This is a genomic window from Streptomyces sp. 549, assembly GCF_030124175.1.
GTDB lineage: Bacteria > Actinomycetota > Actinomycetes > Streptomycetales > Streptomycetaceae > Streptomyces.
Genome location: NZ_JASKMT010000016.1, coordinates 56,608 through 112,068, shown reverse-complemented (window position 1 = coordinate 112,068; position 55,461 = coordinate 56,608). Strand labels below are relative to the sequence as shown.

Annotated in this window: 55 protein-coding genes and 1 pseudogene (2 of these 56 cut by a window edge); 31 read left to right on the top strand and 25 right to left on the bottom strand. The window is 72.1% G+C overall.

Going from position 1 to position 55,461, the window contains the following annotated elements:
- Positions 1–517 carry the final stretch of a lysine--tRNA ligase gene (lysS, locus tag QNO07_RS18510; RefSeq protein ID WP_283993258.1) on the top strand. The gene continues 1,247 nt to the left of window position 1, outside the view, so 517 of the gene's 1,764 nt are visible here — the last part of the coding sequence; the start codon falls outside the window, past its left edge; it ends in the stop codon at positions 515–517.
- A gap of 147 nt (positions 518–664) precedes the next feature.
- Here lysS and QNO07_RS18505 read toward each other — a convergent pair whose 3' ends face one another.
- From QNO07_RS18505 to QNO07_RS18495, 3 genes are all read right to left on the bottom strand, one after another.
- The gene (locus tag QNO07_RS18505) at positions 665–1,945 is read right to left on the bottom strand and encodes a DUF2637 domain-containing protein (protein ID WP_283993257.1); all 1,281 of its coding nucleotides are present in this window, start codon (positions 1,943–1,945) and stop codon (positions 665–667) included.
- Between the two features lie 198 nt (positions 1,946–2,143).
- On the bottom strand, positions 2,144–2,890 hold the full coding sequence (locus QNO07_RS18500) for a DUF3558 family protein (protein WP_283993256.1): 747 nt from the start codon (positions 2,888–2,890) through the stop codon (positions 2,144–2,146).
- A gap of 31 nt (positions 2,891–2,921) precedes the next feature.
- On the bottom strand, positions 2,922–3,827 hold the full coding sequence (locus QNO07_RS18495; RefSeq protein ID WP_283993255.1) for a hypothetical protein: 906 nt from the start codon (positions 3,825–3,827) through the stop codon (positions 2,922–2,924).
- 276 nt (positions 3,828–4,103) lie between these two features.
- On the opposite strand from QNO07_RS18495, the gene QNO07_RS18490 reads away from it, so the two are divergent.
- Positions 4,104–5,297, top strand: a complete 1,194-nt coding sequence (locus tag QNO07_RS18490; protein WP_283993254.1) for an RtcB family protein — start codon at positions 4,104–4,106, stop codon at positions 5,295–5,297.
- 17 nt (positions 5,298–5,314) lie between these two features.
- On the opposite strand, the gene QNO07_RS18485 is transcribed toward QNO07_RS18490, so the two are convergent.
- On the bottom strand, positions 5,315–6,073 hold the full coding sequence (locus QNO07_RS18485; protein ID WP_283993252.1) for an SDR family NAD(P)-dependent oxidoreductase: 759 nt from the start codon (positions 6,071–6,073) through the stop codon (positions 5,315–5,317).
- Positions 6,074–6,235: 162 nt separating this feature from the next.
- Here QNO07_RS18485 and QNO07_RS18480 point away from each other — a divergent pair, with 162 nt between their 5' ends.
- From QNO07_RS18480 to QNO07_RS18470, 3 genes are all read left to right on the top strand, one after another.
- A complete protein-coding gene (locus QNO07_RS18480; RefSeq protein ID WP_283993251.1) occupies positions 6,236–6,961 on the top strand; it encodes an AAA family ATPase in 726 nt (241 codons plus the stop codon).
- A gap of 131 nt (positions 6,962–7,092) precedes the next feature.
- Complete coding sequence (locus QNO07_RS18475; RefSeq protein WP_283993250.1) at positions 7,093–8,478, top strand: jacalin-like lectin; 1,386 nt, start codon at positions 7,093–7,095, stop codon at positions 8,476–8,478.
- Positions 8,479–8,762: 284 nt separating this feature from the next.
- The gene (locus tag QNO07_RS18470; protein ID WP_283993249.1) at positions 8,763–10,556 is read left to right on the top strand and encodes a choice-of-anchor A family protein; all 1,794 of its coding nucleotides are present in this window, start codon (positions 8,763–8,765) and stop codon (positions 10,554–10,556) included.
- A gap of 88 nt (positions 10,557–10,644) precedes the next feature.
- On the opposite strand, the gene QNO07_RS18465 is transcribed toward QNO07_RS18470, so the two are convergent.
- Positions 10,645–12,108 (bottom strand): FAD-dependent monooxygenase, encoded by a 1,464-nt coding sequence (locus tag QNO07_RS18465; protein WP_283993248.1) that lies wholly within the window; start codon positions 12,106–12,108, stop codon positions 10,645–10,647.
- Positions 12,109–12,227: 119 nt separating this feature from the next.
- Between QNO07_RS18465 and QNO07_RS18460 the strand changes: the two genes are divergently transcribed.
- Entirely contained in the window at positions 12,228–12,809 is a 582-nt protein-coding gene (locus QNO07_RS18460; RefSeq protein WP_283993247.1) for a TetR/AcrR family transcriptional regulator, read from the top strand.
- A 144-nt stretch (positions 12,810–12,953) separates the two neighbouring features.
- On the opposite strand, the gene QNO07_RS18455 is transcribed toward QNO07_RS18460, so the two are convergent.
- Together QNO07_RS18455 and QNO07_RS18450 are read right to left on the bottom strand one after the other, a co-directional pair.
- A complete protein-coding gene (locus QNO07_RS18455) occupies positions 12,954–13,976 on the bottom strand; it encodes a hemolysin family protein (protein ID WP_283993246.1) in 1,023 nt (340 codons plus the stop codon).
- Positions 13,973–15,310, bottom strand: a complete 1,338-nt coding sequence (locus tag QNO07_RS18450; protein ID WP_283993245.1) for a hemolysin family protein — start codon at positions 15,308–15,310, stop codon at positions 13,973–13,975. Before QNO07_RS18450 ends, QNO07_RS18455 begins: the two co-directional genes overlap by 4 nt.
- A gap of 398 nt (positions 15,311–15,708) precedes the next feature.
- Here QNO07_RS18450 and QNO07_RS18445 point away from each other — a divergent pair, with 398 nt between their 5' ends.
- The 3 genes from QNO07_RS18445 (at position 15,709) to QNO07_RS18435 (ending at position 18,909) form a co-directional block, all read left to right on the top strand.
- On the top strand, positions 15,709–16,698 hold the full coding sequence (locus tag QNO07_RS18445; protein ID WP_283993244.1) for a sporulation protein: 990 nt from the start codon (positions 15,709–15,711) through the stop codon (positions 16,696–16,698).
- Positions 16,699–16,796: 98 nt separating this feature from the next.
- On the top strand, positions 16,797–17,252 hold the full coding sequence (locus tag QNO07_RS18440) for a tellurite resistance TerB family protein (RefSeq protein WP_283993243.1): 456 nt from the start codon (positions 16,797–16,799) through the stop codon (positions 17,250–17,252).
- Between the two features lie 256 nt (positions 17,253–17,508).
- The gene (locus QNO07_RS18435; protein ID WP_283993242.1) at positions 17,509–18,909 is read left to right on the top strand and encodes an LCP family glycopolymer transferase; all 1,401 of its coding nucleotides are present in this window, start codon (positions 17,509–17,511) and stop codon (positions 18,907–18,909) included.
- A 67-nt stretch (positions 18,910–18,976) separates the two neighbouring features.
- Here QNO07_RS18435 and QNO07_RS18430 read toward each other — a convergent pair whose 3' ends face one another.
- The 5 genes from QNO07_RS18430 to QNO07_RS18410 form a co-directional block, all read right to left on the bottom strand.
- A complete protein-coding gene (locus QNO07_RS18430) occupies positions 18,977–19,561 on the bottom strand; it encodes a hypothetical protein (protein WP_283993241.1) in 585 nt (194 codons plus the stop codon).
- 114 nt (positions 19,562–19,675) lie between these two features.
- Entirely contained in the window at positions 19,676–20,851 is a 1,176-nt protein-coding gene (locus QNO07_RS18425; RefSeq protein ID WP_283993239.1) for an HTTM domain-containing protein, read from the bottom strand.
- Positions 20,841–21,530 (bottom strand): DUF5819 family protein, encoded by a 690-nt coding sequence (locus QNO07_RS18420; RefSeq protein ID WP_349636849.1) that lies wholly within the window; start codon positions 21,528–21,530, stop codon positions 20,841–20,843. Before QNO07_RS18420 ends, QNO07_RS18425 begins: the two co-directional genes overlap by 11 nt.
- A 156-nt stretch (positions 21,531–21,686) precedes the next feature.
- Positions 21,687–23,060 (bottom strand): ice-binding family protein, encoded by a 1,374-nt coding sequence (locus QNO07_RS18415; RefSeq protein ID WP_283993238.1) that lies wholly within the window; start codon positions 23,058–23,060, stop codon positions 21,687–21,689.
- Between the two features lie 489 nt (positions 23,061–23,549).
- Positions 23,550–24,101: a hypothetical protein gene (locus QNO07_RS18410; RefSeq protein ID WP_283993237.1), complete on the bottom strand. Its 552-nt coding sequence runs from the start codon at positions 24,099–24,101 to the stop codon at positions 23,550–23,552.
- Positions 24,102–24,217: 116 nt separating this feature from the next.
- Here QNO07_RS18410 and hemL point away from each other — a divergent pair, with 116 nt between their 5' ends.
- The 8 genes from hemL (at position 24,218) to QNO07_RS18370 (ending at position 32,128) form a co-directional block, all read left to right on the top strand.
- Positions 24,218–25,537: a glutamate-1-semialdehyde 2,1-aminomutase gene (hemL, locus tag QNO07_RS18405; RefSeq protein ID WP_283993236.1), complete on the top strand. Its 1,320-nt coding sequence runs from the start codon at positions 24,218–24,220 to the stop codon at positions 25,535–25,537.
- 50 nt (positions 25,538–25,587) lie between these two features.
- Positions 25,588–26,232, top strand: coding sequence for a histidine phosphatase family protein (locus QNO07_RS18400; protein ID WP_283993285.1), 645 nt, complete (start codon positions 25,588–25,590; stop codon positions 26,230–26,232).
- 143 nt (positions 26,233–26,375) lie between these two features.
- Entirely contained in the window at positions 26,376–27,026 is a 651-nt protein-coding gene (locus QNO07_RS18395) for a TlpA family protein disulfide reductase (RefSeq protein WP_283993235.1), read from the top strand.
- Positions 27,027–27,033: 7 nt separating this feature from the next.
- The gene (locus tag QNO07_RS18390) at positions 27,034–27,798 is read left to right on the top strand and encodes a cytochrome c biogenesis CcdA family protein (RefSeq protein ID WP_283993233.1); all 765 of its coding nucleotides are present in this window, start codon (positions 27,034–27,036) and stop codon (positions 27,796–27,798) included.
- A 4-nt stretch (positions 27,799–27,802) separates the two neighbouring features.
- Positions 27,803–29,650 carry a cytochrome c biogenesis protein ResB gene (resB, locus tag QNO07_RS18385; RefSeq protein ID WP_283993232.1) on the top strand — a complete coding sequence of 616 codons (1,848 nt, stop codon included), beginning with the start codon at positions 27,803–27,805 and terminating at the stop codon, positions 29,648–29,650.
- Positions 29,647–30,756: a c-type cytochrome biogenesis protein CcsB gene (ccsB, locus tag QNO07_RS18380; RefSeq protein ID WP_283993231.1), complete on the top strand. Its 1,110-nt coding sequence runs from the start codon at positions 29,647–29,649 to the stop codon at positions 30,754–30,756. The genes resB and ccsB overlap by 4 nt, the downstream gene beginning before the upstream one ends.
- 393 nt (positions 30,757–31,149) lie before the next feature.
- Positions 31,150–31,386, top strand: a complete 237-nt coding sequence (locus QNO07_RS18375; RefSeq protein WP_283993230.1) for a tectonin domain-containing protein — start codon at positions 31,150–31,152, stop codon at positions 31,384–31,386.
- A gap of 169 nt (positions 31,387–31,555) precedes the next feature.
- Positions 31,556–32,128 (top strand): GNAT family N-acetyltransferase, encoded by a 573-nt coding sequence (locus QNO07_RS18370; RefSeq protein WP_283993229.1) that lies wholly within the window; start codon positions 31,556–31,558, stop codon positions 32,126–32,128.
- Between the two features lie 51 nt (positions 32,129–32,179).
- On the opposite strand, the gene QNO07_RS18365 is transcribed toward QNO07_RS18370, so the two are convergent.
- The 3 genes from QNO07_RS18365 to QNO07_RS18355 all read right to left on the bottom strand — a co-directional run bounded on the left by QNO07_RS18365 (position 32,180) and on the right by QNO07_RS18355 (position 35,154).
- Positions 32,180–33,511, bottom strand: coding sequence for a polysaccharide deacetylase family protein (locus QNO07_RS18365; protein ID WP_283993228.1), 1,332 nt, complete (start codon positions 33,509–33,511; stop codon positions 32,180–32,182).
- 340 nt (positions 33,512–33,851) lie between these two features.
- Complete coding sequence (locus tag QNO07_RS18360; protein ID WP_283993227.1) at positions 33,852–34,262, bottom strand: Rid family hydrolase; 411 nt, start codon at positions 34,260–34,262, stop codon at positions 33,852–33,854.
- 70 nt (positions 34,263–34,332) lie between these two features.
- The gene (locus QNO07_RS18355) at positions 34,333–35,154 is read right to left on the bottom strand and encodes an alpha/beta fold hydrolase (protein ID WP_283993226.1); all 822 of its coding nucleotides are present in this window, start codon (positions 35,152–35,154) and stop codon (positions 34,333–34,335) included.
- 162 nt (positions 35,155–35,316) lie between these two features.
- Between QNO07_RS18355 and QNO07_RS18350 the strand changes: the two genes are divergently transcribed.
- Positions 35,317–36,153: an NAD(P)H-binding protein gene (locus QNO07_RS18350; protein ID WP_283993225.1), complete on the top strand. Its 837-nt coding sequence runs from the start codon at positions 35,317–35,319 to the stop codon at positions 36,151–36,153.
- Positions 36,154–36,177: 24 nt separating this feature from the next.
- Here QNO07_RS18350 and QNO07_RS18345 read toward each other — a convergent pair whose 3' ends face one another.
- Positions 36,178–36,603, bottom strand: coding sequence for a PLD nuclease N-terminal domain-containing protein (locus QNO07_RS18345; protein ID WP_283993224.1), 426 nt, complete (start codon positions 36,601–36,603; stop codon positions 36,178–36,180).
- Between the two features lie 279 nt (positions 36,604–36,882).
- On the opposite strand from QNO07_RS18345, the gene QNO07_RS18340 reads away from it, so the two are divergent.
- The 4 genes from QNO07_RS18340 to QNO07_RS18325 all read left to right on the top strand — a co-directional run bounded on the left by QNO07_RS18340 (position 36,883) and on the right by QNO07_RS18325 (position 41,411).
- Positions 36,883–38,334, top strand: coding sequence for a menaquinone biosynthesis decarboxylase (locus QNO07_RS18340; protein ID WP_283993222.1), 1,452 nt, complete (start codon positions 36,883–36,885; stop codon positions 38,332–38,334).
- Positions 38,331–39,266, top strand: a complete 936-nt coding sequence (mqnP, locus tag QNO07_RS18335) for a menaquinone biosynthesis prenyltransferase MqnP (protein ID WP_283993221.1) — start codon at positions 38,331–38,333, stop codon at positions 39,264–39,266. The genes QNO07_RS18340 and mqnP overlap by 4 nt, the downstream gene beginning before the upstream one ends.
- A gap of 117 nt (positions 39,267–39,383) precedes the next feature.
- Positions 39,384–40,769 carry an FAD-binding oxidoreductase gene (locus QNO07_RS18330; RefSeq protein WP_283993220.1) on the top strand — a complete coding sequence of 462 codons (1,386 nt, stop codon included), beginning with the start codon at positions 39,384–39,386 and terminating at the stop codon, positions 40,767–40,769.
- Positions 40,770–40,901: 132 nt separating this feature from the next.
- Positions 40,902–41,411 (top strand): MarR family winged helix-turn-helix transcriptional regulator, encoded by a 510-nt coding sequence (locus tag QNO07_RS18325; protein WP_283993217.1) that lies wholly within the window; start codon positions 40,902–40,904, stop codon positions 41,409–41,411.
- A gap of 22 nt (positions 41,412–41,433) precedes the next feature.
- Here QNO07_RS18325 and QNO07_RS18320 read toward each other — a convergent pair.
- Both QNO07_RS18320 and QNO07_RS18315 read right to left on the bottom strand, forming a co-directional pair.
- A pseudogene (locus QNO07_RS18320) lies at positions 41,434–41,756 on the bottom strand (pyridoxamine 5'-phosphate oxidase family protein); the annotation flags it as partial.
- Between the two features lie 18 nt (positions 41,757–41,774).
- Positions 41,775–42,356, bottom strand: coding sequence for a TetR/AcrR family transcriptional regulator (locus QNO07_RS18315; RefSeq protein WP_283993215.1), 582 nt, complete (start codon positions 42,354–42,356; stop codon positions 41,775–41,777).
- 22 nt (positions 42,357–42,378) lie between these two features.
- Here QNO07_RS18315 and QNO07_RS18310 point away from each other — a divergent pair, with 22 nt between their 5' ends.
- Positions 42,379–43,266 carry an SDR family oxidoreductase gene (locus tag QNO07_RS18310; RefSeq protein WP_283993213.1) on the top strand — a complete coding sequence of 296 codons (888 nt, stop codon included), beginning with the start codon at positions 42,379–42,381 and terminating at the stop codon, positions 43,264–43,266.
- A 316-nt stretch (positions 43,267–43,582) separates the two neighbouring features.
- Here the strand turns inward: QNO07_RS18310 and QNO07_RS18305 are convergent, their stop codons facing one another.
- The 4 genes from QNO07_RS18305 to QNO07_RS18290 form a co-directional block, all read right to left on the bottom strand.
- Positions 43,583–43,975, bottom strand: coding sequence for a hypothetical protein (locus QNO07_RS18305; protein WP_283993212.1), 393 nt, complete (start codon positions 43,973–43,975; stop codon positions 43,583–43,585).
- Between the two features lie 3 nt (positions 43,976–43,978).
- Complete coding sequence (locus tag QNO07_RS18300; RefSeq protein ID WP_283993210.1) at positions 43,979–44,197, bottom strand: hypothetical protein; 219 nt, start codon at positions 44,195–44,197, stop codon at positions 43,979–43,981.
- 83 nt (positions 44,198–44,280) lie between these two features.
- Positions 44,281–44,715, bottom strand: a complete 435-nt coding sequence (locus tag QNO07_RS18295) for a hypothetical protein (RefSeq protein WP_283993208.1) — start codon at positions 44,713–44,715, stop codon at positions 44,281–44,283.
- Positions 44,712–45,092, bottom strand: coding sequence for an ATP-binding protein (locus tag QNO07_RS18290; protein ID WP_283993206.1), 381 nt, complete (start codon positions 45,090–45,092; stop codon positions 44,712–44,714). The genes QNO07_RS18295 and QNO07_RS18290 overlap by 4 nt, the downstream gene beginning before the upstream one ends.
- A gap of 405 nt (positions 45,093–45,497) precedes the next feature.
- Between QNO07_RS18290 and QNO07_RS18285 the strand changes: the two genes are divergently transcribed.
- Complete coding sequence (locus QNO07_RS18285) at positions 45,498–46,382, top strand: helix-turn-helix domain-containing protein (RefSeq protein WP_283993204.1); 885 nt, start codon at positions 45,498–45,500, stop codon at positions 46,380–46,382.
- Positions 46,355–46,588, top strand: coding sequence for a DUF397 domain-containing protein (locus QNO07_RS18280; RefSeq protein WP_283993203.1), 234 nt, complete (start codon positions 46,355–46,357; stop codon positions 46,586–46,588). The genes QNO07_RS18285 and QNO07_RS18280 overlap by 28 nt, the downstream gene beginning before the upstream one ends.
- Positions 46,589–46,748: 160 nt before the next feature.
- Here the strand turns inward: QNO07_RS18280 and QNO07_RS18275 are convergent, their stop codons facing one another.
- Positions 46,749–47,390, bottom strand: a complete 642-nt coding sequence (locus QNO07_RS18275; RefSeq protein WP_502961878.1) for a rhomboid family protein — start codon at positions 47,388–47,390, stop codon at positions 46,749–46,751.
- A 67-nt stretch (positions 47,391–47,457) separates the two neighbouring features.
- Positions 47,458–48,549 carry a hypothetical protein gene (locus tag QNO07_RS18270; protein ID WP_283993201.1) on the bottom strand — a complete coding sequence of 364 codons (1,092 nt, stop codon included), beginning with the start codon at positions 48,547–48,549 and terminating at the stop codon, positions 47,458–47,460.
- Positions 48,550–48,922: 373 nt separating this feature from the next.
- Between QNO07_RS18270 and QNO07_RS18265 the strand changes: the two genes are divergently transcribed.
- From QNO07_RS18265 to QNO07_RS18240, 6 genes are all read left to right on the top strand, one after another.
- Positions 48,923–49,663 (top strand): UbiX family flavin prenyltransferase, encoded by a 741-nt coding sequence (locus tag QNO07_RS18265; protein WP_283993200.1) that lies wholly within the window; start codon positions 48,923–48,925, stop codon positions 49,661–49,663.
- A 51-nt stretch (positions 49,664–49,714) separates the two neighbouring features.
- Entirely contained in the window at positions 49,715–50,167 is a 453-nt protein-coding gene (locus tag QNO07_RS18260) for an Lrp/AsnC family transcriptional regulator (RefSeq protein WP_283993199.1), read from the top strand.
- A gap of 130 nt (positions 50,168–50,297) precedes the next feature.
- Positions 50,298–51,464, top strand: a complete 1,167-nt coding sequence (gene mqnE, locus QNO07_RS18255; RefSeq protein ID WP_283993197.1) for an aminofutalosine synthase MqnE — start codon at positions 50,298–50,300, stop codon at positions 51,462–51,464.
- A 134-nt stretch (positions 51,465–51,598) separates the two neighbouring features.
- Complete coding sequence (locus tag QNO07_RS18250) at positions 51,599–52,117, top strand: GNAT family N-acetyltransferase (RefSeq protein ID WP_283993284.1); 519 nt, start codon at positions 51,599–51,601, stop codon at positions 52,115–52,117.
- A gap of 24 nt (positions 52,118–52,141) precedes the next feature.
- Complete coding sequence (locus QNO07_RS18245; RefSeq protein ID WP_502961877.1) at positions 52,142–52,534, top strand: DUF4229 domain-containing protein; 393 nt, start codon at positions 52,142–52,144, stop codon at positions 52,532–52,534.
- 530 nt (positions 52,535–53,064) lie between these two features.
- Complete coding sequence (locus QNO07_RS18240; RefSeq protein WP_502961876.1) at positions 53,065–54,489, top strand: dicarboxylate/amino acid:cation symporter; 1,425 nt, start codon at positions 53,065–53,067, stop codon at positions 54,487–54,489.
- A 452-nt stretch (positions 54,490–54,941) separates the two neighbouring features.
- On the opposite strand, the gene QNO07_RS18235 is transcribed toward QNO07_RS18240, so the two are convergent.
- Positions 54,942–55,461, bottom strand: partial view of an alpha/beta hydrolase gene (locus tag QNO07_RS18235; protein WP_283993193.1) — the final stretch only. The gene runs 554 nt beyond the window's last position; only the last 520 of its 1,074 coding nucleotides appear in the window; its start codon lies beyond the right edge, outside the window; it ends in the stop codon at positions 54,942–54,944.

The following is a 55,461-nucleotide window of genomic DNA, read 5'->3' as shown; positions in this document are numbered from 1 at the left end:
ACTGCCGCGCACCGCACGTCCGTTGCCCTACCGCACGCTGGCGTCGGTGGCAGACATCACGCAGGGCGCCGAGGACCAGACGCTGCGCATCCTCGCCGAACTGGACCCGGAGCAGCCCGTCACCTCGCTGGACGACACCCGGCCGCGGCTGGACCGCGCCCAGCGATGGATCACCACGCAGGTGCCGGCCGACCAGCGCACCCGGGTGCGGGACGAGCCGGACGCGGAGCTGCTGGCCTCGCTCGACGACGGCCGGCGGGAGGGCCTGCGGCTGCTGCTCGACGGCCTGGACACGCACTGGTCGCTGGACGGCCTGACCACGCTGGTCTACGGCGTGCCGAAGCTGCAGGCCGGGCTCGACCCGGAGGCGAAGCCGACGCCGGAGCTGAAGACCGCGCAGCGGGCGTTCTTCGCGCTGCTGTACCGGCTGCTGGTCAGCCGGGACACCGGGCCCCGGCTGCCGACGCTGCTGCTGGCGGTCGGCGCGGACCGCGTCCGCAAGCTGCTCGGCGCGTAGCCGCCCGCACCCGCGTCCCCGGGGCCCGGGACCGCCGCCCACGGGCGCGGTCCCGGGCCCGTGGGCGTGTGGGGGCGGGCCCGGGAACACGGGCGCGGGGCGGCGGGTTGTCCAGTGCCGCGGGCCCCGACGCCCGAGGTGGCCGACCTAGGCGATGTGGTCTTCCATCAGTTCGCTGTTGAAGCGGGCCTCGAACCGTTCCATGTAGTGGCTCAGCTCGCGGGGCTCCAGACGCACGCCGTACGTGCTCTCGACGTCAGAGGCGAAGGCGCCGCGTGTAGGCAGGCCCTCACCGACTATCGAGTACCGGAACACCCGGTACAGCTCCTCTTCCGAGGGGACCACGTCGGGTACGCCCTCGCCCAGGGTCCGCATGCCTCCCGCGCCGTTCGGCACCTGGATGTGCGGCTGCGGCTGCGGCTGGGACGCCTGCTTCCGGGACGGCTCGGGGCCCGGCTCCGGAGCAGGCGCGGGCTCGGCCGCGCGTGGCTGCGCCACCGGGGCCTGCGCCACCGGGGCCTGCGGCGGCTGCTCGTCCTGGGAGGTCTGCTGCTCCGGCGGAGACACGCCCGCGAGCGTCCTGGGGTGCGGGCCGTGGCCGCCTTCAGCCGGCGCGTTCCGGGGGGTGGCTGACTGTCGGCCCTCCTCGCCGGACGCGGTCGGCGTCAGTGCCTGGGCGTGCGGCGCCACCCCCTGGACGACTCCGGCCTCCCCCATCGGCGCGGCGGGCTGCGGCGGCAGCAGCTGCGGTTCGATGCCCGCCGCCGCGAGGCCGGCCGGCGCGGTCTGCGTCAGCGGCACGCCGAAGCGGGCCAGTTTCAGGGGCATCAGCGCCTCGACGGGTGCCTTGCGGCGCCAGGCCCGGCCGAAGCGGGCCTGGAGCCGCGCCTGGTAGACCAGCCGGTCCTGCTCCAGGCGGATGACCTCGTCGTAGGAGCGCAGCTCCCACAGCTTCATGCGCCGCCACAGCCGGAACGTGGACGGGAACGCCAGCAGCCACCGGGACAGCCGCACGCCCTCCATGTGCTTGTCGGCGGTGATGTCGGCGATCCGCCCGACGGCGTGCCGGGCGGCCTCCACGGACACCACGAACAGCAGCGGGATCACCGCGTGCATGCCGACGCCGAGCGGGTCGGGCCACGCGGCGGCGCCGTTGAAGGCGATGGTGGCGGCCGTCAGCAGCCAGGCCGTCTGGCGTAGCAGCGGGAAGCCGATACGCAGCCAGGTCAGCAGCAGGTCCAGGGAGAGCAGCACGACGATGCCGGCGTCGATGCCGATGGGGAAGAACGGCGCGAAGGCCCCGAAGCCCTTGTCCTCGGCCAGTTCGCGCACCGCCGCGTAGGAGCCGGCGAAACCGATGGCCGCGATCACCATGGCGCCGACGAGCACCACGCCGATGAGCACGCGGTGCGTGCGGTTCAGCTTCATCGCGGACACCCGCGATCCCCTCCCACATGAGACTCCGGGTTGCCACCTCTTGCCGGCGGGCCCCGCCCCGGACACCGGGCGGCGCCCAGCCTTGCACACCTGTCAAGGTCATGACCGGGCGGAGGCCCCCGAGGGCCGGCCGGAAGCCCCGAGGGCCGGGCATGGGCCCCATGGGCCGATCCGCGGCCTCCTGCGCGGTCAGTCCAGGGCGGAGAGGGCCTTCTCGGCGACCTTCTCGGCGCCCTTCCCGATGGAGTCCGCGGACGGCGTCTTGGCGTCCTCGAACCCGGCGCCGGAGTAGTCGACGGTGATGACGACGTTCGCCGAGCGCACCACGGTGCGCTGCTCGCGGTAGTCCTCGGACTTCTTGCCGTCCTTCTTGGCGGTGTCGTACGCGACGTTGGTCGCCGCGTCGCCGAGGTCCTTCAGCGGGCTGTCCTTGACGCCCTTGTGGGACTCGTCGCGGGTCGCCGCCTCGACCTGCTGTGCGGCGTACTCGGTGGCCCGCTCGTCGCCGCTGCCCAGGCCGGTGTCGGAGTCGAACCGGCGGAACGAGACGCTCAGCGCCCGGTACTCGAAGTCGTCCAGCCCGCTCCACAGGCAACTGGTGTAGGCGTCCGCGTCCTTGCTGCCGAGGTTCTTGCCCGGCGGCGCCTTCGGAACGACCTCCTGCACGAGGTCCCTGCCCAGCGACTGGCACGGGTCGGGCAGCGTGGTGAACTTCACCGGCTCGGGGCTGGGCGCGGCAGAGCTGGGCGCCGCCGACGGTTCGGCGGCCTCCTTGCTTCCGCCGTCCCCGCCCGACGAGCAGCCGGCCACCAAGAGCACGGGGACGGCGGCCAGGGCGAGCGCGCGGCGCACGGCGGCGCCGCGCGGGCGGGCTGTGCGCTGGGGGTCCTGCGGGACCTGCTGGGCCTGCTGGGCCTGCGGGGTGTCACGGAACATGGTGTGTCTTCGCTTCCAGGTGTGCGATGGGTCAGCCGGCCAGGTTGGCGGCGAGCTGCTCGGCGAGCTTCTGCGCCTTCTTCTGGAGCTCCGCGCTGTCGGGGAGCCGTCGCTTGTCGTTGGACCACTGGTCGTACTCGACGGTCACGATGACGTTGCCCGAGCGGAAGACCAGGGTGATGTCGCGGTGCACGCCGGAGTCGGCGGTGGCGAGCACGTCGTTGAGGTAGGCGCTGTCGCCGATGCCGTCCAGCGGGCGGGGGGCCAACGCGGGGTCCGGCACGCCGGTGTCGGAGGACGGGGCGGAGGCGCTGTCTCCGCCCGCACTGCCGGTCGGGGAGGCGTCGGGTGTGCTTGAGCCCTGCCCGGCGCCGGGCGACTGGCCGGTTTCGGGCTCGCCGCCCTCCTCGTCCGCCTCGCCGCTGCCCTCCGGCTCACCGGTCTCGGCCGGGGACGGGGCCTCGGCGGGGATGCGGTCCTTCAGGGCCCGGTCCTCGTACAGCTCGGCGGCCCGGTCGTCGTCGCTGACGGCGGTGTCGTAGGAGACGACCCGCTCGAAGTCGAGCGTGAGGTGGTGGCTGCCGAGGCCGGTGGGGCTCTTCCACCGGCAGCTGACGCGGCGGTCGGTGTCGTAGGTCGGCTCGGCCTCGCCCTCCAGCGCCGGGTCACCGGTGCCGGGGGTGCCGGTCTGCGCGTCGTCGCCGTCCGCCGCGCCGGGCGTCAGCAGGTCGCGCAGGGTGGCCTCGGGCACCGCGTCGCACGGGTCGGGCAGCGTGCGGTAGGTGCCGGGCTTGGCCGACGGCGCGGACGCGGACGTGCCGCCGGGCTTGGCGTCTTCGCCGGTGCCGGCCGCCTCGCCGCCGCCCGTGCAGGCGACCAGGCCCACGGCCAGGGCGGTGGCCGCCGCCGCACCGCCCAGGTATGCCTTCCGCTGCACACGGTCTCCTTCGTCGTCCTGCGCCCTGGTGGTCGTCGCGCCCGTGCCGGCCGACCGGCGCCGCGGGCGGCTGTGCCGCCGCCCGCTGACCGGTGCGTCCGGGCCCGTCGGGCAAAAACCCGGTGCGCCGACAGGGGACGACAAAACACAATGTCTACCGCACCCACCGTACGGACGTCCGGTCCGGCGGGGGCTTTGCGGCCACAGGTCTGATTTTTCATCTTTGTCATGCCACGTGGCGGTATCCACCATGTATCTCGGGGGAGATGACCGACCATGACGTACACCGAAATGCCCGGCGCGCGGGTGCCCATCCGCATGTGGGCCGACCCGGCCACCGTCGAGGACGGCGCGCTGCGCCAGCTCCAGAACGTGGCGACGCTGCCGTGGATCCGGGGGTTGGCCGTGATGCCGGACGTGCACTACGGCAAGGGCGCCACCGTCGGTTCGGTGATCGCGCTGGAGGGCGCGGTCTGCCCGGCGGCGGTCGGTGTGGACATCGGCTGCGGCATGTCCGCGGTGCGCACCTCGCTCACCGCGTCGGACCTGCCCGGCGACCTGTCCCGGCTGCGCTCGCGCATCGAGGCGGCGATCCCGGTGGGCCGCGGCATGCACGGCGACGCGGTGGACCCGGGACGGCTGCACGGGTTCCCCACAGCCGGCTGGGACGACTTCTGGTCCCGGTTCGGCACGGTCGCCGAGGCGGTGAGGTTCCGCCACGAGCGGGCGGAGAAGCAGATGGGCACGCTCGGCTCCGGCAACCACTTCATCGAGGTGTGCGTCGACACCGAGGACGCGGTGTGGCTGATGCTGCACTCCGGCTCGCGCAACATCGGCAAGGAGCTGGCCGAGTACCACATCGGCCAGGCGCAGAAGCTGCCGCACAACCAGGGCCTGGTCGACCGCGACCTCGCCGTGTTCGTCTCCGACACCCCGCAGATGGCGGCCTACCGCAACGACCTGTTCTGGGCGCAGGAGTACGCCCGGCGCAACCGCGCGGTGATGATGGCGCTGCTCCAGGACGTGGTGCGGCGCGAGTTCAAGAAGGCGAAGCCGCTCTTCGAGGACGTCATCTCCTGCCACCACAACTACGTCGCGGAGGAGAGGTACGAGGACATGGACCTGCTGGTCACGCGCAAGGGTGCGATCCGCGCGGGCGCCGGCGAGCTGGGCATCATCCCCGGCTCGATGGGCACCGGCTCGTACGTGGTGCGCGGCCTGGGCAACGCGGCGTCGTTCAACTCGGCGTCGCACGGCGCGGGTCGGCGGATGAGCCGGAACGCCGCCAAGCGGCGCTTCACGGCCGCGGACCTGGAGCACCAGACCCGCGGTGTGGAGTGCCGCAAGGACGCCGGGGTGGTGGACGAGATCCCGGCGGCCTACAAGCCGATCGAGCAGGTGATGGCCAGGCAGGGGGACCTGGTCGAGATCGTGGCGGCGCTTCGGCAGGTCGTCTGTGTGAAGGGTTGACGGTGCACCCCGCGCTGTCAGCTCCGCCGGTGGACCTTGTGGTTGGCGGCCTGGGCGCGGGGACGCACCACCAGCAGGTCGATGTTGACGTGCGGGGGGCGGGTCACCGCCCAGGTCACCGTGTCCGCCACGTCGTCGGCGGTCAGCGGGTCCGGGACGCCGGCGTACACGGCGGCGGCCCGGTCGGCGTCGCCGCGGAACCGGGTCAGGGCGAACTCGTCGGTCTGCACCATGCCCGGCGCGACCTCGATCACCCGGACCGGTTCGCCGCACAGCTCCAGGCGCAGCGTCGCCGCCAGCGCGTGCGCCCCGTGCTTCGCCGCGACGTAACCGCCGCCGCCCTCGTACGCGGCGTGTCCGGCGGTGGAGGTGACGACCACCACGGTTCCGTCGCCCGACGCCGTCAGGGCGGGCAGCAGTGACTGGGTGACGTGCAGCACCCCCAGCACGTTCACCTCGTACATGGCCCGCCAGTCGCCCGGGTCGCTCTCGGCCACCGACTCGGTGCCGAGAGCGCCCCCGGCGTTGTTGACCAGCACGTCGACCCGGTCCAGGCCGGCGGCGAAGGCCGCCACCGCGTCCCGGTCGGTGACGTCGAGCGAGTGGGCTACGGCCTCCCGGCCGGCCGCGTTCAGCTCCTCGGCCAGCGCCTTGACGCGGTCCTCGCGCCGGGCGGTCAGCACCACCCGGTAGCCCGCGTCGGCGAGCTGCCGGGCGGTGGCCGCCCCGATGCCGCTGCTGGCGCCGGTGATCACCGCGGTACGGCTGGTGGTCATCGCTGTCTCCTCGGTTCGGCACGGTTCGGCACGGTTCGGTTCGGCACGTGCGGTGCGGCACCCGGACCGGCGGTCCGCGTGCCCCTGGCAGGTTAGCGAAGACGCGGCGCGTACATGATCACGGAGGGGGTGTCAGAGCGGGACAGCCCATAGCCTGCCCGCATGCTCATCGAACGTGCCTACGCCCACCTGCCGCCGGAACTGCAAGGGGAGGAGGGGCGGCGCTGGCCGTGGTCGGTGCCGTGCGTCCGGCAGCTGCTGGACGACGGCGGGCTGCGGTTCTCCGCCCCCGTCACGTTCCTGGTCGGGGAGAACGGCTCGGGCAAGTCCACGCTGGTCGAGGGCCTGGCCGAGGGGTTCGGGCTCGACCCGTACGGCGGCCGGGCCGGCTACCGGCACGTCTCGGACCGGGCGCGCTCCCCGCTGGGCGAGCGCGTCCGGTTCGACGCCACCGCGTCCGGGCGGCGCATGGTGCGCGGCCCGCGGACGGGCCGGCGCGGGTTCTTCCTCCGGGCCGAGACGGCGATGCACGCCCTGGAGGGGGAGGGGGTGCCCGTCCACGACGTCAGCCACGGCGAGGGTTTTCTCGCCGCCTTCCAGGAGCACTTCCGGCGGCCCGGCCTGTACGTGCTGGACGAGCCGGAGGCGGCGCTGTCGTTCGCGTCCTGCCTGCAACTCGTCGGTCTGCTCCACCAGCTCGCCGACTCCGGGTCGCAGATCGTGTGCGCCACGCACTCGCCGCTGCTCACCGCACTGCCCGGTGCGCAGATCCTGGAGGTCGACGAGCGGGGCGCGCACCCGGCCGAATGGCACGAGCTGGCCCTCGTCGACCACTGGCGGCGCTACCTCGCGGACCCGCGCGCCTACCTGCGCCACATCTGCGAGTAGGGGCGCGGCGAGCGGCGGATGCGGGGTGCCGTCCTGGCTCCCCGCGACGGTTCCGTACGTCGAAAGGGTCGACGCGCGGGCGGACTTCTGCTTCCATCAGCCCCCTCGATCACGGGAGTTGGAGGCAGTACATGCTCGGTCGCCCTCTTGTCGCCGTCGCTTTGGCAGCGGCTCTCGCCGCCGTGGCGGCCCCCGCGTCAGCCCGGTCCGCGCCCGCCACCGCCCCGGCCTCCTCCGCCCCTCAGGCGCTGCCGGCCTCCGCGTCGTCCGCCGAGAGCGGCTCGCTGTCCGTGCTCAGCTACAACGTCGCCGGACTGCCCGACCTGTTCAACAACGGCGACCCGGCGACCAACACCCCGATCATCGGGGCACGCCTCGACCCGTACGACGTGGTGCACGTCCAGGAGGACTTCAACTACCACGCCGCGCTCTACGCGGCCGACGAACACCCGTACCGCACGCCGACGAGCGGCGGCGTCCCGTTCGGCAGCGGTCTCAACTCGCTCGCCCATCTCCCCTATGACACCGGGGACTTCGAGCGGGTGAAGTGGAAGGACTGCTCGATCGGCTCGGGCGACTGCCTCACACCCAAGGGCTTCACGTACCAGCGGCTCCGGCTGGCCGAAGGGGTGTGGATCGACCTCTACAACGTGCACGCGGACGCGGGCGTCGAGCCCGGTGACCTCGCCGCGCGGCGGGCCAACCTGGCACAGCTCACCCAGTTCATCCGCACCCGCTCGGACGGCAGCGCGGTGATCGTCGCCGGCGACACCAACACCCGCTACACCCGTTCCGGGGACACCATCGCGGACTTCGCGGCGGCGAACGGCCTGACCGACGCCTGGGTGGAACGGGCCAGGGGCGGCACGCCTCCGGCGCCGGGCTCGCCGGCGCTGGTCTGCGACGACGCGGCGGTCACCGAGAGCTGCGAGGTGGTCGACAAGATCCTCTACCGGGGCAGCAAGCACCTCGCGCTCACCGCGACCGACTACCGCAACGACAACGCCGCCTTCCGCGACGCCGCCGACCGCCCGCTGTCGGACCACTACCCGATCGCGGCGGACTTCTCCTGGCAGGTGGACCCGGCGTTCCGGATGAGCGACCGCTTCGGCGGTCCGCACGGCGACTACTTCAACGACCTCAACCGGGTGGCCGCCGACTCGCGGGCCGTCCGGCTGTCGCTGCGGGCGGGAGCGCGGGTGGACCGGATCGGGCTGACACCGGCCGAGGGGCCGGAGCTGGCGCACGGCGGGAACGGCGGCACGCCCGTGTCGCTGACGCTCGCCGCCGACGAGCACGCCACCTCGCTGCAGGTCTGCCAGGGCAAGCGGAACGACCGCACGCGCATCTTCTCCGCGCGGTTCACCACCAGCGCGGGCCGCACCCTCTCCGGCGGAACGCCCACCTCCGACTGCACGACCTTCACCGCGCCGCCCGGCTACGCGATCTCCGGCTTCCACGGCCGTTCCGGCGACGAACTCGACAAGGTCGGCGTGCTCTACACCCGCCAACGGTAGGGAACCCGAGCACCGGGGGGCCCGAGCACCCGCACGCCCCGACGCCCGCACGACCCGGAACCCGCCTTCGCGCCCCGCGACCCGCACCGGTCGCGGGGCGCAGCGCGTGGCATGCGGGGTCTGCGTGGAATGCGGGGGTCTGCGTGCCACGCGGGGCCGTTCGGGTGGGACTTGGCCCCGGAATGGTGTCGGGGCCCGTCGGCGGGGCACGGCCGGGCCTCAATGGTCACTGTCATATCAACGTATCGGCCCATCGGGGTCTTGCGGGGAGCTGTGAGCAGACGGTGAATCAGAAGAAGCGAGAGAGCCGATGGCTGTGGCGGGCCGTGGTGGCCGTGCTGGCGCCCGTCCTTGTTCTCGGGGGCCTCGGGGGCCTCGGGCCGCAGAGCCCGCCCGCGCAGGCCGCGCCGCTGCCCGCCGGGCTGGGCCCGTGTGTGGGCGACGACTGCCCGGCCACCCACCCGGCCATCGGCAACGGGCCGATCGCCGGACGGGACGAGGCGGTCAACATCTTCGTCGGCGGTGACTTCCGGGTGCGTGGCGGCGCCGCCGAGGCGGAGGGCCGGGTCGTCACACTGGGCGCCTTCGACATGAACCGCACCCGGGGCGGCGACATCTACAACGTGGGCGAGGTCGGCGTCGGCTCGCGAGTGCCGCCGCCCGCCGGGTCGGACTGGCTGGTCAGCGGCGGTGGCGTCACCGTCGCCGACGGCAAGCGGCTGCTCGCCGAGGGCGGCGTGGTCCGGCACTCAGCGGACGCCTTGGGCGACATCCGCTCGCGGGTGGTGCGGGACGCCGAGGCGACCAGGCCCTACCGCTCGCTGCGGGCCGAACTGACCGACGCCGCCACCTGCTACGCCTACCCCAACGGCAACATCCCGCGGCCCGCCACCGGTACCGCCGTCAACCGCGGCGGGGAGACGGTGTTCACCGGCGACGGCACCTCCGCGCTCCAGGTCTTCACCGTCGACTTCGACCTCACCGGCCCGCGCGGCGCACAGCAGGGCCTGGTGTTCCGCGGCATCCCGGCGGGCGCGACCGTCCTGGTCAACGTGCTGGGCGACGCCCGGACGATCAGCACCTACAGCGGCGGCATCACCGACGACGACCCGCTCAACGGGCTCCGCGGCCGACTGCTGTGGAACTTCCCCCGGGCCACCCAGGTGGTGCTCACCGGCACCGGCCAGTTCCAGGGCAGCGTGCTCGCCGGCAACCCGGCGGGCGAGACCGAGGTGACGGTGCCCGGCGTCAACGGCCGGCTCTTCACCGCCGGGTCGCTGACCCACGGGTCACCGACCGTCGGCAGCGGCCAGGAACTCCACGCCTACCCGTTCGACGGCGACCTGCCGGACTGCGGCCGTCCGGTGCCCGTCATCGGTACCGTCGCGGTGGTCAAGCGGGACGCGCAAACCGGGGAGGCACTGCCCGGCGCCCGGTTCCAGCTGTGGCGGGAGAGCAACGGCACCAGCGGCCTCCAGACCACCGGGGCCACCCCGGACACCGCCGTCGGCGAGGTGTGCACCACCGGCGACGACGGCCGCTGCGCCCGCTCGATCGAGCCGGGCAGCTACTACTGGCAGGAGACCGCCGCCCCCGACGGCTACCGGCTGCCCGACCCCTCGGTCTTCGGCCCGCTCGCCGTCACCGCCGAGAACGCCCAGCGCGGCGTCAGCGTGACCGTGCGCAACGAGCCCGCCCCGGCGCCGGACAAGCGTGCCGACCTGGTCGTGATGAAGCGCGACGCCGCCACCGGCAAGCCGCTGCGGGGCGCCGTCTTCGAGCTGTGGCGGGAGAGCAACAACCGCACCGGGCTGCAGACCGCGGGCCGCACCCCCGACACCCTGGTCGACCCGGGCTGCGCCACCAGCGCTACGGGCCGGTGCGTCTTCGCCGACCAGCCCGAGGGCGTCTACTACCTGCGGGAGACGGACGTGCCGGAGGGCTACCGGGTGCCCGCCCAGCCCGTGACCGGCCCGTACGTGCTCAACGCCGACTCCCCGGAGCGGGTGGTGATCCGGCTGGCCAACACCCGGGGCGAGCCCGACAAGGGCAAGGGATCGGACCCCGGCCGCAAGTGATCCCTGCTCCGGACCGTCCGCCGCCGCCAGGCGCGGTCCGGAGCACACCGCCCCCAACGGCGACGCGGCCCCCGGTGGGGGCAGCTGGTCAGCGCAGGGCACGGGTGAGGGCTGCGGCGACGTCCTCGCGGGTCGGCGTCCCGGGCCACTGCCACGCCAGGTGGCCGTCCGGGCGGACCAGCAGGGTCCGGCCGCCGGTGCCGGGCACCTCCGTCCACGGGACCGCGGGCGCCGGCCGGCCGCCCGGGAGGGGTCGGGGCGTGACGAGGACGAAGCCGCCGGTGCGCAGCGCCTCGTACAGCCGGCCGCCGTCGGCGAGCGGCAGGTCGGGCACCCGGCGGCCGACGGCCGGGTGCGCGCCCTCGGGCGCCCGGTAGCGCACGCCGACGCCGGTGACCGCGCCGACCGCCGTGCGGCGCAGCGGACCGACGCCGCTCACCGCGCGCGCCAGCAGGCCGCGCAGGGCGCGGTGGAGAGGGGTGCGGGCCATCGCCATCCGGATCAGGGCGCCGCTGCTGCGCAGCACCTCGCGCCCCACCGGGTGGCGTTCGCGGTGGTAGCTGTCCAGCAGGGAGTCACCGGCCCTTCCGGCGGTGACCTCGGCCAGCTTCCAGCTCAGGTTGGCGGCGTCCTGGAGGCCGAGGTTCATGCCCTGGCCGCCCGCGGGGGAGTGGACGTGGGCGGCGTCCCCGGCCAGCAGGACACGGCCCGTGCGGTAGGCGGGCACCTGGCGTTCGTCGCTGTGGAAGCGCGACATCCAGCGGGCCTCGCCGATGCCGAGGTCGCTGCCCAGCGCGTCCCTGGCCAGCCCGCGCAGCTCGTCGAGCGTGACCGGCGCTTCCGCGGACGGCTGCTCGGGGCGCGGTCCGGCTTCGGGGCGCCAGCCGAAGAGGCGGTACCAGCCGTCGCCGAAGGGCGCGACGAAGACGAAGGCGTGCCCGGTGCCGCTGACGGTCAGGGTGTCGCCCGGGGGAGCGGCGAGGCGCACGTCGGCGAGCACCAGGGACCGCACCACCGAGGTGCCGGGGAAGGGCATGCCGAGCGCCTGGCGGACGCTGCTGCGGTGGCCGTCCGTGCCCACCAGGTAGGCGGCCCGCTGCGTGGTGGCGGTGCCGTCGGCCTCGCGCAGCCGGGCGGTGACGCCGTCCGCGTCCTGGTCGACGCCGGTCAGTTCGGTGTGGTGGCGGAAGTGCACGCCCGCTTCCAGCGCCCGCTGCTCCAGCAGCCGCTCGACCTCGTACTGCGGGGTGACGAGCAGGAACGGGAAGCGGCTGGGCAGGGAGCCGAGGTCCAGCGACAGCCGGCGGAACAGCCGCAGCTCGGTCAGCGGGTGCCCGGTGGCCACCAGCGGGTCGGCCAGCCCGCGGGCGTCGAGCAGCTCCAGGGTGCGGGCGTGCACGCCGAAGGCCCGGGTCAGGTTGCTGACGCCGTGCGGGCGGCGTTCGACGAGGGTGACGGACCGGCCGGCGGCGGCCAGGTCGCCGGCGAGCAGCAGGCCGACGGGCCCGGCGCCCACCACCAGGACATCCGCCGTCGGGTTCGTGGCCGTCATGCGCGCCTCCGGGGGTCGGGCCGCCGGCCGGGCGGACACCGGGGTTGATGTCAACGCTTGTTGGCAACATAGGAGGCGCCAGGCCGGATGTCAACGGCTGTGGGCATACGCTGAGGTGCATGACCGATCCAACCGCGCGCCCCGCGTCCCCCCGGCGCTCCGACGCCACCCGGGCGGCGATCCTCGCCGCGGCCCGGGAGCGCTTCGCCGCCGACGGGTACGAGCGGGCGACCATCCGGTCGGTGGCCGCCGCCGCCGGGATCGACCCCTCGCTCGTGATGCGGTACTACGGCAACAAGGAGGGGCTGTTCGCCGCCGCCTCCGAGATCGATCTGCGACTGCCCGACCTCACCGCCTTCCCGGCCGAGCAGGCCGGTGCCCGCCTCGTCGCGCACTTCCTGCGCCGCTGGGAGGAGGACGGTGTGCTCGCCGCGCTGCTGCGGGTCGGCGTCACCCACGAGGCCGGCGCGGCGCGCATGCGGGCCGTCTTCGCCGAACAGCTCGCCCCCGTGGTGCGGGCCGTGGTCCCCGACCCCGCCGAGGCGCCCACCCGCGCGGTGCTGGTCGCCTCGCACGTGCTCGGCATGGCCCTCACCCGCTACGTGCTGCGCCTGCCGCCCGCGGTCGCGCTCAGTCACGCCGAGGTCGTCGCCTGGCTCGGCCCCGTCGTGCAGCGCTCCCTCACCGCCCCCGCCCCCTGAGCCTCCGCCCCGCTGAGCCCCGCCCCTGACCCCCGGCGGCTCCCCTGCGTCCCAGGCGTGCGGAACGCGGAACGCCCCGGCGCCGGGCCCTTTCCGGGCCGGGCGCCGGGGCGTCCGCGTCGCGGCCCGTCCGGACCGGGGCCGTCAGCCGACGGGCTGGGGCGGGCCGACGAGTGCGGCCAGCACGTCACCCATGGTGACGAAGCCCAGCAGCGCACCCTGCTCGCCGGTGACCGCCGCGAGGTGCGTGCCGGTGGCGCGCATCGCGGTCAGAGTGTCGTCCAGCGGGGTGTCGATGCGGACCTGCGGGATGGAGTGCAGCGCCTCACGGGCGAACGGCTGGTCCCGCACGGCTGCCCCCAGGCTGTCCTTGACGTGCAGGTAGCCGAGCACGCCGCCGGTCGGCCCGGTCACCGGCAGCCGGGAGAAGCCGGACCTCGTCGCCGTCCGCTCCAGCTCGCGCGGCGTGACGCGGTGCCCCACCGTCACCATGCGGCTCAGCGGCACCAGGACCGCCCCCACCGGCCGCTTGCCCAGTTCCAGCGCGTCCCGCAGCCGGCGGCTGTCGCCGGGGCCGAGCAGTCCGGCGGCGCTGGAGTCCTCCGCCATGCGGACCAGCTCGTCGTCGGTGAACACCGACTCGACGCCGTCCTTCGGCTCGACGCGCAGCAGCCGCAGCAGCCGGTTCGCCAGGGCGTTGATGCCGAAGATGACCGGGCGCAGCACCCGGGTCAGCCACACCAGCGCCGGGCCGAGCACCAGCGCGGTGCGGTCCGGCGCGGCCAGTGCGATGTTCTTCGGCACCATCTCGCCCAGCACCATGTGCAGGTAGGTCGCCGCGGTCAGCGCCACGGCGAACGCGATCGGGTGGACCAGCGCGGACGGCATGTTGACCGCCTCGAACACCGGCTCCAGAAGGTGCGCGATGGCCGGCTCGGCGACCGCGCCCAGCACCAGCGAGGAGGCGGTGATGCCCAGCTGGGCGGTGGCCATGGTCGCAGACAGGTGCTCCAGGCCCCACAGCACCGTCCTGGCCCGCTTCACACCCGCCTTCGCCAGCGGCTCGATCTGGCTGCGCCGGACCGAGATCAGTGCGAACTCGGCGCCGACGAAGAAGGCGTTGACGCCGATCATCAGCATGCCGATGGTGAGTTGCAGCCCGGTCATCGTGCGTCCTCCAGCCGCTGGTCACGGTACTGCGCGGGGCCGGTGAGCCGGACCCGGTCCGCACGGTGGTGCTCGGTGCGCAGCACCGCCAGCCGCCAGCCTTCCAGTTCCACCCGGTCGCCCTCCTCGGGAATGCGCTCCAGCTCGGCGGCGAGCAGCCCCGCCACCGTCTCGTAAGGGCCGTCGGGCACTACCAGGCCGATGACGCCGAGCTGGTCCATGCGTACGCTGCCGTCGGCCTCCCACACCGGCCTGCCGTCCTCGGTGGTGCCGGCGTCGGCCAGGTCGGGGGCCTCCTCGGGGTCGTGCTCGTCGCGGACGTCCCCGACGACCTCCTCGACGATGTCCTCCAGCGTGGCGACGCCCGCGGTGCCGCCGTACTCGTCGACCACCACGGCCATCGTCCGGCTGTCCCGCAGCCGTTCCAGCAGCCGGTCCACCAGCAGGCTGTCCGGGACGCGCAGCGGTTCACCGGCCAGCGCGGCGACCGTGACGTCCGCCCGCTCCTCCTCGTCCAGGGCCAGCACGTCCCTGATGTGCACGGTCCCGATCACGTCGTCGAGGGTGTCGCGGTAGACCGGGAAGCGGGACAGGCCGGTGGCCAGGGTCAGGTTGGCCGCGTCGGCGGCGGTCGCGTGCGCGTCCAGCGCCTTGACGTCGACCCGCGGGGTCATGACGTTCTCCGCGGTCAGCTCGTTCAGGTGCAGGGTGCGGACGAACAGCTCGGCGGAGTCCGCCTCGATCGCCCCTTCGGCAGCCGCGTGCCGGGCCAGCGAGACCAGCTCGGCCGGGGTGCGGGTGGACGCCAGTTCCTCGGTGGGCTCCAGGCCGAGGCGCCGCACCAGTCGGTTCGCGGTGCTGTTGAGGTGCCGGATCAACGGTCCGAAAGCGGTCGTGAAACCGCGCTGCGGGCCGGCCACCACCTTGGCGACGGCCAGCGGGCTGGAGATCGCCCAGTTCTTCGGTACCAGCTCGCCCACGACCATCAGCACGACCGTGGAGATCACCACACCGAGCGTCAGCGCCACCGAGGACACCAGTCCGCCGGGCAGTCCGGCGGCCTCCAGCGGGCCGCGCAGCAGCGCCGCCAGCGAGGGCTCCGACAGCATGCCGATGACCAGAGACGTCACCGTGATGCCCAACTGGGCTCCGGAGAGCTGGACCGTCAGGGTGCGGGCCGCTTTCAGCGCGCTCTCCGCGCCGCGTTCCCCGGAACGCGCGGCCTGTTCCAGCGCGCCGCGCTCGACCGTGGTCAGCGAGAACTCGGCGGCGACGAACACCGCGCACGCCAGCGTCAGCGCCAGCGCCAGGAGCAGCAGCAGTACTTCGGTCACCGTGCCACCCCCGCTCCCGGCGTCAGGCCCGCGGGCTGCGGACTCGGGGAGGGATGCGCACGGCAGGTACTGGGAGGTTCGCCCATGGCTGGACTGCGGCTCCTTTCGATGTGCCGGGTCGGGCGACCCGGCGGTGAGAACGTGGAGAACCCATCGTAGAGCGGGACCGCTTCACCGTGCGCGGCTGATCGAGGGCTCATCGAGGGTGCCCACCACCCTGTGTGCTCATGCGACCCTCCACTGTCACGGGACTGGCGGGAAATCGCCGGTGGCGGCGCGGCGTGGGGCACGGTGGCGCCAGCGGGTCGTATCCCGCCGGCCCTCCCCCGCAGGGGCCGCCTGCCACCGTGGGCGTGCGGGAAACCCGTCGGAGACGACCCGAAGGAGACGACACCGCGATGGTGTTCAAGAAGCTGCTCGGCGCGCTGGGGGTGGGCGGCCCGTCCGTCGACACGGTCCTGGACCCGGGCCCGGTGCTGCCCGGAGGCGATCTGACCGGCCGGGTGCGGCTGAGCGGCGGCCGGTCGGACGCGCGGATCGAGCACCTGGTGCTCGAACTGGTGGCACGCGTGGAGGCCGAGCACGGGGACGGGGAGAGCGAGGGGCTCGTCGTCTTCGACCGGGTCGAGGTCGGCGGCGGCTTCGCGCTGGCCGCCGGGCAGGAGCTGGACGTGCCGTTCACGCTGGCCCTGGCGTGGGAGACGCCGCTCACCGAACTGCACGGCCAGCCGCTGGGCGTGGGGCTCGGCGTGCGGACCGAGGTGGCGGTCGCCGGCGCCCGTGACAAGGGCGACCTGGACGACTTCCGGGTGGGTCCGCTGCCGGTGCAGGAGGCCGTGCTGGAGGCGCTGGGGCGACTCGGCGCCGCGTTCACCTCGGCCGACCTCGAACTCGGCCACATCCACGGCACCGGCCAGACGCTGCCGTTCTACCAGGAGATCGAACTCACCCCGCCGGCCCGCCACGCGCACGCGATGCGTCAGGTGGAGGTGTCTTTTCTGGCCAATCCGGACACCGTTGAGGTCGTACTGGAGGCCGACCGGCGGCGCGGCCACGACGCCGTCAACCGCCACACGGTCGCGCACGCGGACGCGGGCCGGATCGACTGGGACGCCGAGGTCGACGGCTGGCTGGCTGAACTGGCCGGCCACCACGGGCAGTACGGCCAGCACGGGCAGGGCGCGCCCTACGGACAGGACCCGCACCACGCCCCCTACGGGCAGGTCGAGCCGCAGCGCTCCGGGCCGGGGATGGGTACGGTCGTCGCCGGTGCGGCCGCCGGGGTGGCGGTGGGCGCGCTCGGCGCCTACGCAGTCTCGGAGATGCTCGACGATGACGACAGCGACGACGGTGACGACAGCGGCGATGACGGCGGCGACGACGGCTGATCGGGCCGGAAATCGGGGCCGGCGCGCGGGCCGGGCACTGATCGGGCCGCTGGGCCGTTGCCCAAGCGGCGACTACCCATATCGACAAAGGAGATGGCATGGCTCTGTGGGACCGGATCAAGGACTCCGCTGCCTCGATGCAGACCCAGCTCAACGCGAAGAAGAACGACCTCAAGAGCGGCGGGTTCCGTGACGCCAGCATGGCCATGTGCGCGCTGGTGGCCGCCGCGGACGGTTCCGTCGACGCGTCCGAGCGGCAGCGGGTGGCGTCCCTGATCTCCTCCAACGAGGTGCTGCAGAACTTCCCCGCGGGTGACCTCCAGCAGCGGTTCAACGACAACTGCCAGAAGCTGACCACCGACTTCGAGTTCGGCAAGGTCGAGCTGATGCAGATCATCGGCAAGGTCCAGAAGAAGCCCAACGAGGCGCGGGCCGTGGTGCAGATCGGCATCGTCATCGGCGGCGCCGACGGTCACTTCGACCAGAGCGAGCGGGCCGTGGTGAAGGAGGCGTGCTTCGCGCTGGGCATCGCCCCGCACGAGTTCGACCTCTGAGCACCGTCTGACCCCGGGGACACCCGCCTGCGACCTGCCCGCTCCGGCCGGAGAAACCGCCGTGTGCGGCGCTCGGGGGCGTGCGGGTGTACCCCGCGGAACAGATTTGTAACCTCCGGCCTCGTCTCGATCGTGACCTTGTTGGTACCGTCGGCCCTTCGCCGGCTGCCGCCGGCCCTCCGCGAGGACGCCGAGGGCCGTTGCAGCGGGCGCTGGACCAGGGCGGGCCCGCACGAGTCGGGCGGAAGGCGGAGACGTGGCCGGTACACGAGGAGTACGCGCTGCCTCGGGCGGTCGGCGGGCACGCCGCGCGGCGCCGAAGGAACCGCGCAAGCGCCGCAGGGCCGTCGTGTGGGGCGCCGGCGTGACCGCGCTGCTGGTGCTCGGGGGCGGCGGCACGCTCGCGTGGATGTACCACCGCCTGGACGGCAACATCGACGCCGCCGACTTCGACGACCGGCTCGGCGACAACCGGCCCGTCAGCCTGACGCCCGGTGCGAAGAACATCCTCGTCGTCGGCTCCGACAGCCGCGACGGCATGGGGGACGAGTACGGCGGCGGCTTCACCACCATGCAGTCCGACACGCTGATGATCGTGCACGTCGCCGCCGACCGGAAGTGGGCCACGGTCGTCTCCCTGCCGCGTGACTCGTGGGTGGAGATCCCCTCCTGCGACAAGGGCAACGGCAACACCTCCGCACCCCACCACTTCAAGATCAACGAGGCGTACGCGATCGGCGGCATGAGCGGCGACGTCAGCGGCGCCGCCGCCTGCGCCATCAAGACCGTCGAGCACAACACCGGGCTGCGCATCGACCACTACATGTCGATGGACTTCAACGGCTTCAAGGGCATGGTCGACGCGGTCGACGGGGTGGAGGTCTGCCCCGAGACGGCCATCAACGACAAGAAGGCGCACCTCCAGCTCGAGGCCGGCTGCCAGACTCTCAAGGGCGAGAACGCGCTCGGCTACGTCCGGACCCGCTACAGCATCGGCGACGGCAGCGACCTGGGACGGATCGGCCGCCAGCAGGAGTTCATGGAGGCGCTCGCCGCGAAGGCGCAGACGAAACTGACCGACCCGGCGGCGCTCTACGGCTTCCTGGAGGCGTTCACGTCCTCGCTCACCACGGACAAGGACCTCGCCGGCATCCGCCCGCTGTACGACCTCGCCTCCAGCGTCAAGGGCATCCCGGCGAACCGGCTGACCTTCCTGACCGTGCCCAACTACCCGCGCGAGCGGGACGTGCCCACGGACAAGGCCAACGTGGTGTGGCAGTACCCGCAGGCCGAGACGCTGTTCACCTCACTGGCGAAGGACCGCGAGGTGAACAAGAAGGCGCTGGAGGCCAGCGCCCGCAGGAGCGGCGCGATCACCCCGTCCCAGGTCCGCGTCCAGGTCCTCAACGGCACGGGTACGCCCGGCAAGGCCGCCGAGGTCGCGGAGGACCTGCGCGGGGCGGGCTTCCAGGTCGTGCTGACCGGCAACGCCCCCGAGGACGTCTCCCGCACCACCATCACCTACCCGGACGGCCTCGCCACCCACGCCTCCGTGCTGTCCGGCCGGGTACCGGGCGCCGCCACCACCTCCGGCGGCAGCGCGCCCGGCGTGCTCACCCTCACCATCGGCGACCGCTTCCAGGGCGTCCGCGGCTGACCGGATTCGCCGCACGCTTCCGGGGCTTCGGGCGCTGCTGCCCGGCAGTCAGACCGCGCCTACGTCGTCAGACCTCACGTACGTCGGGGGCCGGGCCGGACGTCGGCACCGGGTCGGCGCCGAGCGCCTCGCGGTACCGCTCGGCGTGCGTCTCGTCCAGGTACGGGCTGAGCCGCAGCAGCACCCGGCCCGAGAGGTAGCCGCGCTCGGCCCGGGCGGGAATGCCCACCGCCTCGTCCTGGAGGCGTTGCGCGCGCTCCCGGGCGGCCTCCGCGTCCGCGAAGACCTCGATGACCCCGCCCAGCGCCACACTGCCCGGGTCGTTGTCGGCCACCAGCCCGCCGTCCACCCGGTCGTCCTCGAACGACACCTTGCTGCGGTAGCCGTCCGCGCGGCCCAGCAGGTGGTCGGGGTCGGTCGCGGGGGTCAGCGTCGCCTCGTGCTCCACCGGCAGCCCCGCCGACTTCAGTCGCCGCAGCTCGGACTGCGCCTCGGCGGTCACCGCGACGGTGACCTCGGCCGCCTGGGTGCGCGGCGCGGCCGGCCGGTCGCCCGTGGTCAGGGCACCCAGAGCCGCCGCCGCGCCGGTGACGGACAACGCCACCACACACGCGACGGTCACCACCTTGCCCGGGAACCTCACGGCCCTCATCACCCTCGCCCTGCATCGGCCCTGCGCCCCTGAGCAGCGTAGTGCGGGACGGCCGGATCGTATACGCCGACCGCCCCGATGTGGTGAACACCCAGCCGCCGGCCGCAGCGGGAGTCAGCGCACGCTCAGGCTGGGGAGCTCGTGCCTGCCCTGCGCGGGGACTGATCCGACCTGCGCCTCCTCCTGGGGGTTGCGCCGCCTGCCCCACCGCTGAGCCGTCCGCCGCCACAGGCGGGGCAGGGCGGCGTAGAAGCGGTCGGGAAGGAACACGGCGTCCGCGATGATCATGGCGCCCGAGAAGAACGGCAGCCCCAGCAGCACCGCGATGCCCAGGTGCATGCCGAGCAGCACCACGAGCACGGGGTACTTGAGTCTGCCGAACAGCACGAACGGGAAGGCGACCTGGGTGAGAACGGTCAGATAGCTGATGACCGCGATCGCCAGCGGGTACTGGTCCACGAAGTGGGAGAGCGCGGGCCAGGGCTGGAAGAGTTCGAGGTGCAGGACGTAGTGGAGTGCGGTTCCGTCGGCCCAGAACGAGCCCTGGACCTTGTAGAGGCCGGCTGATCCGTACAGGAAGCAGACCTGAGCCGCGATGACGAACATGCCGCAGTTGTGCACCACCGTGACCAGGGTGGTGCGGGCGGCGTGGAACTGCTGCGCGGAGAAGCTTTTCACCCGCTCCGGCGCGCCGGCCGGACCGGCCGCCCTCCGCCGAGCCCTCCGCGCGTCCAGGGACCAGCGCCGACCGCACGCGGTGAGCACGAGGTAAAGGGACATCAGCAGGATCAGGTTGTCACCCCCGTCCGTCATGAAGATCGCTCGCGCATGGAAGGAGGCCACCATGACGGCGAACAGAACGGCGGTGGCCCGGGTCCGCCAACCCAGCGCGAACAGTGCGCACGTCACGAGAGCCGCCGCGTAGCACAGCTCGAACCAGGTACGGCTGTCCGACAGGACCAGGAGGCTGTACCAGCCCGACTGGTCGAAGAGCTGCGCGGCCAGTGCGGGAGTCCATGGGGCGTCCGGCCCCCAGATCTCGTGGCGGTGCGGGAACTCGCGTAGCAGGAAGAGCAGGTAGAGCAACCCGAAGCCGATGCGCAGCACCGAGGCGGCGTAGAGGGAGACCGGCTGTTCGGTGAGGAGCGCCCGGTAGGCACGACCCTGGAGGCGGAGCCGGTTCTGGGCCGAGCCGGTGGCCGGGTCCGGCCCCGGAGCTGGACCCGGACCTGTTGGACGATCCGGTGCGCCTGCCTGGAGGGGGAACTCGTGCCGGTGCTCACTTGCCATGACGAGTCACCTTCCACCAGGGCAGCAGCCGCTTCTCGACAGGTGTCCGCGTGCTGTTCCGGACGTCCGCGCCGGGCGCGGCGACGGGGTGGGTGACCACACGAACCTGGATGTAGTCGAATGCGGGGCCGCCGCGGTGTTCGGCGACGCGGTCCGCGGCGACGTTGCTCACGTACTGCTGCATCATCTCGGCCCGTTCCGAGCGCGCCGTGTCGTCCTGGCCGTGCGTCTCGACGTAGGAGGACCAGGCGCGGCGCAGGAGGTTCTGCGCGGTGTGGCTCGGGAACGCATGGTGCTCGATCGCGGACCTGTCCACGGCGGTGAGGTCGAACCACGGGCTGACCTGCGTCGAACCGTCAGGGCCGGTGTGTGCGGTCCGCACCAGGATCTGCCGGTTGACGGCGTCGGGATTCGGGGCGAAGAGTCGCCAGTTCTGTTCGAAGAACGGATACACCCACGCGTCGATCTGCTGGCTGTACCGCCTGGAGACGGGGTTACCGGGCGCCACGTGGAAGAAGACCAGAACGACGTGGGTCAGAGTGGCGGCCAGAACCAGGGAAACCGTCGTATACAGACCCACCCTGCACGCCCGTACGCTCAGCGGCAGCTTTCCAGGTGAATTCGATTCACCATGGCGTTCTCGCGGTGGACCGGATCCGGATTGCTCAGTCTTTTCCACGTCCGCTGCTTCGATTCGGCTCGACACCGTTCACCCTGCTTTCCTGTTGCCAACCGCACTGGTGGTTCTGCGGAGACGCACCGGCGGCGCGCGGCGGGATCGGGGGATTCCGCCGCGCGCCGTCATCCGATGAGGGGGCTCATCGCTGCCCTCTGACTAGGCCCCGTCGCCCTGGTGCTTCGCGGGCTTCGGCACGTCGTCGTAGCCGTAGTGGTTGCCGTGGCCGGGCTTGCCTCCGTGGTCGTGGTCGTGCCCGTGACCGGGCTTGCCTCCGTGGTCGTGGTCGTGCCCGTGACCGGGCTTGCCTCCGTGGTCGTGGTCATGGCCGTGGCCGGGCTTGCCTCCGTGGTCGTGGTCATGGCCGTGACCCGGCTTGCCACCGTGGTCGTGGCCGTGACCCGGCTTGCCGCCGTGGCCGGGCTTGCCGCCGTGCCCATGGCCGGGCCCGCCGGGCTTGCCGCCGTGGCCGCCGGTGGTGTTCCCGACGGTGGTGCCGGCGGTGTTGCCGGTGGTGACGTTGTTGCCTGCGGTGACGTTGTTACCGGCGGTGTTCCCCACGGTGTTCCCGGAGGAGCTTCCGCCGGTGAGGATCGGTCCACCCAGCAGGCCGCCGCTGGTGATGAGGCCGCCGCCGATCAGACCCCCGGTCGTGCCGGTGGTGGTGCCACTGGTCGTCCCACTGGTCGTCCCGTTGGTGGTGCCGTTGGTGGTCCCGTTCGTCGTGCCGTTGGTGGTGCCGTTCGTGGTCCCGTTGGTCGTCCCGTTGGTCGTCCCGTTCGTGGTCGTGCCGGTGCAGCCGCTCAGGAAGATCCTGTTGTCGTCGAGCGTCACGGCGCCGTTGCGGGCCAGGGCCCGGCCCTCGATGTTCGTGCCCGTGGTCACGCTGATCGAGGTCAGCGCCATGATGGTGCCCACGAAGGTGGAGGTGGTGCCGAGCGTGGCCGAACTCCCGATCTGCCAGTACACGTTGCACGGCGAGGCGCCGTTCGTGAGCAGCACCCGGCTGGAGGAGGCCGTCGTCAGGGCTTCGGGGATCTGGAACACCCAGACGGCGTTGGGGTCTCCACCTGCGTCCAGAACGAGGTCGCCCGTGAGGCCGACACCGGACGACGCGGTGTGGACGCCGGGAAGAAGGGTGTCGCCGTTGCCGATTCCCGCCGCGAGGGCGAAGTCCGTGGCCTGGCTCGCGGCCTGGTTGTAGGCCGTGACCAGGTCGTCCTTGGCGATGTTCGCCACCTCGTCTGCGGAGTGCACCGAGCCGAGCACCTCACCCGGGGGGAATCCGGTGATGGCCGTGCCCGGGCTCACACCGAGATCCTGACTGATCACGGTGGGGCCGGTGTTGGTGACCTCGGAACCTGCCAGAACCGAGAAACTGGCGGCCGTACCCAGGGGTACGGGAGTGGCGATGGCCAGCGCCGGGGTCGACATGACGGCGACCATCACGGCGGCGACCGCGCCGGCGACGCCGGTGGTCAACCAGCGGGTGAACGCGCGGCGCCCGGCCGCCTGGGGGATCTTCAGCTTCATCGAGAGGCCATTTCCTGTGGGAGAGCCGTGGCCAGCCGGGCCTCGTCGATCGCCCGGGAGCCTTGGGGAATTGGTGGCACATTAGGCGCAACTCTTCCCCTGGCCCCAGCACATGCGGCGTGCGTCGGAAAGTTTCGCGAATTCACACTCCAATGCGCGGCAGAACTCCAGAATTCATTCTTACGATGATCCGGGCGTCCTCGTGAAAAAACGAATCGGCAATTCGAATGTGCCGATTATCCGCCGTCTCTGGGTTTGAACTCGACCTGCCTTGCGGATATTCGTGATCGTTTCGGCGGGCGTGTGATCTCGGGAGACCGGGTCAACCGGTTTCCCGGCGCGCGAAGATCACGAATGCCCTGGTCGCGCCGCGGTCCGCACCTCGGTGCGAACCGGAGCGCGTGACGCCCGGTCACGCCGCGGTGGGCTCAACGGGCGGACGGGAGGACCGGGACGCCTGCGGCGAGAGGCGGAGTGGGATGTCCCGGCTCAGGGCCACACCAGGCAGTACGGCTGGTGCCCCGCCTCGTGCAGGCGGTGGGAGAAGTCCTGCCACTCGTGCAGCAGGCGGTAGACGTCGAAGGCGTCGCGCGGGCCGCCGCGGTCGGGCACGGTGGACCAGATGAACGCCGCGGCGCCGACGGACTCCTCGCCGATGCCCCGCAGCGGGTCGACGACCGTCATGGGCAGCTTCACCACGGCGTAGTCCGGGTGCAGCACGACCAGTTCGAGCGGCGGCACGCGGTGCAGCGGCACGCCCTCGATGCCGGTGAGCACCATCGCGGCCATGGTCTCCGGCTTGATCTTGGTGAACATGCCGCCCTGGCCGAGCTCGTCGCCGCCCAGCTCCTCGGGGCGCATGGAGATGGGGACGCGCGCCGCGGTGGCGCCGTCCGGCGCACCGAAATACTTGTAGGTCACCCCCACGGGGCTGCCACCCTTGCTGTTCCTCGTCTCCGCCGCATCGCGCCGATGACGGCCGCGCGGGACGCTCTCCGGCTCGAGGTCCCCGGCCCCCTCGCCCAGTCCGCCTCCGCGCATGTCACCACCTGACTACTCGCGGCCCCCGCCGCACAACCCGATCATCGTTCCAGAGACCTCCCCTCTGTACGCCCGGCGAAACGCCGGACCGCACAAGCGGACGAAGCTCTGTCACCATGGTCGGCGTGAGCTATCCGTACGAAGCACCAGTATCGCAGTCGCTCTACGACCGTGCCGCCGTCGTGACACCGGGAGGCGTGAACTCTCCCGTGCGGGCCTTCCGCGCCGTGGGCGGTACGCCCCGGTTCATGGTGTCCGGTACCGGTCCGTACCTCACCGACGCCGACGGTCGGGAGTACGTGGACCTCGTCTGCTCGTGGGGGCCGATGATCCTCGGCCACTCCCACCCGGCGGTCGTCGAGGCCGCGCAGGCGGCGGTCGCCCGCGGCACGTCCTTCGGCACGCCCGGCGAGGGCGAGGTGGAACTCGCCGAGGAGATCACCGCGCGGATCGGGCCGGTCGAGCAGGTCCGCCTGGTGTCGTCCGGCACCGAGGCGACCATGTCCGCGATCCGGCTGGCCCGCGGCTTCACCGGTCGCGCCAAGGTCGTGAAGTTCGCCGGCTGCTACCACGGACATGTGGACGCGCTGCTGGCCTCCGCCGGTTCCGGGCTGGCCACCTTCGCGCTGCCGGACACGCCCGGCGTCACCGGCGCGCAGGCCGGCGAGACGCTGGTCCTGCCCTACAACGACCTGGACGCCGTCCGGGCGGTGTTCGCCGCGCACCCGGACGAGATCGCCTGTGTCATCACCGAGGCGTCGCCCGGCAACATGGGCGTCGTTCCGCCCGCCGAGGGCTTCAACGCCGGGCTGAAGGAACTGTGCCGGGCGAACGGCGCGCTGTTCCTCTCCGACGAGGTCATGACGGGCTTCCGGGTGTCCAAGGCCGGCTGGTACGGCATCGACGGCGTGGAGCCGGACCTGATGACCTTCGGCAAGGTCATGGGCGGCGGCTTCCCCGCGGCGGCCTTCGGCGGCCGGGCCGACGTGATGGCGCACCTCGCGCCGGCCGGGCCCGTCTACCAGGCGGGCACGCTGTCGGGCAATCCCGTCGCCACCGCCGCGGGCGTCGCGCAGCTTCGGCACCTCGACGACGCGGCGTACGCCCGGGTCGACGCCGCGTCGCTCGCAGTGCGCGGCATGGTCGGCGAGGCGCTGGCCAAGGAGGGCGTCGCCCACCGGGTGCAGACCGCGGGCAACATGTTCTCGGTGTTCTTCACCGCCGAGCCGGTCGTCGACTACGACGGCGCCCGCGCCCAGGAGGCGTTCCGCTTCACGGCGTTCTTCCACGCGATGCTCGCCGCCGGCGTGTACCTGCCGCCGTCCGCGTTCGAGTCGTGGTTCGTCTCCGCCGCGCACGACGACCGCGCCCTGGAGCGGATCGCCGCCGCCCTGCCGGCCGCCGCCCGTGCCGCCGCCGAGGCGGTGCCGTCGTGAGCGGGACCCCGCGCCCCGCGCGCGAGAAGACGGTGACCGTGGTGCACCTCATGCGGCACGGCGAGGTGGAGAACCCGACCGGCGTGCTCTACGGCAGGCTGGCCGGATACCACCTGTCCGACCTGGGCCGGCGGATGGCCGACCGGGTCGCGGAGCACCTGGCCGAGCGGGACGTCACCGCCGTGGTGGCGTCCCCGCTGGAACGCGCGCAGGAGACGGCGCAGCCGATCGCGAAGACACACGGCCTGGACCTGGGCACCGACCTGCGCCTGATCGAGGCCGGCAACGTCTTCCAGGGCAAGACCTTCGGCGTCGGCGACGGCGCGCTGCGCAGGCCCGCCAACTGGAAGCACCTTCGCAACCCGTTCCGCCCGTCGTGGGGCGAGCCGTACATGGAGCAGGTCGTGCGGATGAAGGGCGCGCTCGACGCGGCGAAGGACGCGGCCTTCGGGCACGAGGCGGTGTGCGTCAGCCACCAGCTGCCGATCTGGATCGTGCGCAGCTTCGTGGAGCGCCGCCGCCTGTGGCACGACCCGCGGAGCCGCGAGTGCACGCTTGCGTCGCTGACCAGCTTCACCTACCTGGGTGACGACATCGTCTCGGTCGGCTACTCCGAGCCGGCCCGCGACCTCGTGCCGCCGCACCTGCTGGCGGGGGCGAAGCCGGTCAAGGGCGCCAAGGGCTTCGGCGCCTGACCCGGACTGACCCGGACTGACCCCGACTGACCCGGGCTGATAGTGCCTGACCCGGGCCGCCGGTCGGCGCGGCTGATCAGGGGGGACGTTCGGGACAAGGGGGGCGCGGCAGGGTTTTCGAGAGCGCATGCGAAACTTTTCACATGAGTCTCAGCCGCGCCCCCCGACGCCGTCCGGTCCGCCGGGTCCTCGCGCTCACGGCCGCCGCAGGCACCGCCTCACTCGCACTGGCCGGCTGCGGCCTCCTCGGTGGGGGCGACACGGGTGGCGCCAAGCAGGGCGGTTCCGGCAACGACACGAAGTTCGTGCAGGGCACCGGCCAGATCACCCGGGTCGCCGAGGCGGACCGCGAGATGGCGCCGGACATCTCCGGCGAGACGGTCGACGACAAGGAGCTGCGGCTCTCCGACTACCGCGGCAAGGTCGTCGTGCTGAACGTGTGGGGCTCGTGGTGCGCGCCCTGCCGGGCCGAGGCGCCGAACCTGGCGAAGGTCGCCAAGGACACCGCCGACCAGGACGTGCAGTTCGTCGGCATCAACACCCGCGACCTCGACAAGGCCAACGCACGGGCCTTCGACCGCAACTACGGCATCGAGTACCCGAGCCTGTTCGACCCCAGCGGCAAGCTGATCCTGAAGTTCCCCAAGGGCAGCCTCAACCCGCAGTCGATCCCCTCCACACTCATCCTCGACCGGGAGGGCCGGATCGCCGCGCGGGCGCTGAAGGCGCTCGGCGAGAAGGAACTGCGCGAAGCCCTGGACCCGGTCGTCGCGGAGCAGCGGGCAGGGCAGTGAGCTGACCATGCACCTGCTCGCCGCCGCAACCGACAGCAACCAGACGGTCCTCACCGGGGCCCTGCTGCTGGCGATGCCGATCGCGCTCCTGGGCGGGCTCATATCGTTCTTCTCGCCCTGCGTGCTGCCGCTGGTGCCCGGCTACCTGTCGTACGTCACCGGCATCGGCGGCACCGACCTGGCCCAGGCTCGGCGCGGCCGGATGCTCGCCGGGGCGCTGCTGTTCGTGCTCGGCTTCACGGCGGTGTTCGTCTCCACCGGGGCCTTCTTCGGCTACTTCGGCAACACACTCCAGGAGCACAAGCGGGTCATCTCCATCGTCCTGGGCAGCCTCACCATCCTGCTCGGCCTCGTGTTCATGGGCGTGCTGCCCGGCATCACCCAGCGGGAGTTCCGCTTCCACCGCAAGCCCGCCGTGGGACTGGCGGGCGCGCCGATGCTGGGTGTGCTGTTCGGCGTCGGCTGGACGCCGTGCATCGGGCCGACACTGGCCGCCGTGCAGACGCTGGCGGTCAACGAGGCGAGCGCCGGGCGCGGCGCGCTGCTGATGGTGGCGTACTGCCTGGGGCTCGGCCTGCCGTTCGTCTTCGCGGCGCTCGCCTTCCGGCGGGCGCTGGGCGCGTTCGGCTGGGTCAAGCGGCACTACGCGTGGGTGATGCGCGTCGGCGGCGGCATGCTGGTCGTCATCGGCGTGCTGCTCGTGACGGGGATCTGGGACCGGCTCGTCTACGAGCTGACCGTCTGGTCCAGCCAGTACACCGTGGGAATCTGAGGCGATGAGCGACACCGGCACGGGCAGCAGCACCGACAGCAGGAACGGCACCGACCCGGCGGACATGGCCGAGACCAGGGTGACGGCCGACGCCGCCGAGACGGCCGACGCCGCGGAGGCCAGAGACGCGCGGGAGGCGTCGGCCCAGCTGTCGACGACGCCCGAGCAGGAGCAGTCCGAGCCGCCGAACCTGCCGTCGCTGGGCGTGATCGGCTGGGCCCGCTGGTTCTGGCGGCAGCTCACCTCGATGCGGGTCGCACTGATCCTGCTGCTGCTGCTCTCCCTGGGCACCGTGCCCGGCTCGCTCATCCCGCAGAACAGCGTGGACGCCGCGAAGGCGGCCGAGTTCCGGCAGAACAACCCGACGCTGTCCGGCTTCTACGAGACGTTCCAGCTGTTCGACGTGTACAGCTCGGTGTGGTTCTCCGCGATCTACATCCTGCTGTTCGTCTCGCTGATCGGCTGCATCGTGCCGCGCAGCTGGCAGTTCGTCGGCCATCTGCGGGCCCGCCCGCCGCGCGCCCCGCGTCGGCTGGACCGGATGCCCGCCTACACGACCTGGCACACCGACGAGGACCCCGAGCAGGTGCTGGAGGCGGCCCGCTCCACGCTGCGCCGCCGCCGCTTCCGGACCGAGGCGGACGGCCCCGGCGGCTCGGTGGCGGCGGAGAAGGGCTACCTGCGGGAGGCCGGCAACCTGGTCTTCCACGTGGCGCTGATCGTCATGCTGGTGGCCTTCGCGGCCGGGCAGCTGTGGCGGTCCGAGGGCGGCAAGCTGATCGTGCAGGGCGACGGCTTCGCGAACACGCTCACCCAGTACGACGACTTCCGCGCCGGCTCGCTCTACAGCACCGACAGCCTCGACTCGTTCGGCTTCACGCTGGACTCGTTCCACTCCAGCTTCGAGCCCAGCGGCCCGCAGAAGGGCACTCCGCGCGAGTTCCGCGCGGACGTCACCTACTGGGAGGGCGCGGACGGCGAGGAGAAGAAGGCCGCGATCGAGGTGAACCGGCCGCTGAGCGTCGGCGACTCCAAGGTGTTCCTGCTGGCGCACGGCTACGCGCCGGTCGTCTCCGTCACCGACGGGCAGGGCGACGTGGCGTTCCGCGGGCCGGTGCCGTTCCTGCCGCTGGACGCGAACGTCACCTCGCAGGGCGTGGTGAAGGTGACCGACTACCGCGACGCGAAGGGGGAGAAGGACCAGCTGGGCTTCCAGGGGTTCTTCGTGCCCACCTACCTGCCCGGGTCCGGCCAGATGGCCTCGCAGTTCCCGGCCCTCACCAACCCGGCGCTGTTCCTCACCGCCTACCGCGGCGACCTGGGCGTGGACGGTGGCCAGCCGCGCAGCGTCTACCAGCTCGACGTGGAGAAGATGAAGCAGTTCACCGAGAAGGGCGGTGATCCGCTGGCGAAGGTGCTGGAACCGGGCGACACCATGGAGCTGCCGAACGGCGCGGGTGAGCTGAGGTTCGAGAGCGTGGAGCGCTGGGCGAGCTTCCAGATCTCCCAGGAGCCCGGCAAGGGCTGGGCGCTGGGCGGCGCGGTCGCCGCGGTGCTGGGCCTGGCCGGGTCGCTGTTCCTGTCCCGCCGACGGGTGTGGGTGCGCGCGGTGGCCGGACCGGACGGGCGTACCGTCGTGGAGATGGCCGCGCTGGGCCGCAGCGAGTCCGCGAGGGTGCCCGAGGAACTGGGCGACCTCGCCGAACGCCTGCGGCACGCCGCCCCCCTCGCCCCCGCCCGCCCCGAAGCCGTCAGCACCGCATCGCCTGACAGTCCCGAAGCCCCCGCCAGCCCCGAATCCCCCGCCAGTCCCGCCCGTACCGACCGTTCCGCCGAAGGAGCCGGCCAGTGAACTTCGCCGCGGCCAACAACCAGTCGCTCGCCGACATCAGCAACGTGCTCGTGTACTCGGCCATGGCCGTCTACACGCTCGCCTTCGTCGCGCACATCGCCGAGTGGGTCTTCGGCAGCCGCAGCCGGGTCGCGCGCACCGCGGCGGCGCTGAGCCCGGGGCGCAGGCGGGACGCCGACGCGTCCTCCTCCGCCGCTGCGCCGGGCTCCGGTCCGGCCGCCGCGTCGGCCGGCGGCACGGACGTGCTGGAGCGCCCCCGGATCGTCACCCGCTCCTCCGCGGCCGGCCGGCCGGACGTGCCGGACGGGCCCGGTGCGGCCGGCGGCGACGTGCAGGGCGACACGTACGGGCGCATCGCCGTCGCCCTGACCGCACTGGCCTTCGTGGTGCACGCCGCGGGCGTCGTGGCCCGCGGGCTGTCGGTGGAACGGGTGCCGTGGGCCAACATGTACGAGTTCTCGACCACCTTCTCCATGGTGGTCGTCGGCGCGTACCTGGTGCTGCTGGCGACCGGCAGGAACGTGCGCTGGGTGGGTCTGCCGCTGGTGACGACGGTCCTGCTGGACCTGGGTCTGGCCACCACGGTGCTCTACACCGAGAGCGACCAGCTGCCGCCCGCGCTGGACTCGTACTGGCTGTGGATCCACGTCTCGCTGGCGATCGTCTGCGGCGCGCTGTTCTACCTGGGCGCGGTCGGCACGGTGCTCTACCTGTTCCGCGACCGCTACGAGGCGAAGCTGGAGCGCGGCGGCAAGCCGGGCGCGTTCGCCACCTCGGTCATGGAGCGGCTGCCGGCCTCCGCCTCGCTGGACAAGTTCGCCTACCGCATCAACGCGGCCGTCTTCCCGTTCTGGACCTTCACCATCATCGCGGGCGCGATCTGGGCCGAGAGCGCCTGGGGCCGGTACTGGGGCTGGGACCCCAAGGAGGTCTGGTCCTTCATCACCTGGGCCGCCTACGCCTGCTACCTGCACGCCCGCGCCACCGTCGGCTGGAAGGGCCGCAAGGCCGCCTACCTGGCGCTGGTCGCCTTCGCCTGCTGGCTGTTCAACTACTACGGCGTCAACATGTTCGTCGACGGTCTGCACTCCTACTCCGGCGTGTAGCCGCGCCCGGCCCCTTTCGGCACGCCGTCAGCCCCCGCGCCCTCACGGGTACGGGGGCTGACGGCGTGCCGGTGCGGCGGGCTGGTGTGACCGGTTCTCGGGGTGCAGGGCTAAAGGGCTGCCCCGCGCCGGCTGCCCGCGCTCTCGCGTACTCGTCGGCGTCAACGTGATAAGCGTGAATAACCCACAGGCGGGACCTCTGTTCAGGTCACCCTTTGGCGAACCGCTGAAACGCTGAGCCGCACAAGCCCAGCCCGGATACGTGGCCCATCCAGCAAACACGACTTTCCAGACGAAAATTAGGATCATGCCGAAAGTGCGCTTGAATGCTGAATCGTTCCGTCGCGGGAGTGTCTCCATGCAGCAATCCCAAGACGAAAAGGAGCCGGTGAAATGGCCGACTGGAAGCAGATCAGCGGTGCGCTCGTCCGGATCTCGGCAGGGTCCAGGACCAATGTGTGGGGCGTGAACTCGGGCGGGAACATCTACCGCTACACCAACAACGACGCCAACCCGTGGGTGCAGGTCCCCGGTGCGCTCACCGACATCGGGGCGGCGGCGGACGGAACCGTCTGGGGCGTGAACTCCGGCGGCAACATCTACCGCTACACCGGCGATCTGCCCGGCTGACCCCCAACCACTCGGCATCCCGCCGCCGGAAGCCGGTCCGGTCACGCCCCTGGGCGTGACCGACCTCGGCGCAAGCAGAAACGGCGAGCAACCTCCCGATCAGGCGATCCACGCCGCGGAGGCGGAGGGCTGGGCAGCGCCGTCGCGCGCGTCGTGGCATCGTGGCGGCATGACCCTCGAAGTCCGCCCGGCGTCGGTGTTCGAGGACGTCCGGGCCCTGGTCGGCCCGAAGTCTCCCGGTGCCAACGTCTGCTGGTGCCTGAGTTACCGGCTCCCGTCCAGGCTCAACAACGAACTCCGCGGGCCGGCCCGCGGTGAGTACGTCGGCGAGCTGTGCCGTGGGCAGCCCCCGCCGGGGGTGCTTGCCTATGACGGCGGCGAGGCGGTCGGCTGGGCCGCGGTGGCGCCGCGCTCGGACACGTCCTTCGCCCGCAGCCGCACCATCCCGCGCATCGACGACCTGCCCGTCTGGTCCCTGTGGTGCATCCGGGTCCGCCCCGGCCATCGCAGGCGGGGGATCTCGCACGCCCTGATCGCCGGGGCGGTCGAGTTCGCCCGCTCCCACGGCGCACCGGTGATCGAGGCGTATCCCCTGGACAACGGTGACGCCCGGGTGGACACGACGATGGCGTATGCCGGGATCCGCAAGAACTTCGAGCGCGCCGGGTTCAGCCACGCGGCCGACACCACCTCGGTGCTGGCCGGTCATCCCCGGGTCCTCCTGCGGCTCGACCTGCGCTGAAGCATCCGTCCTGGGCCCCGGCGGCCGGCGTGCCGGGGCTCAGGAGGCGGCTCAGGCGCCGCCGTCCTCACCGTCGCCGGGCCGCTCGGAGGCGCCGCCCGTACCCTTCCCCGGCTCCGCACCCGGGTCCGTCTCGGTGCCGCCGGCTCCGAGGTAGGACTTCCAGCCGCCGGCCGGCTCCTGGCCGACGCCGAGGCCGCGGAGCTTGTCCAGGGTCTCCGGCCGCTGCACGTCCAGCCAGTCGACGAACTGGCGGAAGGACACCATGCGCACGTCCTTGTGCTTGGCGTCGCCGATGTGCTTGATCGCCTCCTCGACGGCGTCCATGTAGATGCCGCCGTTCCACTGCTCGAAGTGGTTGCCTATGAACAGCGGCGCCCGGTTCGTCTCGTAGGCCCGCTGGAAGCCGGCGACGTAGGCGCCGGTGGCCTGCTTGCGCCAGGCCGGGTACTCCGACGCCGGACCCTTGGTGTTGGCGCCCTCGGACTGGTTGGCGAGGATGTTGTAGTCCATCGACAGCACCTCGAAGGAGCGGCCGGGGAACGGGATCGACTGGAGCGGCAGGTCCCAGACGCCCTGCTTCTTCGCCGGCCAGACCTGGAGGCCCCCGGAGGAGCTGGAGTCGTAGCGCCACTTCAGCTCGGCGGCGGTCGGCAGCAGGTTCTCCTGGCCGAGCAGGCACGGCGTGCGGGCCCCGACGAGTTCCTTGCGGTAGTCGAAGGGCAGCGGTTTCAGGTCGGTGAAACCGGTGTTCGTGCGCCACTTGGCGACGAAGTCCACGGCCTGGTCGATCTCCGACCGCCACTGCTCGGACGTCCAGTTCGCCACCGAGCCGGAGCCGCCGCAGAAGTGCCCGTTGAAGTGGGTGCCCACCTCGTGGCCCTCCAGCCACGCCTCGCGCAGGTTCTCCAGGGTGAGCCGGATGTTCTCGTCCTTGAGGTACCCGATGTCGGACGCGCCGACCGGGTTGTTCGGCGGCCGGTAGAGGTCCTTCTTGGACTCCGGGAGCAGGTACAGCCCGGACAGGAAGAACGTCATCGCGGCGCCGTGGTTCTCGGCGACCTTGCGGAACCGGGGGAACAGGCCGTTGCCGACCTCGCCGGCCCCGTCCCAGGAGAAGATCACGAACTGCGGGGGGCGCTCGCCGGGCTCCAGCGGTCTGGGTTTCGGCGGCTGGTTCGGCTGCGGGCCGGAGTCCTCGGTCGAACCGTCTCCGATCGGCTTGGGCTTCGGCTTGTCGCCCTTCGGGTCCTTGCCGTCCGGCCTGTCGCCGTCCGCGATGGGGCTGTCGTCGAGGGCGCACCCCGCGAGTCCCATGGACACCAGCGCGGCTGCCCCCACTCCCAGCAGCCCGCGCCGGCTTATTCCGCCGTCCTCCGACATCGTGTTCCCCTCGGTCACTCACGTTCGACACAGAGAAGGAGCCCGTGCGCAGCATGCCGGTTCCGGGGCCGCCCATGGATTTGCTGAGCTTTTGCCGTGCGTCGGGGCACCTCGCGCCGGCGCTGCGGCGCCCGAGCCGGGCGCGTCACGGCACTCGGCGCGAGCGGCGAGGCTACGGGACGGCGGCGGGTCGGGTACAGCGCTGCGGCGGCCCCCGGTACGGGAGCCGTCAGTCCGTTACGCGAGGGGGACCGGGCCGTTATCGCGGGCGCTCGGGCGCTCGGGCGCTCGGGCGCCCGGGCGGGACGGGCGGGACGGGCGCGGCCGGAGGTGGGTCGGCTCAGCCGGGCAGCGCGGCGGTGAGGTCCACCTCGACCAGCTGACCCGCGAAGCCCAGCTGTGCGACACCCAGCAGCGTACTGGCGGTGGTGAACGCCGGTCCGAGGGTGGAGGCGGTGAGCCGGTGCCACACGTCGGCCAGGACATCGGTGCTGTCGGTCCGCACGTAGATCACCGAGCGCACCACGTGTTCCGGTCGGGCGTCCACCGCCGCGAGGGCGGCGAGCGCGTTCACGACGACCTGGTCGACCTGCTCGTCCACGGAGCCCGCGCCGACCAGGTCACCGCTCCGGTCGAGCGGGCACTGCCCCGCCAGGTAGGCCGTGCGTCCGGTCTCCACCACGGTGATGTGGTGGTAGCCGGGAGTCTCGTGCAACTGCTCGGGATTGATACGGGTGATCTTCGCTGCCATGCCCCGAGTCTGCCCGGCCTGCCGCGAACAGGCACCACGTTTTCCCGCCGTACCGCGCCCCCCGGCCCGGTCAGGCGTGGGCTCGGCAGAACTCGCGGACGGCGCGGTTGAAGCGCTCCGGCGTCTCGAGGTTGCTGACGTGCCCCGCGCCGGGGAGCACCACAAGCTCTGTGTGCGCGATCGCGTCCTGGAACGCATGGGCGACGCTCAGAGGGGACCGCGCGTCGAACTCGCCCCACAGGAGCAGGGTCGGCACAGTGATCGCGGGCAGCAGGTCCCGTTGGTCGGCCTCGGCCATCATGAGGAGCTGCGCTCCCATCGTCTCCGGCCGCACGTCGTGGGCCATCGTGCCGAGCAACGGCACGAACGCGGCGGGAGGGTCACCGGCGAACAGCCCCGGCAGCGTCGGGTCGAACTTCTCCCGGGGTACCGCGAGCATGCGCTTGGCCCCTTCGGCGCGGGCCGCGACCTCCTCCGGTGGCAGCGAGCCCTTCCACCCGGCGTAGGTGTCGGCCAGGATCAGCGTCCTGACCAGCTCCGGACGGTGGCGGTACAGCTCCAGCGCGACCGTGCCGCCCCAGGAGAGCCCGGAGACGTGGGCCGGGCCGAGCCGCAGCGCCTCGATCACGGCGCCGAGGCAGTGCGCGAAGTCCACCAGGCCGAAGCCGGCCGGCAGGTCCGAGGAGCGTCCCGCGCCCGGCTCGTCCCAGGCCACCACGGTGAACTCGTCGGCCAGTCCCGCGAGCTGCGGCTGCCACATGCGGCCGTCCAGCCCTGCCCCGTGCACGAGGACCAGGGGCGGTCCGTGGCCCACGCGCGCGTAGGCGATCTGTACCCCGCCGCCGACCTGTACCCGGCCGACCTCCACCTCGCCGACCCGCACCGTGGCCATGACACCAGGCTAGGCGTGGCCGCGCGCGGTGTCGCGGCGTTGCGGCTCGGGCGGGCGCAGAGGTCACCGAACGCGGCCGGTTCGCCGAGGTGAGACGATCACGAAGGTGGTCTGGCTTCTCAGCCATGGAATCGTCCACGCGGACGCCGTTGAATCGGTGCCATGACCAACAACACCACTCTTGTTCTCGGTGCCACCGGCAAGACCGGCCGACGCGTCGCCGCCCGGCTGCGGCTGAACGGCACACGCGTACGCGCCGCCTCCCGGTCGAGCCGGACCCGCTTCGACTGGTCCGACCCGGGCTGCTGGGATTCCGCCCTGCGGGGCGTCACGGCGGTCTACGTCGTACCTCCGCCCGTGCCAGGACCGGTGCACGAGTTCGTGGCGCGGGCCGAGGCTGCCGGGGTGCGGCGCCTGGTCCTGCTCTCCGGGCACGGCGCCGACACCTGGGGCGGCTCGGCGTTCGGGCTGGACATGCGCTCGGCCGAGGACGCGGTGCGCGGTTCGGCGCTGGAGTGGACCGTGCTGCGGCCGTCGAACTTCGATCAGAACTTCGACGAGGACGTCTTCCACGCCCCGCTGCTCGCCGGTGAGCTGGCGCTGCCGGCCGGTGCCGTCCCCGAGCCGTTCGTCGACCTGGAGGACGTGGCCGACGTCGCGGCCACGGTGCTGGCCGAGCCTGGCCGGCACGCCGGGCGGACCTACGAGCTGACGGGTCCGCGCTCGCTGACCTTCGCCGAGGCCGTCGAGCTGATCTCCCGGGCGTCCGGGCGGCCCCTCGCCTACCGTGAGGTCTCCGCCGCCGAGTACGTCGCGGCACGCGTGGAGGCGGGTTGGAGCGAGGGCGACGCCCGGCACGTCGCTGACATGTTCGAGCTGATGGGGCGCGGGCTGCTCGCCGAGCCGGCGGACGGCGTCAGCACCGTGCTGGGGCGCCCGCCGCGGACCTTCGAGGAGTACGTCGTGCGGGCTGCGGCGGCGGGAGCCTGGCGGGGGTGAACCGCCAGCCCGTCTCAGCCCGTCTCAGCCCTTCGACGGGCCGTCGTCGGGGCCGTCCTTGCGCCGGAACTCCTCTTCCCACTCCTCCAGGGAGCGCTCGCCGGACTCGGGCGAGGAGGGCGGGGTGCCGGGGCGGTCCGTCGGGGCCGGTCCGTCGGTGGGCGTCGGGCCGCGGTCGTCCTTGATCGACTTGAGGAAGTCGGGGTTGTCGTCCGGTGCGATCCAGCGGCGCTCGGTGGCCCGGGTGGCGCCGTAGGGCGTGTTGCGGCGCGGGCGCCCCACCGCGAACCAGGCGATCGGGCCGATCAGCACTTGGCCGAACAGCAGCACGATGATGACCCAGACGACCTTGGGCAGCTTGCGTACGTCCTTCTCCGGAGTGTTGAGGCAGTCGATGAAGGCGTAGATCCACACCGCCAGCACCAGGAGGAACGGCAGAATCTTGAGCATGGGAACGCCCCCTGAGTACGTCCTGACCTGTGCCGGGCTGTCACGGGGAGCTGAACCAGCGGGCCCCGGTACAAGACCAGCCTAATGGGACGGCCGCCGTTACCGGCGTCCGGTGCGCCAAACGCCGCACCCGCCGAAGCCCCGCCCGCGTCCCGCCCCGGCTCCGGCAGCGTCCCGTCCGCCCCCGCCGACACCCCGGCGCCCTCCGCGCGGGCCTCCGGGCCGGCCTCCGGCCTCCCGCCGGTCGGGCGCCGGGGGCGTTGACGGATACTGGCAGGCATGGCATACGAGGATCTTCGCTCGCTGCTGCGGGCGCTTGAGCGCGACGGTGACCTGAAGCGCGTCAAGGCCGAGGTGGACCCCTACCTGGAAGTCGGCGAGATCGTCGACCGGGTCAACAAGGCCGGCGGCCCGGCGCTGCTCTTCGAGAACGTGAAGGGCTCGGCGATGCCGCTGGCGATGAACGTCTTCGGCACCGACCGCCGCCTGCTGAAGGCCCTGGGCCTGCCCTCCTACGAGGCGATCAGCGACCGGATCGGCGGTCTGCTGAAGCCGGAGCTGCCGCAGGGCTTCGTCGGGATGCGGGAGGCGTTCGGCAAGCTGGCCGGGATGACGCACGTGCCGCCGAAGAAGGTCAAGGACGCGCCCGTGCAGGAGGTGGTCCTCACCGGTGACGACGTGGACCTGGACCGGCTGCCCGCGCTGTTCACCTGGCCCGAGGACGGCGGCTCCTTCTTCAACCTGGGGCTGACCCACACCAAGCACCCGGACACCGGCATCCGCAACCTGGGGCTGTACCGCCTCCAGCGGCACGACAAGCGCACCATCGGCATGCACTGGCAGATCCACAAGGACGGCACCAACCACTACCAGGTGGCGGCCCGGCGCGGGGAGCGGCTGCCGGTGGCGATCGCGTTCGGCTGCCCGCCCGCCGTCACGTACGCCTCCACCGCGCCGCTGCCGGGCGACATCGACGAGTACCTCTTCGCCGGCTTCGTGCAGGGCAAGCGGGTCGAGATGGTCGACTGCAAGACCGTGCCGCTCCAGGTCCCGGCGAACGCCGAGGTGGTGATCGAGGGCTGGCTGGAGCCGGGCGAGATGCTGCCCGAGGGGCCGTTCGGCGACCACACCGGCTTCTACACGCCGCAGGAGGACTTCCCCGCGCTGCGCATCGACTGCGTCACCACGCGCCGCAGGCCGCTGCTGCAGTCGATCGTGGTCGGCCGGCCGCCGACCGAGGACGGGCCGCTGGGACGCGCCACCGAGCGGTTCTTCCTGCCGCTGCTCAAGATCATCGTCCCTGACATCGTGGACTACCACCTGCCCGAGGCGGGCGGCTTCCACAACTGCGCGATCATCTCGATCGACAAGCGCTACCCCAAGCACGCGCAGAAGGTCATGCACGCGATCTGGGGCGCGCACATGATGTCGCTGACCAAGCTGATCGTGGTGGTGGACGCCGACTGCGACGTGCACGACCTGCACGAGGTCGCCTGGCGGGCGCTGGGCAACACCGACTACGCCCGTGACCTGAGCGTCGTCGAAGGCCCGGTCGACCACCTGGACCACGCCTCCTACCAGCAGTTCTGGGGCGGCAAGGCGGGCATCGACGCCACCGCGAAGCTGCCCGGCGAGGGCTACACCCGCGACGGCGGCTGGCCGCAGATGGTCGAGTCCGACCCGGTGGTGGCCGAGCGGGTCACCAAGCGGTGGAAGGAGTACGGGCTGTGAGCAGTGCCCCGCCCGGCACCGGTACCGCGGGTGCCGCGCCGGGCACCGGGCCCGAGCGGTCCGGCCGGGCGAAGGCGTTCCTGCGGCTGGTGATGATCGAGCACTCGGTGTTCGCCCTGCCGTTCGCCTACATCGCCTCGCTCACCGCGATGTTCCAGGTCAGCGGGACGACGCACTGGTGGGAGCTGTTCCTCGTCACGGTGGCGATGGTGGGGCTGCGCACGTTCGCGATGGCCGCCAACCGGATCATCGACCGGGAGATAGACGCCCGCAACCCGCGTACCGCCGGGCGGGAGCTGGTGACCGGCGCGGTGTCGGTGCGCACGGCGTGGACGGGCGCGCTGGTGGCGCTGGCGGTGTTCCTGACCGCCGCCGCGCTGCTCAACCCGCTGTGCCTGATGCTGGCGCCCGTCGCCGTGGTGCCGATGGTGGTCTACCCGTACGGCAAGCGCTTCACGGACTTCCCGCACGCCATCCTGGGCCTCGCCCAGGCGATGGGTCCGATCGGGGCGTGGATCGCGGTCACCGGGGCCTGGTCGTGGGACGCGGTGCTGCTGGGCCTCGCGGTCGGCGTGTGGATCGGCGGCTTCGACCTGATCTTCGCCTGCCAGGACGTGGCCGCGGACCGGACGGAGGGCGTGCGTTCGGTGCCGGCCCGCTTCGGCGTCGCCGCCGCCCTGTACGGTGCGCGCGGCTGCCATGTGCTGACGACGGCCCTGCTCGCCTGGTACGCGCTGGCGACGGACGCCGGGCCGCTGCTGTGGGTGGGCCTGGGAATCGTCGCGGCGGCGTTCGTCTACGAGCACTCCCTGGTGCGGCCGGGCGACCTCAGCCGTCTCAACCGGGCGTTCTTCACCGTCAACGGCTTCATCGGCATCGCGCTGTTCCTGTGCGCGCTGGCGGACCTGGCGGTGCGCGGCCTGACCTGGTGAGGTGACGCGGCGCCACGGGTCAAGAAAGCTGAAAAAAGTACCCCGAAGCGGAATAAGTCGGGCAGGTCGGGCATAGCCTGAGGCCGTCCCCGACAGTCTCTGCGGAAGGGGGACGTCATGTCACTCCTCGACGTCACGGACACCGCCCTGGCGGGTCTCCGCGCGGACCTCACCGGCCAGGCGCTCACCCCGGGGGATACGGGGTACGACGAGGCCCGCACGATCTTCAACGCGATGATCGACCGGCGTCCGTCGGTCATCGCGCAGTGCGCGGACCCCCGGGACGTCGCCAGGGCGATCCGCTTCGGCCGGGACCAGGGCCTCACCATCGCCGTGCGCGGCGGCGGGCACAGCGTCGCCGGCATGTCGCTGACCGAGGGCGGCCTCGTCATCGACCTGCGGCGCATGAACGACGTGCGGGTCGACCCGGAGGCCCGCACCGCGCGGGTCGCCGGGGGAGCGGTGATGGGCGACCTGGACCGGGCCGCCCAGTCCCACGGCCTGGGCACCACCGGCGGCCGGGTGTCCACCACGGGTGTGGCCGGGTTCGCTCTGGGCGGCGGCTCGGGCTGGCTGGAGCGCCGGTTCGGCCTCGCCTGCGACAACCTGCTGTCGGCGGAGGTGGTCACCGCCGACGGAAGGCAGCTGACCGCGAACGCCGACAAGAACCCGGACCTGTTCTGGGCGCTGCACGGCGGCGGCGGCAACTTCGGCGTGGTGACCTCGCTGACGCTGGCCCTGCACCCGGTCGGCACGGTCACCGTGGCGCTGTTCCTGCTCCCGGTGGCGGCGGGCCCGGAAGTCGTGCAGGCCTACCGCGCGTTCATCGACGGCGCGCCGGACGAGGTCGGCGGCGGCGCGATCTACCTCACCGGACCGCCCGACCCCTTCGTGCCCGAGGACCTGGTGGGCAAGGTCGCCTGCGGGCTGCTCGTCACCTACCTGGGCGGCGAGCGCGACGCCCGCGAGGTGCTGGAGCCGCTGACCCGGGACGGCTTCGAGCCGTCGATGGTCGCCGAGATGCCCTACGCCGAGCTGCAGAGCATGCTGGACGACCCGCCCGGCATGCGGAACTACTGGTCGGCCGAGTACCTGGACGCACTTCCCGACAAGGCGGTGGAGCTGTACTGCGCCCGCGGGGCGGCCATCCCCAGCCCGACGGCCTCCCAGCACGCTCTGTTCCCGCAGGGCGGGGCGGTGGCACGCGGACCGGCCGACTTCCCCGTGCCGTGGCGGTCGGCGGCCTGGGTCGTGCACCCGTTCACGCTCTGGGAGGACCCCGCGGAGGACGACCACGCCCGCGCCTGGGCCCGGGGCGCGGTGGCCGAGATGCAGCCGTGGTCGAGCGGCGCCGTCTACCTGAACTTCATCGGGCAGGAGGGCCGCGACCGGGTCGTGGACGGCTTCGGTGAGGAGAACTACCGGCGCCTGGCGAAGATCAAGGCCCAGTACGACCCGGACAACACCTTCCGCCTCAACCACAACATCCGTCCCGACGTCTGAGCGCGAGCCACCTGCGGACGGCCTGCCCGCACGCTCCCGCCATCGGCCAGGCCCGGGGCACCCCGCACGCGCCCTGCTAGCGGTGACCTACAGTTAGCCATCCACGGAAGATAGTTCTTCGGAAGATGAGTGATGGCTGACCTGAAGCGGCTGTACCGGGAGCTGGTCTCGCTGGAGATCGAGCTGTGGAACGGCATCGAGGCGCGGTTGCGGGCCGAGCACGACCTGCCGCTGACCTCGTTCGAGGTGCTGCACCTGCTGCTGCGTCACCCCGGACCGAGAATCCAGGACATCGCGGAGGAGTTCTCCATCACGGTGGGCGGCACGAGCAAGGTGGTCGACCGACTGGAGGCGGCGGGCCTGTGTGCGCGGCGGGCCAACCCCCACGACCGCCGGTCCTCGATCGTGGAGCTGACGCCCGAGGGGCGGGAACTGGTGTCCGGTGCGGTGAAGGTCTTCGAGGAGGAGCTGGAACTGCGGATCGGGTCGGTGATTCCCGAGCACTCCGTGCGCGAGCTGTCGGAGGTCCTCGGGACGCTGCGGGCAGCCGGCCGAGCCCTGGACGCGGAGAGCAAGGCGGCCGGGCAGCCGCCGGTGCCGGGCATGCGGACGGCGAAGCAGCCCGGCCGACCGGCGTCGTGAGCGCCGGTCGGCGTGGTGCGCGTCAGACGGCGATTCCGTCGAAGGCGATGACCTTGCCGATGCGGCCGCGGACGAGCAGGTTGCCGGGCCCGCCGTTGCGTGCGGCGTACTCCTCGGCGCGGTCGGCGCCCACGTAGCGGCCGCCGAGGAGGCCGGTCCAGCGCAGCGTCTCGCGGGGGTCCTGGGAGATCTCGGCGCGTCCCTGCAGCAGACGAACGCGTAGGGCGGCCGGTCCAAGTCGACGCAGAGGGCGAACCGTCCGTCGCGCGTGAGGTTGCGGCCCGTGACGCCGTCCGCCTCCGTGGTGAACGCGACGTCGTCACCGTCGAGGAGGCACCAGACCGGCTGGGTTGGTCCTGGACGCTACTCGGGCTGCTCGCTTACCGCTCGGCGAAGAGTTCGGCGTATCAGTTCGTCCACGCCGTGCCGTGGTACGAGTCCATCGGCGGCGGCTCGCAGGCCCGTGTAGACGGTGCTCCAGATCATCAACTCCACCCACCTCGCGGGAACTGCCGAGTCGAGTGCCCCTTCACGCTGGCCTCGTTCGATCTCGGCGAGGATCAGCTCGTCGACCTCTCGTGCGATACCGGCGTCGGCCTCAGAAGGCGTGCCTTCGGTGGTGGTGAACAAGAAGCTCATCCGATCACCAGCGTGCACCATCGCGGTGATGATCCGTTGGATCACCTCGAACGCCGAGTCTGTGGCGGGGCCGGCATGATCGATCGCCGCTCGTAGCGTCGTCCACGAGTCGGTGATGAGCGCTGTGTGAAGGGCCTGACGGTCGGAGAAGTACCGGTGAACGGTTGCTCGCCCCACGCCGGCGGCGGCGGCGATGTCGCCAAGGCCGACGGTGGGATCGCGAGACCACTGCGCTGCTGCGGCATCGAGGATCGCCTGACGGGTCCGTGCACGTTGAGGGGAGAGGCCCATTGCGTGATGATACATCGACGTCTTATAGTGAGAAGTCATGTCTCATTCAAAGAAGATCTCTCCCGTTGTTGTCACCGGGGCCACTGGGGCGATCGGCCGCCTGGTCGTCGCAGGGCTGCTTGACGCCGGTCACTTAGCGCGCGGAATGTCGCGGCACCCGCAACGTGCCTCACTCCCTGATGGTGCGGATGTGGTCTTCGGCGACCTGGACGCCCCGTCCACATTGAGGCACGCATTCGACGGTGCCGCGCAACTCGTCCTGATCGCGGTCCCTGAGACCGTTGGGGCAGTCGTCTCTCGCGCAAAGCAGGCGGGCATCGGGCACGTGGTCGTGGTCTCCTCCGCCGCCGTGACGGCCGGCTACGACACCGAGTACAACGCCGTCGTCGAGCAGACCGTCATGGACTCGGGAGTGGATTGGAGCATCGTGCGTCCCGGTGAGTTCGCGACAAACTCACTCCTCATATGGGGACCATCGATCAAGGCAAATCGCCGAGCTGTGGAGCCCTTTCCTGATCAGGCCGGGCATCCCGTCCATGAAGCCGACATTGCCGACGTCGTCCTGGCCAACCTGCTTGACCCATGCCGCCGCGGACGGATCGACACGATCATCGGACCGGACAGTCTCACCAAACGCGAACAGGTTGCAGTGATCGCAGAAGCGATCGGAGAACAGATCACGCTCGATGAGGTCTCCGCCGAACAAGCCCGCGGCTTCTACCGAGCCCAAGGCGGCTTCGCGGCCGCGAACGCAGACTTTCTGTTCGGCTTCGAAAGCTACGACGGCGTCGAAGGCATCGCAGATGAACCCCATGACACGAGCGCCCCGGACGACGATGCCTACCTCACACTCGAGCAGATAACGGCAACTCCCGCTCGCACCTTCCGTCAATGGGCGCACGATCACGCCCCCGACTTCATCTGAGCGATGCTCACACAGGAGTGGCGGGGGGCATGCGCACTCCCAAAGGTCGCTTCCTCCCGATGTCTCATCCCGCAATCGGTACTTCATCCGGCTATACCGCGTGGCGTCACGAGATGGTGGCTTCGTCGGTGAGGCGGCGGGACATCAGGTCGGTCATAGCGAGGTGGATCACCGCTTCTCAGCGGGCGGGTTCAGGAGCGGCCAGCGCCCCGGACCGTTGCCAGTTCGCATCGACATCTCCGGACCGATTGATCACGAAGTGATACCCGAAACCGTCGACCATCGTCGCTCGCTCCCACGTGCAAAACCACAGGGCTCATCGGCTCTCGCCGTCGGTCGTGGCCAGCGGTGCCCACGTGTAACGCACGCGTACGCCGTGTTCCCGGAGCCAGACGGTCTCGCGGTGCCGGCAGCCGGACGAGGACTCGGGGGCGATGGCGGCGGGCCACCGGACGAGCACCGTGGCGACCGTGCCCGCCTCCGCCAGTTCCCGGACCCGCTGCCAGCCTTCGCGGCGGCGGGGGTCCGGCTCGCCGTACCTGTCGGTGACCACTTCGGTGATCGTCAGCCCGCGTTCCCGCGCGAACGCGTGGCCCTCCTCCCGGGCACGCCGAGCGGCCGGGGTGGGAACCAGCGAGCCACGATCGACGCACACGTACAGCACGGCCGCTGCGGCGGCCTCACCCTGGCGGATGCCTGCACTGCTCATCGCTCAGCCGGTGGGTTGGTGACGGGGCTGGCCGTGCTGACTGTGCTCAGAACGGGCGGCTTCCCGCATGAGTCGCAGCAGGCAGTAGCTGCGGAAGCGGTCGTCCTCCAGCGCACACAGCCGGGCCATCGCCGGTGGCGGGCCGGGGCGTGAGTTGCGGGCCGGGTTGGCCTCGGCGGCCGTCAGCGCTCCTGGCCGACCGGGAACGGGCAGCACGGACATGGTTTCCTCCCTTACAGGTCGAGGTGAGGGGGTGAGCCGCGCCCCGCGGGCGGGACGGGGGCACCGCGAGCGGGGCGCGGCGGTCAGGGGGCCGGGCGGCTGGTCCCGGCCGGGTCGGCCTCGTCCAGGGCGGCGTGCAGGAGGCCCGCGTCGACCCGGCGTCCGGTGTCTCGGCGCACCCAGTACGGGTACGGCGCGGCGGTGTGGGTGGTCGGCGGCAAGGTGAACTGGCCCTCACCGGTGCAACGAGCGGCCGGGTGCGACCAGCCGCGAGCGGCGGTTCCCGGCGGCACCAGCCAGCACAGGTACCGGTCGTGCGCGATCACCGGCCCGCAACCCCCGGGGCCGGTGTCGATGCGGTCCAGCAGAGCCTCGCCCACCGAGCCGGTCGCGGTGGTCACGATGTCGCACACCCGGCCCACCTCCACGGTGGCGGGCTGGTGCTGGACGACCGCGCGGAGCGCTCTGACCGCGCGTGCGAGGTCGGCCATGTCGGGCGCGGGGGCCGGGTGGGTCATCGGCCGGGCCCCGGCTGGTCGGCGGCAACGGTCAGGGTGCACCAGGTGCGGGAGCCGTCCGGGCTGACGCCCCAGGCGTCGCAGAGGCCCGCCACCAGCAGCAAGCCGCGGCCGCCTTCTTCCAGTTGGCCGACGGCTCGCGCGGAAGGCCGTGGCCTGCTTCCGGGGCCGCTGTCGATCTCGAAGCGCAGGTGCGTCGGAGTCAGGGTCATCCGCACTCCGATCTCGGCACCGGACCCGTGTTGGAAGGCGTTGGTCACCAACTCGGTGGCGATCAGTTCCGCGTCCGCTGACGCGTTCTCGCAGCGCCAGGATCGAAGGTGCGCCCTCACGATGCTGCGGATGCAGCCCGGCCAAGGCCTCTCCTTGTCGGTCATTCCTGGCCCTGTGCGCTCGGTGCGGGTCACCCGGAGGGCCAACCCAGGGAGCACCTCGGGCTGTCCGGGGTTGTCGTCAGCGCGTTTCCGGCCGGTGATGGGCGCAGAGAGGGGCATGGCTCAGTCCTCAGCAGGTTGATGGGGGGTGCGCACACCGAGGGGGCCCGCGAGGTACCAAAGGCCGGTTCTGCACTGCCTCATCCGCGTATGCGCTGGCCCTCCCACCGTCGTGCATGTGAGACTTAATGTGCAAGCACAGGGGCAATCTCACGAAAAATGGCAAATGCCAGATCACTGGCAGGGCTTGTTCACAGGGGCACAGCAGGTGGGACACTCAGGGACACGACCCACCCCGGCGGTGCGCACCCGTCACGACGAGCCCCCACATGCAGGAGAGGACGGCAAGTGGCAGCGAGGCGAGGCGCGACGTTCCGACGCCGGGAGCTGGGCAGAGAGCTGCGCAGGCTCCGGGAGGGCAAGGGACTGACGCTCCAGGAAGTGTCCGACCGGCTGGGGTTCTCGCACACCAAACTGGCGCGGGTCGAAAGCGGCGACAACGACCTGCCGCGCGTGGGAGACCTCGACGACCTGATGACCCTGTACGAGCTGGACGACCGCGAAGACCGGGACACCCTGCTCCAACTCCACCGCGAGTCACTCAGCAAGGACCCGTGGACGCCCTACAAGCAGTACATGCCCTCCCGGATGCCCACCTACCGAGGGCTGGAGGAAGCCGCCAGCGAGATCCGCGCCTTCCAACCCGACGTGGTCTTCGGCCTCCTGCAGACGGAGAGCTACACCCGCGCCATGTTCCTGCTGGCGAAGCCGGTCGACGAGACCACCAGCGAGTTCGTCGAGACCAACACCAGACTGCGCATGGAGCGCAAGGAGTTGATCACCCGGTCGGACAAGCCGCTGGTGCTGAGGGCCGTCCTGGACGAGGCCGCAGTGCGCCGCATGGTCGCCGGTCCCGAGGTGATGCGCGGGCAGTACCAGGAGATCGTCGAGCTGTCCCGCCTCGACAACGTCACGGTGCAGATCCTGCCGAACGAGGTGGTGACCTACCGCGCGCAGAGCAACTTCAGCATCCTCGAGTTCCCTGACGAACTGGAACCGGTCGTCCAGATGGACCTGCCGAGCACCATCAGCGTCACCGATGCACGGCGCGAGGTCTCCAAGGCCATGCGCCGGTTTGACGCCATGCGCGAGAGCGCGCTGGCCCCGGCTGCCACAGCCGATTTCCTGCACCGACTCACACAAGGGTGGAAGACGCCATCACTACTCATCTGACGGCCCTCGACGTGGCCGAAGAAGCAGCCTGGTACAAGTCCTCCTACAGCAACGACCAGGGCGGGTCGTGTGTCGAGATCGCGCCTCTGACCGGCGAAGTGGGCATCCGCGACTCCAAGGACAGGACCGGCCCGGCGCTGGTCGTGCCGGCAGCCGCCTGGTCCGCGTTCGTTGCCCGCATCCAGGAGGGCCACGCGACCAGCTGAACCCAACAGCGCGTGAAGCGACCCTCCTCAGGAACGATGAGGGGGTCGTTTCACGCGGTCGTCGCACGCCATGCGCCATCGGCCACCCCAGCCCGCCGCCCCATCGCCGAGCGCGCACGACCGTCAGCGCGGGGTGGACGGCCCCCCGGGCCGTTCCCGCTCAGCTCCAGGGGCTGGGGCCGATGCCGCCGGGTGGCACCTTCGCCGGGCGGGCGGTGGGGGAGCGGCGCAGCCAGAACGCGGCCAGTACGCCGCCGATCAGCCCGAACAGGTGGCCCTGCCAGGACACACCGGCGGTGGTGGGCAGCACGCCCCACAGGATCGAGCCGTAGAGCAGCAGCACGGTGATGCCCACGGTGATGTCGAGCGCGTCGCGTTCGACGAAGCCGCGCACCAGCAGGTAGCCGAAGAGGCCGAAGACCACACCGGAGGCGCCGGCGGTGTTGGAGCCGTCGGGCGCGGTGAGCCAGACGCCGAGCCCGCTCACCACGATGATCAGCAGCACCACGCCCACGAACCGGGTGAGCCCGCGCACCGCCGCCAGGAAGCCGAATATCAGCAGCGGCACCGAGTTGGCCATCAGGTGGTTCCAGCCGAAGTGCAGGAACGCGGCCGGGAAGATGTCCATGACCTCGTCGAGGTCGCGGGGTCGGATGCCGTACTCCTGCACGATGGGCCCGTTGGTGCCGTCGATCGCCTCCAGCAGCCACAGCAGCGCCACCCAGGCCAGCATGAAGGTGCCGGCGGCCATCGCTCTGGACCGCCGGGTGGGCCCGGGTGATCCCTGTGCTCCGTACGCCATCGCCGACCCCCCGGGTCTCGTACGTTCTGCCGTCCCTACAGGGTAGGTGCTGTCCTCCGGTCAACGTTCACAGGCGGTTGGAGAGTTCCGGATCACGTACCGACACGTAGGCCAGCGCGGCCAGCAGGTCGTCCGGGCTGAGCTTGCCCGCGCCGGTGGGGGCGGCCACCGAGACGGCCTCCCCGGCGGCGAAGGTGAGCTGGAGCGGCAGCCGCCCGGTGCGGCCGTCGTCGAACTGGCCGACGTCCACGGTCAGGGTGGACAGCGTCTCGTGCCGGATGGCCAGGTCCATCTCGACCGTGCGGTCCGGCGCGCGCTCCAGCACCGACAGGTCCAGGTCGCCGAGCTGGGCCCGGACCGGTTGCAGCGCGGCGGCGAGCTGCCGGCCGACCTCGCGGGCCGGCAGCCGCAGCGTGACGTGTTCGGCGCCGTCGTGGTGGCCCGCCGCCCGGAACGTGGCGTGCCGGCCGAGCGCGTCCTCCACGGCCGTCACCAGCCGCTGCTGGAGGGTGGCGCTGCGCAGCACGGCGGTGGAGTCCGCCGCCCGGTCGGTGCCCGCGCCGGCCCGGCCGCCGAGTGCCTCGCTGAACTCGCCGAACTCGTTGGGGTTGACGCGCACCCAGTCGCCGCTGAGCGCGGACTTCGCGGTGGCGAGGGAGGGCGGCAGCGTCGCGGTGAGGCGGTCGAGGTCGGCGACCCGGCCCAGCAGCGAGCCGCGTTCGCCCAGTTCCTGGGCGAGGGCGGCCGGGTTGGTGCGCAGGTACAGCTTCTTGTCGACGGACTTGAGGCCGAACACGTCGAGACCGCCGAAGTTCACCGCGGCGGCGCTGTCGGCCCGGTCGGAGTCGGTGAGTTCGCGCAGAGGCTTGTCCGCGCTGACCGACACGGCCAGTTCCAGGTCCGCGAGCAGCTGCGCGTTCTCCCGGGCGCGCGGGCCGCGGCCGGTGCCGCGGCCCTCCTGGAGGTAGCGGTGGATCTGCTCGGGCGTGGCGTCGAGGCGGGCCGTCATCGACACCGACTGGCGCGCGCCGAGCTTGTCCACGGCGTGCTTGACCTTCCACGCGGTGGACACCTGCTCGGCGGCGCTGCACGCGACCGTGCCGCCGGCCAGCAGCGCGGTGGCGCACAGCAGGGCGGCCGACCGGCGCCAGACGCCCACCCGGCGGGCCGCGGACGACCGGGGACGGGTGAACGCCCGTCGGGCCGCGGACCTGCGGGGACCGGCGGACGGACGGCGGCTGGTGGACGAAGGGGGACTGGTGGCCTGCCGGCCGGGGGCGGACGGCCGGCGGAGGGCGCTGCGGCGGTGTGAGCTGATGGCGGGCTCCCGGGCGTGCGAGCGGTCCCGCTGCGGGACCGCTCTCCATTGTGCGGCTTCCCGCGTGGCGCGGTGCCCCCGGGGAGGCCCCGACGTGGCGCGCCTCCCCGGGGGCGTCGGAGAGGGCCTGTGGGAGGGCGCCTGTGGGAGGGCCTGCGAAGGGGCCTGCGGGCCGGGTGTCCGGCTTGTCCGTCCGGGACCGTAGGCTCGACGTGTGACTGACACCGCTGACCGGCGCCCCTGGGTGGTCGGCATCTCCGGCGCCTCCGGCACCCCCTACGCCGCCGCCGTCCTGCGCGGCCTGCTGGCCGCGGGTGAACAGGTGGACCTGGTGGTCAGCCGGGCGTCGCGGCTGACGCTGCTGGACGAGACCGGGCACCCGTTCCGCGACGGCCACTGGCGGGAGGACCTGCGGCGCTGGCTGTCCCGGGGCGCGGACGGCAGCCCGGACACCTTCGCGGGCGAGCTGGACGCGCTGGGCGAGCTGACCGCTTCGGACGCTTCGGACGCTCCGGATGACTCCTCCGCCTGCGCCGTCCGGTACTGGCCGGCGGGCGACCTCGCCGCCGGGCCGTCCTCCGGTTCGTACCGCTGCAAGGGCATGCTGATCGTGCCGGCGTCCACGGCCTGTGTCGCCGGGGTGGCGCTGGGCCTGTCGAAGGACCTGCTGCAGCGGGCGGCGAGCGTGACGCTCAAGGAGCGGCGCCCGCTGGTCGTCGCCGTGCGCGAGACGCCGCTGACCGGTCAGACGCTCAAGCAGCTGGTGGCGCTCGACGAGGCGGGCGCGGTCGTGCTGCCGGTCTCACCCGGCTTCTACGCCGGGGCCACGCACATCCAGCAGCTGGTCGACTTCGTCGCCGGGCGGGTACTCGACGCGGTGTCGGTGCCGCACAAGCTGTACCACCGGTGGCAGGGAGAGCTCGGGAGTGCAGGCAACGCGGGGCCGATGCCTTAGATTCATCTACGGAACTCTCGTCAGGCGGGACAACGGAAGGCAGCGGCACGCATGGACGCGGTGGACAGACAGCTCATCCAGGCGCTGCGGGAGAACGGCAGGGCCTCCTACGCCGAGTTGGGCCGGCTGGTCGGACTGTCCGGTCCCAGCGTCACGGACCGCATCAACCGGCTGGAGGCGGCCGGGGTCATCACCGGATACCGCGCGACCGTCGACGCGCCCTCGCTCGGGCTGGGCGTCACGGCGCTGATCGGCATCCAGCTCAGCGACGCCACCGACCACGAGGACGTGGCGCAGCGCCTGCGCGACCTCGCGGAGATCGAGGACTGCTGGTTCATCGCCGGGGACGACTCCTACATGCTGAAGGTGCGGGCGGGCGATGTGGACGACCTGGAGCGGACCATCCGCCGGCTGTCCGGCACCAAGGGCGTGTCCCGGACCAGGACCACGATCGTGCTCTCCACGAAGTGGGAGAACCGGGTCGGGGAGCTGCCCGAGGGGTGAGCGGCGGCTGCCGGGACGGGGTCGGAGACGGCCAGGGCCGGTGGCGTACGCTCGATGGGGCGCGAGGCGGCCGGCCCCTCACGGGATCAGGAACCGGCCGGCGGGCCGGGACAACGAGGAGGCGCGACGCATGGACGCTGGGCTCAAGCGTGAGCTGGAGGAGAAGGTCCACGCCGGGGAACGGCTGACCCGCGAGGACGGCATCGCCCTCTACGAGTCCGACGACCTCGCATGGCTGGGCTCGCTCGCCCACGAGGTGCGCACCCGCAAGAACGGCGACGTCGTGCACTTCAACGTCAACCGCCACCTCAACATGACCAACGTGTGCACCGCCTCGTGCGCGTACTGCTCCTTCCAGCGCAAGCCGGGGGAGAAGGACGCCTACACGATGCGCATCGAGGAGGCCGTCCGGCTCGCCAAGGCGATGGAGGGCGAGAACCTCACCGAGCTGCACATCGTCAACGGCCTGCACCCCACGCTCCCGTGGCGCTACTACCCGCGGTCGCTGAGCGCGCTGAAGGAGGCGCTGCCGGACACGGTGTCGCTGAAGGCGTTCACGGCGACGGAGATCCACCACTTCGAGACGATCTCCGGGCTGAGCGCCAGCGAGATCCTCGACGAGCTGATCGAGGCCGGTCTGGAGTCGCTGACCGGCGGCGGCGCGGAGATCTTCGACTGGGAGGTCCGCCAGCACATCGTGGACCACGCCACCCACTGGGAGGACTGGTCCCGCATCCACCGCCTCGCGCACGAGAAGGGCCTGAAGACCCCGTGCACGATGCTCTACGGCCACATCGAGGAGCCGCGGCACCGCGTCGACCACGTGCTGCGGCTGCGTGAGCTGCAGGACGAGACCGGCGGCTTCCAGGTCTTCATCCCGCTGCGCTACCAGCACGACTTCGTCGACATGCAGGACGGCAAGGTCCGCAACCGGCTCCAGGCGCGCACCACGATGGCGACCGGCGCGGAGGCGCTGAAGACCTTCGCGGTCTCCCGGCTGCTCTTCGACAACGTGCCGCACGTCAAGGTCTTCTGGGTCATGCACGGCGTGCAGACCGCCCAGCTCGCCCTCCAGCACGGCGCCGACGACATGGACGGCTCGGTCGTCGAGTACAAGATCACCCACGACGCGGACTCCTACGGCACCCCGGACAAGCTGACCCGCGAGGACCTGCTGGAACTCATCAGGGACGCCGGTTTCCGCCCGGTCGAGCGCAACACCCGCTACGAGATCCTGCGCGAGTACGAGGGCCCGGACCCGGCCCGCCGTGAGTCGCCGCAGGCCATGCGGGTGTGAGTGCGCAGAGCACCCGCGGGCCGGCCACGACCGGCCCCGGGACGGACAGCGGCGCTCCCGGCGGCGCCTCCCGGCGTTCCTCCGGCAGCGCGCCCGACGACGTTCCCGGCGGTCTGCCGCCCGGCGTCGGGGCGGTGCGGCACGTCTTCGACCCGCCGGTGGACCGCGGCCTGACGGACGGCGTCTGCCGGCTGTGGGCCGACGTGGTCAACAGCGGCGGCGCGGTCGGCTTCGTGCCGACCGTCACCCCGCAGGACGTGCGCCCGGAACTGCTCAGGCACCTCAACGCGATGTCCGAGGGCCGCACCCGCCTGGTCGTCGGCCTCGACGACCGGGGTGAGGTGCGCAGCACAGCTTTCCTCACGCTGAACACCCACCGGCTGATGCGACACTGGGTGTGGCTGTACACCGTGATGGTGCACCCGGCGGCACAGGGCCGGGGCGTCGGCCGGGACCTGATGGTCGCCGCCGCGCACGCCGCCCGGGGCCTGGACGGCATCCGCGGCATCCGGCTGACCTGCCGCGGCGGGCTCGGCCTGGAGCGCTTCTACGGCGCGTGCGGCTACCGGGAGGTCGGCCGCGTCCCCGACGCGATCAAGGTCGCGGACGACGACTACCGGGACGACGTCACTCTGTGGCTGTCCCTGGACTGACGACTCACCAGAAGGAAGACCGCCGTGACCAGCACGTCGAAACCGTCGAGCACGCCCGACCCGTCGAGCACGCCCGATCCGGCAGGGCCCGCGCGGCAGGACCCGCAGCCGTCGAAGCCGAAGACCGCCCGCGCCGCGCTGCGCTACACGCTGATGCGGCTGGGGCTGTTCGTCGGCTGCTACGTGCTGCTGACGGTGCTCGCGCAGGTCGGGGTCATCCCGGCCGGCATCGGCAAGTCCAACCCGCTGTGGCTGCTGGCGCTGGCCATCCTCATCTCGGCGCCGCTCAGCTACGTGCTGCTGCGCAGGCAGCGCGACGCCATGTCGGAGCAGATCGCACCCCGCGTCGAGCGGGTCTCCGGCAGCTTCAAGGGCAAGCTGGCCGCCAACCGCGGCCAGGAGGACGACCAGCGCTGACACCCGGCCGGGGCGGCCCTCCCCCGACCGGCCCGCCCCCGATCGGCCCGAACCGCACGCACGTAAGCCTCGTCACACCGCCGAACGCACCCCACCGGGAATCACCACTGCCCGGTGGGGTGTTGTGCTGCGTCGTACGGACTTCCCAAAGGAAGGCTTTGGGCAAGTCAAAGATCCGGTGTTAGCGTGAGGTTCATGACAAACGCAGCCACTCCTCCCGTTCTGACGAGCGTCCCGCTCGTCGCGCGGCTGCACGTCGATCTCTGCCGCTGCCTCACCGCGGCCTGTCGCACCCGCTAGCGACACCGGCGGGCCGGGCCCCGCACCGCCAGGGCCCCGCACCAGGGCTGTGCACGTCCAGCGCCGCGTCCAGCGCCGCGTCCAGCGCCGCCGGCCGGCGGCCCCGCCCGCGGGCCCAGCGTCCGCCGAGTGCTCCGCGTGCCGCCCGCCCCGCCCGCCCCACCGCTGTGCCCCCGCTTGGCCTCTGCCTGTCCCCACCTGTCCGCCCTTCGCCGAACCGGAGTGTGTCCGTGTCCACGTCGTCCAGCCCGTCCCCCGCGCCCGCACCGGCGCCGGGCGCGTCCCCGTCGCGCTCCCGCGTGCCCAGGGTCCCGTTCTGGGCCCAGATACTCGCCGGCCTCGTCCTCGGCGTGCTGCTCGGGTGGATAGCCCGCAGTGCCGACGTCACCTGGCTCGGCACCGCCCTGGACCGCGTCGGCGGAACGTTCGTCCAGCTGCTGAAGCTGGTCGTGGCACCGCTGGTCTTCTTCGCGATCGCCATCTCGATCACCAACCTGCGCAACGTGTCCAACGCCGCCCGGCTGGCCGGCCGCACGCTGATGTGGTTCCTGATCACCTCGCTGATCGCGGTCGGCATCGGCCTCACCATCGGCCTGCTCACCAGCCCCGGCGCCGGCACCGGCCTCAACCCCGCCGACGGCGAACGGCCGGAGAAGTCCGGCTCCTGGCTGGACTTCCTCACCGGGATCATCCCGGAGAACGTCATCACGCCCTTCACCGAGCTGAAGGTGCTGCAGATCGTCTTCATGGCCGCCGTCGTCGGCATCGCCGCCCTGAAGCTGGGCGACCGCGCCGCGCCGCTGCTCAGCTTCGGCGAGGCCGTGCTGGCGCTGCTCCAGAAGGCGCTGTGGTGGGTCATCCGCCTCGCCCCGCTGGGCACGCTCGGCCTGATCGGGACGGCCGTCAGCGAGTACGGCTGGGACCTGCTCGGCCCCTACGCGACCTTCACCATCGACGTGTACATCGGCTGCCTCCTGGTGATGTTCGGCGTGTACCCGCTGCTGCTGGGACTCGTCGGCAAGGTCAACCCGGTGCAGTTCTACCGGGGTGCCTGGCCCGCGATCCAGCTGGCCTTCGTCTCCCGCTCGTCGGTCGGCACGATGCCCGTCACCCAGAAGGTCACCGAGCGCCTCGGCGTGCCGCGCGAGTACGCGTCCTTCGCGGTGCCGTTCGGTGCCACCACCAAGATGGACGGCTGCGCCGCGATCTACCCGGCGCTGGCGGCGATCTTCGTGGCGGAGATCTTCGGTGTGAGCCTGGGCCTCCAGGAGTACCTGCTGATCGTCTTCGTGTCCGTGATCGGCTCCGCGGCGACCGCCGGTCTGACCGGCGCCACCGTGATGACCACGCTGACCCTGTCCACGCTGGGCCTGCCGCTGGAGGGCGTCGGCCTGCTGCTGGCCATCGACCCGATCCTCGACATGATCAGGACCGCCACCAACGTGGCCGGCCAGGCCGCGGTCCCGGTGCTGGTCTCGGCCCGGGAGAAGATCCTCGACACGGACGCCTACGCCTCCGCCAAGAGCTTCGACATCAACGACACCGACGACACCGGTGACGGCGCCGCCGCGGACGGCACCGGCGGACCGGTCAGCGACGCCACCGGCGGCAAGGGCTCCGCCGCCCCGCCGTCCCCGGCTCCGGCCCCCGCCTGAGCCACGGCCCCCGCCTGAGCCACGGCCCCCGCACGACCCGCACGCCCCCGACGGCCACCCGGCCGCCGGGGGCGTGCGGCGTTCGACCCCGGCGACTACAGCCGTGGTCGCCTCCGGGACGCTGCGGCCGGATCTGCCGGTGACGCGGGAGACCGGCCCGGACGACGTGCCGGAGGGCCAGCGTGATCACCCCGGGGGTCGAGGGGCGTTACCTCAGGCGTGATCGACGGCTCCAGGGGCGCGCGGCAGTCTGGGGGCCGGGTCCCGGGCGGCGCACTCCGTCCGGGACCCGGCTCACGACCAGCCCGTACACCACCTCGACGGAGGCTGATCCGCCATGCCCACGACCACGCTCACTGAAATGGTCGGCCCCGCGCGCCTCCCCACGGCCTGAGGGACCGCGGTACCTCACGGTCGCCGCCGCGGTCGGCCGACCGGTCCGCGGGGGAGTGTCACACCCCGAGGGCGCTGGCGAGCTGCGGCAGCGCGGTGGCCAGCTCGCGCGCCCAGTAGCGCCAGGTGTGGGTGCCGGCGCCGTATCGGTGGGCGGTGACGTGCAGTCCGCGTTCCCTGGCCCGGTCGACGAAGGCCTCGGCCATGCCGTCGAACTGCGCCTCCAGCCGGCTGAACCCGGCCTTCGGCCCGTCCATCGGGCCGGGCCGGCCGTCACCGCAGGAGACGTAGACGGGGAAGCCCGCGGGCAGTGCCTCCAGCAGCCGCTGCGGGTTGTGCGCGGCCCAGACCGCCGACTGGGCCTGCGGGTCGCCCCACAGCGCGGTCGGGTCGGGCGTGAAGCGGGCCACCTTGCGCAGTACCGCGTCCGCGTCGGCCTGGGTGTCCAGTCTGCCGCTGAACGAGGCCGCCATGGTGAACACGCCCGGGTTCCGTGCGGCGTACAGCATCGCGCCGGTACCGCCCATCGACACCCCGGCCACCGCCCGCCGGTCGCCGGCCCGCAGCGTGCGCTCCAGC

Bases quoted from the DNA above. Each gene is read 5' to 3' on its own strand.
- QNO07_RS18505 (WP_283993257.1), bottom strand. From the start codon at position 1,945: ATGAAGCTGAACCGCACGCACCGCGTGCTCATCGGCGTGGTGCTCGTC.
- QNO07_RS18500 (WP_283993256.1), bottom strand. From the start codon at position 2,890: ATGTTCCGTGACACCCCGCAGGCCCAGCAGGCCCAGCAGGTCCCGCAG.
- QNO07_RS18490 (WP_283993254.1), top strand. From the start codon at position 4,104: ATGACGTACACCGAAATGCCCGGCGCGCGGGTGCCCATCCGCATGTGG.
- QNO07_RS18485 (WP_283993252.1), bottom strand. From the start codon at position 6,073: ATGACCACCAGCCGTACCGCGGTGATCACCGGCGCCAGCAGCGGCATC.
- QNO07_RS18480 (WP_283993251.1), top strand. From the start codon at position 6,236: ATGCTCATCGAACGTGCCTACGCCCACCTGCCGCCGGAACTGCAAGGG.
- QNO07_RS18475 (WP_283993250.1), top strand. From the start codon at position 7,093: ATGCTCGGTCGCCCTCTTGTCGCCGTCGCTTTGGCAGCGGCTCTCGCC.
- QNO07_RS18465 (WP_283993248.1), bottom strand. From the start codon at position 12,108: ATGACGGCCACGAACCCGACGGCGGATGTCCTGGTGGTGGGCGCCGGG.
- QNO07_RS18460 (WP_283993247.1), top strand. From the start codon at position 12,228: ATGACCGATCCAACCGCGCGCCCCGCGTCCCCCCGGCGCTCCGACGCC.
- QNO07_RS18455 (WP_283993246.1), bottom strand. From the start codon at position 13,976: ATGACCGGGCTGCAACTCACCATCGGCATGCTGATGATCGGCGTCAAC.
- QNO07_RS18445 (WP_283993244.1), top strand. From the start codon at position 15,709: ATGGTGTTCAAGAAGCTGCTCGGCGCGCTGGGGGTGGGCGGCCCGTCC.
- QNO07_RS18440 (WP_283993243.1), top strand. From the start codon at position 16,797: ATGGCTCTGTGGGACCGGATCAAGGACTCCGCTGCCTCGATGCAGACC.
- QNO07_RS18430 (WP_283993241.1), bottom strand. From the start codon at position 19,561: ATGAGGGCCGTGAGGTTCCCGGGCAAGGTGGTGACCGTCGCGTGTGTG.
- QNO07_RS18425 (WP_283993239.1), bottom strand. From the start codon at position 20,851: ATGGCAAGTGAGCACCGGCACGAGTTCCCCCTCCAGGCAGGCGCACCG.
- QNO07_RS18415 (WP_283993238.1), bottom strand. From the start codon at position 23,060: ATGAAGCTGAAGATCCCCCAGGCGGCCGGGCGCCGCGCGTTCACCCGC.
- QNO07_RS18410 (WP_283993237.1), bottom strand. From the start codon at position 24,101: ATGCGCGGAGGCGGACTGGGCGAGGGGGCCGGGGACCTCGAGCCGGAG.
- hemL (WP_283993236.1), top strand. From the start codon at position 24,218: ATGGTCGGCGTGAGCTATCCGTACGAAGCACCAGTATCGCAGTCGCTC.
- QNO07_RS18400 (WP_283993285.1), top strand. From the start codon at position 25,588: ATGCGGCACGGCGAGGTGGAGAACCCGACCGGCGTGCTCTACGGCAGG.
- QNO07_RS18395 (WP_283993235.1), top strand. From the start codon at position 26,376: ATGAGTCTCAGCCGCGCCCCCCGACGCCGTCCGGTCCGCCGGGTCCTC.
- QNO07_RS18390 (WP_283993233.1), top strand. From the start codon at position 27,034: ATGCACCTGCTCGCCGCCGCAACCGACAGCAACCAGACGGTCCTCACC.
- resB (WP_283993232.1), top strand. From the start codon at position 27,803: ATGAGCGACACCGGCACGGGCAGCAGCACCGACAGCAGGAACGGCACC.
- QNO07_RS18375 (WP_283993230.1), top strand. From the start codon at position 31,150: ATGGCCGACTGGAAGCAGATCAGCGGTGCGCTCGTCCGGATCTCGGCA.
- QNO07_RS18370 (WP_283993229.1), top strand. From the start codon at position 31,556: ATGACCCTCGAAGTCCGCCCGGCGTCGGTGTTCGAGGACGTCCGGGCC.
- QNO07_RS18365 (WP_283993228.1), bottom strand. From the start codon at position 33,511: ATGTCGGAGGACGGCGGAATAAGCCGGCGCGGGCTGCTGGGAGTGGGG.
- QNO07_RS18360 (WP_283993227.1), bottom strand. From the start codon at position 34,262: ATGGCAGCGAAGATCACCCGTATCAATCCCGAGCAGTTGCACGAGACT.
- QNO07_RS18355 (WP_283993226.1), bottom strand. From the start codon at position 35,154: ATGGCCACGGTGCGGGTCGGCGAGGTGGAGGTCGGCCGGGTACAGGTC.
- QNO07_RS18350 (WP_283993225.1), top strand. From the start codon at position 35,317: ATGACCAACAACACCACTCTTGTTCTCGGTGCCACCGGCAAGACCGGC.
- QNO07_RS18345 (WP_283993224.1), bottom strand. From the start codon at position 36,603: ATGCTCAAGATTCTGCCGTTCCTCCTGGTGCTGGCGGTGTGGATCTAC.
- QNO07_RS18340 (WP_283993222.1), top strand. From the start codon at position 36,883: ATGGCATACGAGGATCTTCGCTCGCTGCTGCGGGCGCTTGAGCGCGAC.
- QNO07_RS18330 (WP_283993220.1), top strand. From the start codon at position 39,384: ATGTCACTCCTCGACGTCACGGACACCGCCCTGGCGGGTCTCCGCGCG.
- QNO07_RS18325 (WP_283993217.1), top strand. From the start codon at position 40,902: ATGGCTGACCTGAAGCGGCTGTACCGGGAGCTGGTCTCGCTGGAGATC.
- QNO07_RS18315 (WP_283993215.1), bottom strand. From the start codon at position 42,356: ATGTATCATCACGCAATGGGCCTCTCCCCTCAACGTGCACGGACCCGT.
- QNO07_RS18310 (WP_283993213.1), top strand. From the start codon at position 42,379: ATGTCTCATTCAAAGAAGATCTCTCCCGTTGTTGTCACCGGGGCCACT.
- QNO07_RS18305 (WP_283993212.1), bottom strand. From the start codon at position 43,975: ATGAGCAGTGCAGGCATCCGCCAGGGTGAGGCCGCCGCAGCGGCCGTG.
- QNO07_RS18300 (WP_283993210.1), bottom strand. From the start codon at position 44,197: ATGTCCGTGCTGCCCGTTCCCGGTCGGCCAGGAGCGCTGACGGCCGCC.
- QNO07_RS18295 (WP_283993208.1), bottom strand. From the start codon at position 44,715: ATGACCCACCCGGCCCCCGCGCCCGACATGGCCGACCTCGCACGCGCG.
- QNO07_RS18290 (WP_283993206.1), bottom strand. From the start codon at position 45,092: ATGACCGACAAGGAGAGGCCTTGGCCGGGCTGCATCCGCAGCATCGTG.
- QNO07_RS18275 (WP_502961878.1), bottom strand. From the start codon at position 47,390: ATGGCGTACGGAGCACAGGGATCACCCGGGCCCACCCGGCGGTCCAGA.
- QNO07_RS18260 (WP_283993199.1), top strand. From the start codon at position 49,715: ATGGACGCGGTGGACAGACAGCTCATCCAGGCGCTGCGGGAGAACGGC.
- mqnE (WP_283993197.1), top strand. From the start codon at position 50,298: ATGGACGCTGGGCTCAAGCGTGAGCTGGAGGAGAAGGTCCACGCCGGG.